This window comes from Actinomadura sp. K4S16 (genome assembly GCF_008327685.1).
In the GTDB taxonomy this organism is placed as follows: Bacteria; Actinomycetota; Actinomycetes; order Streptosporangiales; family Streptosporangiaceae; genus Spirillospora.
Genome location: NZ_BDDE01000011.1, coordinates 463,093 through 519,014, shown reverse-complemented (window position 1 = coordinate 519,014; position 55,922 = coordinate 463,093). Strand labels below are relative to the sequence as shown.

Here is a 55,922-nt window from a genome sequence, read left to right as displayed (position 1 = left end):
CCAGCACCGGGTCCTCACCCGTCGCCGCCGACCGGATCGCCGCCACCTGCCAGCGCGTCCACTCGGCCAGATGCCCCAGCACCCCGCGCAGCGCCGCCGCGCCCGCGCCGCCGCCGCGGACCTCCGCGGCGGCGTCGCGCAGCCGCGTCCGCACCGACTCCAGCCGGTCCAGCGTCCACGCCCGGGCCCGCGCCGCGCCCGCCGGGCCCCGCGGCCCCGCCTCTGCCGCAGGGCGCGGCATCGGCACCCGCAGCGCCGCCAGCAGCTCGTCCAGATCCCGCACCTCCGCGCCCCGCCCCGACAGGAACGCCGCGCCGATCCGGTCGAGCCGGAACATCCGCGGCCCGTCGCGCATCCGGCACCACCCCACCAGGTACTCCCCGTAGGGGGCCACGACCAGGCCGTGCGCCTCGACGTCGCGGAAGCTGCGCGCCCCCGCCTGGTCGGTGTAGGCCAGCCGCACGACCCGGCGGGTGCGGACCGCCTCGGCGAGCGTGTCGTGCACCGGGCCCAGCAGCGAGCCCACCTCCGACAGCGGCTCGCGGGCGGCGGACTCGGGCAGCGCGTACCCGCGGCCCTTCTCCGCCCGCACCGGCAGCCCGCCGTGCGTCAGCAGCTCCAGGTCGCGGCGGACGGTCCGCTCGCTGACCCCGAGCCGCGCGGCCAGCACCGCCGGGTCCAGCGGGTCGGGGGAGGCCGCACGCAGCTCCGCGACGAGCGCCAGCAGCCGATCTACGCGATCCACGCACCCATCGTGACCCCGTCCGCCGCCCTCGCACCCTTCCGAAGGGGCTTAAAACCCTTACCGGCAAGGGTTTTCGGGCCTCGCGCCGCACCGGGCCCCGGTGGACGGGGCCGGTGCGGCGCGGGTCAGCGGCCCGACAGCTCCACCGCCAGGCCCTGGAAGTCGGCCGCCGTCAGCGACAGCGCGCTGCCGATCGCCTGCGTCGCCTCCGCGCTGCCCAGATGCCGCTGCGCGGCGCGGTCGAGGTAGGCCTCCACGAGCCGCGCGCCGGTCAGCCTGCCCCGCGGCCGCAGCGAGCCGACCTCGCGGTTCACCACGGCCCAGGCGTCCGACCCGAGCCGCAGGCTGCGCTCCTCGGCCAGCAGCCGCACCAGCGCCGCGCGCGCCTGCGCGCCCGACAGGTCCGGCAGCCGCACCGCCCGCAGGTCGGTCACCAGCTCCGGCGACGCCGCCGACAGCTCACCGACGCGGTCGGGCTCGCACGTGCCGAGCAGCGCGGTGTCGTTCACGCCCTCCAGCCGCGTCCGGTACAGCACCGACGCGTAGGCCGGGCCCTGCGCCTCGTCCAGGATCAGCCCGTCCAGGCCGTCCAGCAGCAGGACGTGGCCGGAGTGCTCCTCCAGCGCGGCCCGCAGCCCGTCGGGGCCGTGCTCGCGCAGGTCCTCGGCGTGGACGGCGTGGACCTCGCCGCTGGAGGCCTCGACCTCCGCCAGCGCGCGGGCCACCATCCGCGCCAGCCGCCGCTGCCCGCTGGACGGCGCGCCGATCAGCAGCAGCGCCGGCGCCGACGCGCTCGAGACCTCCTGGCCGCGCAGCCGCCGCGCCCACTTGCCGCGCCGCCGCACCTCGGTGACCACGCGCTCGATGTCGTCGGCGCCGCACAGGAACCGGACGCCGTAGGCCTCGGCGACCTGCGGGGCCTGCTCGGGCACGGGCGCGGGCGGCAGCGGGGGCGGCGGCTCGGGCACCGGCGCCGGAGGCGGCGGCAGGTCGGCGTGCGGCGCGGGCGCCGGAGCGGGGGACGGCGGGACGGGGGGCGGGGCGTCCGCGCCGGGCCACGCCGGGCCCGGATCGAGCTGGGTGCGGAACGCGTCGGTGTCCAGCTGCGTCCTCTGCGGCTCCGACGGCCACACCGGCTCCGGCGCCGGCTCGGGGGCCTGCCGGGTCGGCGGCGCCGGGGCGGGGGGCTCGGGCGCCGGGGGAGGCGCGATCCGCGGCGGCGGCACGTCCGACCCGAACGGGTCCGGCGCCGGCGCGGGCGCGGCGGGCCGCTGCTCGTACCGGGGCGGCTCGGGCCGCCCCTGCTCGTGGTGGGCGCTCGGCTCGGGCGGCGGCGAGGACGGGCCCGGGAACGGCGGCGGCGACACCGGAGGGGGCGGGGGCGCGTACTGGAAGGGCGGCTCCGACGGGCCCGGCGAGGCATGCGCCGGCGGGGCGGGCGGTTCGGGCGCGGCGGGCGGCGGCACCGGCGGGGCCGCCGGGGGAGGGGCGGGCGCGACCGCGGGCGGCGGGCCCGGGGCCTCCTGCGCGGGCTCGGGCACCGGCGCGACCGGCAGGTCGCCGCCGGAGGAGGCGCGCTCGGCGGCCATGTGGGCGCGGGCGGCCTTGATGATGTCCCACGCCGACAGCTCGTCGGTGGACGGCGGGGTGTGCATCGCCGGGGACGTCAGCTCCGCCGCGACCGCCTGCGGCACCGCGAACCCCGTCGCCGGCGGCGGCACCTGCGCCAGCCGGCACCACGTCAGCCCCAGGGTGTAGGTGGTGGCCAGCAGCGCGGCGAGGGCGTCGGAGTCGTCGCTGCGCAGCGCGTCGGGGAGGCGGCCGTCGCGCGGCCACAGCGACCGCAGCGGGTTGGCCGGGTCGGTCAGCACCGCCTGCAGGGTGCGGGCGCTGTCGGCGTCCAGCCAGCGCTGCAGCGCCGGCAGCGCGCCCGGCGCGGCCTGCAGGTCGGCGGCCAGCACCGCGATCCCGGCGCGGCGGACCTCGTCGTGGCTGCGTCCCGCCGCGGCCGGGCGCGGCCCGGTCAGCCCCGCGACGATCTCCTGGAGGTCGTACAGGGCCAGGCGCAGGTACTCGCCCGGCGCGGTGTCGCGCACCATCGGGGTGGCGAACTCGGCGGGGCAGCGGCGCCGCCACTCCTGCACGATCGCCTCGGGCCCGTACCGGACGGTGGCCATGTCCTGGTTGACCATCCGCAGCGACGCCGCGGTGACCGCGGCGAGCGCGTCGGCGCCGGGACGGAACCGGGGGTCGGCCTGCAGCCCGGCGGCGACCTCGTACATGACGCGGGCGATGTGGGCGGCGCCGCCGCCGTCGCCGGCGCCGAGCCGGTGGACGTAGTAGCCGGCCAGGGTGCCGAAGTCGGGCGGCATCATCCAGTGCAGCTGCTCGGCCGAGGTCGTCAGGAACGGGATGAACGACTCGATCAGGGGGTGCTCGGTCAGCACCACGGGGGATCCCGCGCACCACAGCAGCGCGCCCCACGCGGCGGCGACGGTGCTGGGCGTGCCCGGCTGGAACATCGGGTCGCGCTGGGCGAACTGCTGCGGGTTCACCGCCAGCGCGGTGGTGAGGGCCTGGGAGATGCGGGCGACGACGGCGGTGTCGGGGACGGGCCCGAGGAACCCCAGCGGCGCGACGCGCCCGGCCGCGAGGTCGGGGCCGGTGGGGAACAGCTGCGGCGGGACGGGCGGCGTCCCGGCGCCCTGGGGCGCGGGGACGGCGACGCGGCGGTCCTCGAACTGCGCGGGGGGCGGGCAGGGGTGCCAGGTGCCGTCCAGGCCGCACCGGTACCAGCGACCCCACGCCCCGTACAGCCACCACTCGCCGGCGCCCCACAGCATCCGCGCGGCGATCTGCGCCGCGCGGTCGGCCGGCTGGGCGGTCTGCCACCACGGTGAGGCCACCAGCTCGCGCACGTTGCCCTCGACCGAGGCGAACAGGTCGCCGCTCGGGCCCCCACCGGTTCCGCCGGGCCCCGCCCCGGCCGCCTGCCAGCTCATCCGGCGAATAGTAGTAGCAGCGGGCGTTCCGTCCGGCATCGCCCGCGTTACGGACCGGTAGCCCTCCATCGACGTGTAAGGAGCGTTATGGAAGGATGCTCATTAGCCCGCCGGGAGCGGGCTCGGCGGCACACCGCGCGACCCGGGGGTGAGGATGGACGGCGCCGCACGGACCCGCGCCTGGGGCCTCGGCCTGGCGCTGTTCTCCTCGGTGTGCTTCGGCGCGTCCGGACCGTTCGGCAAGGCCCTCATCGAGGCCGGGCTCGGCCCCCTGCAGGCGGTGTGGCTGCGCATCGCGGTCGCCGCGCTGGTCCTGGCGCCGCTGCCGTTCCTGTTGCGCGGGCGGGCCGCCGTCCGCGGCCTGCGCCCACACCTGCCCGCCCTGGCCCTGTACGGGCTGACCGGTGTCGCCGGCTGCCAGGCGTTCTACTTCGTGGCCGCCTCCCGCCTGCCGGTCGGCGTGGCGATCCTGCTGGAGTTCAGCGGCCCGGTCATCGTGCTGGCGTGGCTGCGGCTGGTGCGCCGCGCCCCGGTGCACCGCACCGCCGCCGCCGGCGTCGCGACCGCCATGGCCGGCCTCGCCCTGGTCGTGCAGGTGTGGACGGGCCTGTCGCTCGACCCGGTCGGCCTGGCCGCCGGGCTCGGCGCCGCCGCCTGCCAGGCCAGCTACTTCCTCATCGTCGACCGGCTGACCGGGCAGGTCGACCCGCTCGTCATCACCTCCGCCGGAAGCGTCGTCGCCGCGCTCGCCCTCACCGCCCTGGCCGCGCCGTGGACGCTGCCCTGGCAGGTGCTGCCCGCCCCCGTGCCGGTCGCCGGGCACGCCGCGCCCGGCTGGGCGCTGGTCGCCTGGATCGGCCTGGTCAGCACCGTCCTGGCCTACCTCACCGGCGTCGCCGGACTGCAGCGGCTGTCGGCGCAGGTCGGCGGCGCCATCTGCTACACCGAGGCCGTCGCCGCCGCCCTCATCGCCTGGGCCGCGCTCGGGGAGCGCCTCACCGCCGCGCAGATCACCGGCGGCGCGATCGTGCTCGCCGGCGCCTACATCGCCCAGCGCGCCGCCGTCGCCCACCCCGAGGTCCTGAACGCCGCCGCCACCGCCCCGGCCGACGTTCCGCGGGACGGCGGGCGGGAGGCCGCGCGGGACGGCGGGCCGGGCACGCGGCCCCGGACCGCCGCCCTGCCCCCGTGACCCGCCCTGGACCGCCTCCGGAGCCGGGTCAGGCGTTCTCGCGGCGGAAGCGGCGGGCGCCCAGCGCCACCGACGCCACCAGCAGCACCGCCGCGACCAGCGCGCCCTCCGCGACCGCCGCCGACGCGTAGTCGCCCAGGAACGCCGCCCGCGCGGCGTCCACCGTGTACCGGAACGGCGTGAACCGCGACACCGCGTCCAGCCAGCCCGGCGCCAGGCTCATCGGCAGCAGGAGCCCCGACAGCAGCATCAGCGGCAGCGTCACCGACGTCAGGATCGGCGCGAACGCGTCCTCGCTGCGCGTGCGCAGCGCCACCACGTACGACAGGGACGCCACGCTCACCGCCAGCGCCACCACCAGCAGCAGCCCGACGGCGATCCCGCCCGCCGGGGCCCGCAGCCCCAGCGCCAGCCCGACCGCCACGACCACCGCCGCCTGGAACCCGACCACCACCGTGTCGCGCAGGACCCGCCCCAGCAGCAGCGCGGACCGGCTGGCCGGGGTGACCCGCAGCCGGTCCACCACCCCCGACCGCAGGTCCGCGATCAGCCCGAACCCGGCGAACCCGGCGCTGAACATCGACAGCTGTATCAGCACGCCCGGCACGAAGACCTGCCAGGCGCTGCGCGCGCCGAACCCGCGCACGTCGACCAGGTCCGACAGCAGCGGTCCGAACAGCACCAGGTACAGCATCGGCTGGATCGCGCCGAACACCACCGCGACCTTGCTGCGCAGCGTCTGCCGCATGTACCGCAGGAAGACCAGCCGGGTGTCGGACGCGACCCGCCCGAGAGCGGCGGCCCGCCCGGGCGCCGCGGAAGGCGCGGACGGGATGACAGAAGCGGTCGGTTCGAGAGACATGGGGGAGACTCCTGAGTTCAGGCCGCTTCGCGCAGCGACCGGCCGGTGATGGTGAGGAACACGTCGTCCAGCGTGGGGCGGGCCAGGTTCAGCGACGCCAGCTCCACCCCCGCACCGTCCAGCGCGCGGATCAGGGACATCAGCGCCTTCTCGCCGTCCTCGACGGTCAGCCGCAGCGTCGCGCCGGTCACGGCTGCCTCGCGGACGGCCGGGTGCGCCGACAGCGCCCCGCGGGCGGACTCGACCCCGGCCGGCTCCGCCAGCTCCACCGTGACGACGTCCCCGGCGACGCGGCGGCGCAGCTCGGCGGGCGTGCCCTCGGCGACGATGCGCCCCCGGTCGATGATCAGCAGCCGGTCGCACAGCGCGTCGGCCTCGTCCAGGTAGTGCGTGGTCAGGAAGACCGTCGTGCCGTCCCGGTCGCGCATGGCGCGGACGTGGTCCCACAGGTTGCCGCGGCTCTGCGGGTCCAGGCCGGTCGTCGGCTCGTCCAGGAACAGCAGCGGCGGGCGGTGCACCAGCCCGAGCGCGATGTCCAGGCGGCGGCGCTGCCCGCCCGACAGCGACCCGGCCGGGCGCGGCCCGAGGCCCTCCAGGTCCAGGCGCGCGCACAGCGCCGCGATCCGCGCCGCCCGGTCGCGCACCCCGTACAGGCGCGCCTGCAGGTCCAGCTCCTCGGCGACCGGGACGCCCGGGTCGGTGCCGCCGCCCTGCGCGACGTAGCCGATGCGCCGCCGCACGCCCGCCGGGTCGGCGCGCAGGTCGCGGCCGGCGACGGCCGCGGTCCCCGCCGTCGGCGCCAGCAGCGTCGTCAGCATCCGCAGCGTCGTGGTCTTCCCGGCCCCGTTGGGGCCGAGGAACCCGACGATCTCGCCGGGCGCGACCGACAGGTCCACGCCGCGGACGGCCTCGACCGTCCCGTTCCGGCCGGTGAAGGTGCGGGCGAGCCCGCGGGCCTCGATCACGATGACCTCCTCTGAGAACGACACCGCTAGCGTAACCCCAAATTTGCAGTCACTCCAAGTTTTCAGTGACACCAGTGAAGGTATATTCCTGGGCATGGCTGAGGACCACGTCCCCGAGGTCGAACCGGAACTGGGGCTGCGGGAGCGCAAGAAGCGCGAGACGCGGCGCCGCATCGCCGACATCGCCACCGGCCTGTTCATGACCCGCGGCTTCGACAACGTCACCATCGCCGACGTCGCCCGCACCGCCGACGTGTCGGTCAACACCGTCTTCAACTACTTCCGGACCAAGGAAGACCTGTTCTTCGACCGGCAGGACGAGATCATCGAGGCCGCCGCGCGCGACTTCCGCGACCGCCGCCCCGGCGAGGGCGCCGTGGCGCTGTTCCGCCGCCGCTTCTTCGAGGGCCTGGACGCCCGCTCCTACCACACCGCCTTCCACGAGGGCTCGGAGGTCTGGACCCGCACCGTCCGCGACAGCCCCGCGCTCCTGGCCCGCCAGCGCGAGATCGGCCGCCGCGCCCAGGACCGCCTCGCCGACCTGATCGCCGAGGCCACCGGCGCCGACCCCGACGACATCGCCCCCCGCGCCGCCGCCGCCATGATCTTCGCCGTGCAGAACACGCTGGTCGAGCAGATCGCCGACCGCAAGGCCGCGGGGGAGACCCTGCAGGAGATGGCCGAGGACGTCTACGCCGCCGCGGCCCGCGCCTTCGACCTGCTCGAACACGGCCTCGGCCGCTACGCCGCCGCGCCCGGCCCCGCGACCGCCGACACCTCCGCAGCGGGCCCGCCCACCGGAAATTGAGTGTCGAGGCGCTCCCGATCATTCCTACACTCCATGGTTGCGGAGGCCGACAACCATGGACACCCCCACGCTCCTTGACCACCTGCACGACCACGACACCGCCCTGAGCCTGCCCCGGGGCGCCTCCCTGCGCTGGGACGACGCCGACCTGCACCGCGCCGCGCACACCGGCGACCCCGAGGGCTACGCCCTGCTCGGCGTCGCCCCCGGCGTGCGGCCCTGGCAGCGCGCCCGCGTGCTGCTGCAGATCCTGGCCGCCTCCCAGGCCGGGCTCGACGACCGCACCCGCGCCGTGCAGGCCCGCGTCGCCCGCGTCCTGACCCTCGGGCTGCCGCCCGCCCACGTCATCACCGTCCTGCTCGCCCTGCGGCGGCTGCGCGCCAACCACAAGCACACCACCCGCACCGCGCTGCGGTTCGTCCTGGAGCACCCCGCCGCCGACGCCCTCATCGCCGCGCGCCGCCCCGCCCTGCGCGACTGCTTCGAGCACGCCCTCGGCGCCGCCACCGCCCGCGGCTGCGCCCGCCGCATCGCCGGCGGCGACACCGCCTCCGACTACCTCCAGCGGCGCCTGCTGCGCTTCCTCACCGACCCCGCCGCGGCGCCCGCCCGCGTCCAGGCCCTCTACCACCCCGCAGACGCCGCCTCCGGCCCCGCCGCCGGCCCTGCGGCGCCGGGCGAACCGGTGCTGCCCGTCGACACCGTCCGCGAACGGCCCGCCACCATCACCGCGACCAACCGCGGCGACATCGCCGCCGCCCTCGTCCACCTGTACCGGGGCGGGCCCGCCGAAGACCTCCACGCCGCCCTCGCCCGCCACGTCGGCGCCGCCGCCGCGGCCTTCCCCCGCTTCGGCGGCACCGTCGCTCTGGTCGTGGACGCCTCGGCGTCCATGCGCGGCTACGGCGACCGCGAATGGGCCGCCCTGTCCCAGGCCGCCGCGCTGCGGATGGTGCTGTCGGAGGTCTGCGCCCGGCTGGAGGTCATCGAGACCGGCGGCGACGAGCGCTCCCCGCGCGGCGCCACCGACCTGGCCACCGCCGTCCTGGACGCCCTCGGCACCGGCCCCGACCTGGTCGCCGTCGTCTCCGACGGCTACGAGAACGTCTTCCCCGGCGACCTGGCAAGGGTCGCCGCGAGCCTGCCCCGCGCCGGCGTCACCACCCCCGTGGTGTTCTGCCACGCCATGTTCACCGGCAGCGACGACCTGACGCTGCGGCGCCCCGCCCCGTCCCTGCCCCAGCGCGGCTTCTGGCACCAGGACGACTTCGCCGAACTGCTGCCCTGGATGTTCGGGCACTGCGCCGCCGGCGCGCCCTGGCTGCGCGCCGCCCTGCACGACCGCCTCGACGCCCTCGACCGGCAGGCCGACACCCTCACCGCCCGCCTGGCCGCCTGAACAGGCCCGGCCGCCTGAACCCGCCCGTGCGCGGACGCGCCGCACCCCGCGCACGCCGCCGCAGCACCTCCCCGAAAGGGAGCACCGCATGACGCAGACGACGGCGCTCGACACCCTCGTCCCCGGCCCCGGCAGCCTCGCCGGGCACCGCCTGGGCACCCCGCAGCAGGCCGGCGCGCTCACCATGGTGCCGGTCTCCGGGCCCGCCCACCGCGGCTTCGTGCCGCCCCGCACCGGCCTCAAACTGTCCCGCGTCGTCGGCTACGGGCAGGTCGAACTCGCCAACCGCGCCGACTCCGGCGTCGCCATCGTCCCCCTGCACATCGGCTACGTCCAGGACCGCGCACAGAACCACGCCCTGTGCCGGTCGGCGCTGCTGTCCGCCGGGCAGACCCTGCGCTTCGACGACGCCTGCTGCGTCCAGCAGAGCCAGGGCGGCCACCTCGGCGAACGCGACCAGTGGTTCTTCGTCCTTCCGCTGGAACTGCGCGCCCGCGCCCTCGAACTGCGCGGCGCCGCCGACTACGGCAAGCTCTGGGGCGACATCGCCGCCCTCAACGCCCGCCACGGCCTCGCCCGCCGCGGCCACCTGGAGCAGATCCTGTCCCGCAGGCGGGCGGTGCTGACCCAGTTCCAGTCCCGCCTGGAACTCCAGCCCGGCCAGGTCGGCGCCCTGTTCCTGCTCTCCGGCCGCTTCGCCGGCCTGGAGATCGCGCCCGACCCCCGCTACTTCGCCGAGATGTGGACCGCGCTGGTCTGCTTCGCCTACGGCGTAGCCGCCCGGCACGCCGAACCCGCACCGCCCGACCCCGCGCCCTACGACCTCGCCCACCGCGAGGCCGGACGGTTCGAGGAGGGGCCGTTCGAGGGCGGGCCGCCCGCGGCGGGGCTCGCCGGGGTGCGCGCCGCGCTCGACCGCGACCGCTCCGCCCGCCTCGCCGAGATCGGCGACCGGCTCGCGGCCGCCCCCGCCGGCCCCGTCGAACTCCGCGAGGAGGAGCGCCACCTCGACCTGCGGCTGTCCACCGTCACCGGCCCCCAGCTGGCCGGGCAGATCGTCACCGACGGCGACCGGACCGTCTACGCGTCCCTGTTCGCCCGCTGAACCGGCGCCCGCGCCCCCGGGGCCGCCCCGAAGAAAAGGGGGTTGCCCCGGGGGCGCGTCACCCACTTGAATCGGAGCCGCGGGAACTGTGCCGGGCACGTCGGGCCGAACCCCGATTCCAGATCCGGGAAACGCGCGATGCTCGAACCATCGTCAAGGCGATTGTGAACCCGACGCGGCGCCGGCCGCCTGTCCCGCCCCGTCCAGGTAAGGCTCCAGAACCGACCTCACCTGCGGCGGCATCTCCTTCTTGGCCTTGGACGCCGGGTCGATGAACACATGCCGCACCTCCCCGTCGGCGATGAGCCGCCCACCCACCCGGAACACCGGGCGGACCACCATGCTCGTCGTCCCCAGATGCGCCACCGGCATCGACACCTCCAGCAGCTCGTCGAACCGCGCGCCCTCCCGGAACCGGATCCGCGCCTCGGCCACCACCAGGTCGTAGCCCTGCTCCACCATCTGCGCGTAGTCGCCGAACAGCTCCCGCCACATCTCGGTCAACGCCACGTCGTAGAAGAACAGGTAGTGGCCGTTGAACACCACCCCCTGCTGGTCGCACTCGCTGTACCGGACCCGCAGGCGATGCGCGAAGGTCTCCGTCATACCCGGCATTCTGCACCGCCGCCCGGCCCATAAGCATCGCTTCTGGATCGGAGAAGAACCCTCTCTTGGACTTCTGGAGCGCGGCGGACGAGCATGGGAGGCACCGACCCGAACGAACTGGGGGAACACCATGACGGAATACGAGAAGGCCATGCGGCCGGAGGACATCACCCGCCTGTTCGTCGAACGCTCCAACGCCGGCGACGCGGCCGGCGTCGCCGCCCTCTACGAGGAGGACGCGGTGCTGGCCTACCCGCCCGGCTCCCAGACCGCGGGGCGCGACGCGATCCGCGAGATGTGGGAGAAGATCCTCGCCGCACGCCCCCGCTTCGAACCCGAGGAACCGCTTCCCACCCTGGTCAGCGGCGACCTCGCCCTCACCTCCACACCGCCCAGGGACGGGGCGGGGGCGCGCGCGCAGGTCGTCCGCCGCCAGCCCGACGGCAGCTGGCTGCGCGTCCTCGACCAGCCGGAGTTCGTCCCGCCGCCCGGAGCCGGGGCCTAGAACCCCGGCCACAGGGTGGGAGCATGGCCCCCGTGACTGCGAGCGACAGGCGATCACGAGTCGTCGGGACGGCCCTCGGCTCGGCGGTGGGGGACGCGCTCGGGGCGCCGTTCGAGTTCGGCCCGGCGGGGGCGTTCTCCAAGAAGTACCCGCTCGGTCACGGCGACGAGATGCGGGCAGGCGGCGGCTGGGACCGGGGCGAGGCCACCGACGACACCCAGATGGCGGTGCTGGTGGCCCTGTCGCTTCTGGAACGCGGCGGGCTCGACCTGCCCGACATGTTCGCCAGGTTCCAGCGGTGGGCCGCAGCGGAGCCGAAGGACATCGGCCTCCAGACCGAGAACGTCCTGGCCGCCGGTCACCCCTGGGACCTGGCCGCGGCCCGTCACTTCCAGAGCACGGGTCGCGCCGCCGGAAACGGCTCGCTCATGCGGGCCTCGACCTCGGCGGTGTACTTCGCGCCGGCGGGCAGGGCGGCCACCATGGACGCGGCCCGGCGGATCGCCGCGCTGACCCATGGCGACCCGGCGGCGTGGGAAGGCACCGCGATCTTCCACGACCTGGTCCGCGTCGCGCTGGACGGCGCCGACCCGATCGCGGCGCTCCCGGAGGTGCTTCCGCACGTCCACCCCGACCACCGCGACAGGTACGCCCGGGTCCTGTCCACCGGCTGGCACCCGGACGACGCCACGGAGTTCAACGGAGCCGTCTGGCCCTGCCTCGCCTCCGCCGCCTGGGCCGTCAGAACGACCGGCTCCTTCGAGGAGGCGCTGCGTGCGGCCATCGACCTCGGCGGCGACACCGACACCGTCGCCGCCGTGACCGGCGCCCTGGCCGGCACGGTCTACGGGCAGGAAGCGATACCCGAACGCTGGACCAGGGCACTGCACGTCCCGCTTCCCGGCTTCGACCGGGTACTCAGGCCCGCGGACCTCGCCGGGCTCGCCCTGTCCCTCGCCGCGGCGGGAGCGGGAAGCGGCGAAGGATAGAAGGTCGACGCCGCGCCTTCGTGTTGACGACCACGGGCGACCAGCCCGTCGGCCGGGGCCTAGGGGCCCGGCCAGATCGGGTAGTCGACGTAGCCGCGGGCACCGCCGCCGTAGTGGGTGGCCTCGTCGCTGCGCGCCGTGCCCTGGCCCAGCGCGAACCGGGCGACCAGATCGGGGTTGGCGATGAACGGCCGCCCGAACGCCACCGCGTCGGCGATCCCCGCGTCGACCACCGCGTTCCCCGACTCCCGGCCGAACCCGTGGTTGGCGACCAGGGGGCCGCCGAACAGCTTGCGGTACCGGGCGAACTCGTCGAAGTCCGGCGTCGCGCCCGGCTCGGTCAGAGCCCGTCCGCGCAGATGCAGATAGGCCAGGCGACGCGTGCCCAACTCCGCCACGAGGGAGTCGTAGACGGCGAGGGCGCCCTCGCCGGCCGTGTAGGGGTAGTCGCCGCGGCGCGCCCCGGGCGAGGCGTCGTGGACGGTCCAGTACGGCGACAGCCGCACCCCGGCGCGCCGCCCGTCCCACGCCGCCGCCACCGCGTCCACGACCTCCAGCAGCAGACGGGAGCGGTCGATCCCGTAGGCGTCGGCGCGGCGGTTCAGGCGCGGGTTGAGGAACTGCGCGAGCAGGTAGGTGCCGTTCGCCGCCACCTCCACCCCGTCGAACCCCGCCCGGCGCGCCCGCGCGGACGCCGCGCCGTAGTCGGCGACCGTCCGCTCGATCTCCGCGCGCGTCATCTCCCGAGGCGTGACCGTCGCCCTGGGGCCCGCCGCGGTCCAGCACTCCTCGCCCGGATCGACCGCGGACGGCCCTCCGGGCCGCGCCCCGCCCAGGTGGTCGGGGTGGGAGTGGGCGCCCGCGTGCCACAACTGCAGCACGATGCGCCCGCCCAGCGCGTGCACGACATCGGTGACGCGCCGCCACCCCTCCGCCTGCCGCTCGGTGTAGACGCCGGGGACGCCCGGGGCCCCGATCGCCCGCTCGCCGACCCACGCCGCCTCGGCGATGATCAGGCCCGCGGTGGCGCGCTGCCCGTAGTAGGCGGCGTGCAGGTCCGTCGGCACCAGGCCGCGGCCGGACGCGCGGGCCCGCGTCAGCGGAGCCATCACCACGCGGTTGGGCAGCTCCAGGTCCCCGAGCGCCACCGGCCGCAGCAGCGGTTGCGCGCCCGGCTCGCTACCCTGGTCGTGTCGGATCATCTGTCTCCTGTCTCCCCGCCGTCGTCGCCTCTCGGATGCCACGGAGCAGACGGAACGCGGTACGGAAAGGTGACCGATGGACGACCGACTCGCCGAACGCTTCGAGGCGCACCGCGCGGTACTGCGCGCGGTCGCCTACCGGATGCTGGGCTCCCCGGGCGAGACCGACGACGCCGTCCAGGAGGCGTGGCTGCGGCTCCAGCGCACCGACCCCGCCGGCATCGACGACCTGGAGGCGTGGCTGCGCACCGTCGTGGCCCGCATCTGCCTGGACATGCTCCGCACCCGCGCCTCCCGGCGCGAGGAGCCCTACGGATGGCGCTCGCCCGTCCAGCCGCACGACGGCGACCCCGAGACCGAGGCCGTCCTCATCGAGTCGGTCGGCCGCGCGATGCTCGTCGTCCTGGACACCCTCGGCCCCGCCGAACGCGTCGCCTTCGTCCTGCACGACGTGTTCGCCGTCCCCTTCGACCAGATCGCCCCCATCGTCGAGCGCACCCCGGCCGCCGCCAAGAAGCTCGCCAGCCGGGCCCGTCAGCGCGTCCGCGGTACCACCGCCGCGCCGGCACGCGAACTCGCCGAGCAGCGCCGCGTCGTCGAGGCCTTCCTCGCCGCCGCCCGCAGCGGCGACCTGGACGCCCTCCTCGGCGTGCTCGCGCCCGACGTCGTCCGCCGCGCCGACCACGCCGCCCTCACCCCCGGCCGCCCCGCCGTCCTGCGCGGCGCCGGCTCCGTCGCCCGCGAGATGCAGCTGTTCGGCCGCCGCGCCCGGTACGCCGGGCCCGCCCTGGTCGACGGGACGGTCGGCGCCGTGGTCGCGCCGCACGGCCGCCTCCTGCTCGCCCTGGCCGTCACCGTCCGCGGCGGCCGCGTCGCCGCCTACGAGATGATCGCCGACCCCGCCCGCCTCAAGGCCCTCGACCTCGCCGTCCCCTGACCGGGGGGATCGGCACGGGCCCGGGGCGAGGCCGGGCGGGCCGTATGGCCCGCCCGACCCGCTCGGCTAGTCCCCGGGCATCACCGTGAAGGCGAACCCGGCACTGGTCGGACGCCGCAGCGAGATGCCGCACTTGACGCGGCGCAGCACCTCGTTCCTGCTGAGGCCGAGCCCTCGCGCGATGAGCCGGTCCGGGCGCACCGGCACCGGATCGTCAAAGGCGACCTCCACCCGGACCGGCCACGCCTCGTCGAGGCGCTCCGGCGGGGTGTGCAGCCGCCAGGCGCCCGTCCAGTCCAGGGTGAACCGGTTGCGCCGGGCGAGCAGCGGATCCAGCAGCCGGGAGGCCACCAGCCGCGGATCGTTGACGCGGTAGCCGTGGAGATCGGCCGGATCGAAGGAGCCGACCGGGGTCCGCTCGTGCACGGTGAGCTTGGCGGTCCGATCGCACGACACGCAGCGGACCAGCAGCCACACGTCCAGCAGCTTGCCGTTGGCGTTGACGCGGAACCTGCCCTCGCCGGTGGTGGCCGACTCCGAGCGGCACTCGGCGCACCGCAGCGACAGCAGGGGCAGCCTGGTCCGGCGGACGACCCAGGGCAGCACGATATGGGGTTGTGAAGACATGAGCTCTCAAGACCTGACACGAGGCCGATTGCGCGCGGCCTCGAACGCTGAACGACCGGGCGCGCAGAGGGCAGCCCGGCGGAACCGACGAGTCGTCGGCTACAGGTGAGCGGAAGAAGGTGTCAGGTCTGAAGAGCAGGCGGGGTCACGCGGGTCTGTCCTCTGTCCTCACTGCGATGGGCCGAGGGCAATTTACGGGAACGCGGAAGGAAGCCTCAAGCGGTTTTCCGGCCGCGCAGGCGCCGGCGACGGGCGGCAGGCTCCGCGTCAGCCCCGGCCGAGCACGCAGAACTCGTTGCCCTCCGGGTCGGCCATGACCGTCCACGGCACGTCGCCCTGGCCGAGGTCGACGTCGGTGGCGCCGAGCTTCCGCAGCCGGGCCGCCTCCGCCTCCTTCGCCTCGACGGGGTGGGGCAGCAGGTCAAGGTGCACGCGGTTCCACCAGGCCCGCGCGTCCGAAGCGCGCCAGAACTCCAGATACGGCCCGACGCCCTCCGCGGAACGCAGCAGCGCGCGGTCATCGGTCAACTCGTGCACGGTCCAGTCCATCGCCTCGCCCCAGAACCCGACCATGGCCCGCGGATCCGCGCAGTCGACCACCACCGCGGCGATCGGCCCGGTGTCCCGGTAGACCTCCCGAGGCTCCAGCACGCAGAACACGTTGCCCTCCGGGTCGGCCATGACCGTCCACGGCACGTCGCCCTGGCCTATGTCCACGGGCTTCGCTCCGAGCTCCTTAAGGCGCGCGACCAACTCCGCCTGATGCGCCACGGACGTGGTGGCCAGGTCCAGGTGCACGCCGTACTTCACCGTCTCGGGATCCGGCACCCGAACGACGTCGACGCAGACGGCGCTGGGGTCCGGCCAGTCGAAGCCCACGGGCTCGACGTTGGTCACACCGGGGCCCTCGCTGGACACGCCCCAGCCGAGCGCCTCCGCCCAGAACCGGCCGAGGGCCGAGTCGTCCCGGGCCTTGAAGTTCACCTGAACAAGTCGCAGCGTCATGCCGCCCAACCCTAGGGCCGGACGGATGCGTGCCGGGACCGTGCCGCATCCGGCGCACTTCAGGACAATCCAGAGCATGGCCGTTCGTCCCGCCCCGCCGACCGCGAGGTCGCCGCTGGCGTTCCTGGTGCTGCTGTTCGCCCTCTCGCTCCCGTTCTGGGCGGCCGGAGCGCTGATCGAGCGCCCGGACGCGCTGCCCATGGGCATGCCCGTGAGCGCGTTCCAGTTCGTCCTGCCCCTCGTGGTGGCCGTGGTGCTCACCGCGCGGGAGGAGGGGCGCCGCGGAGTCGGAGCGCTGCTGAAGAGGACCCTGTCCCTCCGGGGTTCCGGGGGCAGGCCGTCGTGGCCGGCGGCCTGGCTGCTGGTCCCCGCGATAGCGCTGCTGGTCTACGGGCTGATGCCGCTCACCGGGACGCCGCTCGACGGGTCGCACTCGCCGCCGGCGGCCGTCCCGGCGCTGTTCGCCGTCTACCTCGTCACCGCGTTCGGCGAGGAGGCGGGGTGGACCGGCTACCTTCTGGCCCCGCTGCGCGAGCGATGGGGGCCGCTCGGAGCCGGGGCGCTCATCGGAGTGGTCTGGGCGGTCTGGCACGTCGTCGGCTGGGCCCAGGGCGACCGCTCCGCGCTGTGGATCGCGGGCCAGTCCCTCAGCACGGTCGCGCTGCGGGTCCTCATCGTCTGGATCTTCGAGAGATCCGGCGGGGTCATGCCCACGGCGCTGGTCGTCCACGCCCTGGTGAACGTCACCGAGTCGGTGATCCCCGGGTACACCGAGTACGCCGCCCCCGCGCTCCTCAACGGCGGGATCCAGGCGGCCGCGGCCGTCATCGTCGCCCTGCGGTGGCACCCGGGCCGGCAGGAGACGGCAGGAGCCCTGCGGGACGCCCCGAGTTGATGCCGCCGTGTCCTCGGGTGGACGGCCGCGCAGGAACCCTGACGATCGGCGGCGCCGAGGAGGCCCCTCAGGCGCGTCCGCCCAGAGGTGCGCGGTGCGCGCGGATCTTCCGGTGGCTGATCCGCCAGCCGCCCGGGGTGCGGACGACGGTGTCCTCGTACGTCACGCTCCCCACGGTGCCGTCGGCGTTGACCCCGAGCCCCTTGGAAAGCGCGTGCACCCGGCCGCCCGGGGCCTCGGTGAGGACGGTGTTGGTGACGTGGTGCCCGACCGGGTTCAGCTCTCCCAGCGCACGCGCGGCGGCGGCGCACGCCGCGACGCCGAGCAGGGGCTCCTGCCCGAAGTCGGAGACGTCGTAGACGACGTCGGGGGTGAACAGCTCCTCCAGCCGGTCCAGCTCCCCGCGGTCGCACAGGTGGCCGTGCATGGAGAGCAGCTCGGTGATCTCGGTGCGGTCGTCGGCGGTGAACGCCATCGCTCCTCCTCGGGGCGGGAGACGATAAACGGGGAAGTCCCCGTTTAGTGCTCGGCTACTCTAGCCGAGCAGGTCCCCGTCGGACGACCAGGGAGCCGGAATGACCGCCGCCTCGGGACGGGGGCGCCGCGCCGACGCCGAACGCAACGCCCGGCTGCTCGTCGCGGCCGCCAGGGAGCTGTTCGAGGCGCGCGGGCCCGGCGCGCCCCTCGACGAGATCGCCCGGCGCGCGGGCGTCGGCAACGCGACCCTCTACCGGCACTTCCCGACCCGCGACGACCTGCTCGCCGCGGTCTACACCGACGAGGTCGCCGCCCTGTGCGACCGGGGCGCCGCCTTAGCGGCCGAAGCCGACGCGGGGGAGGCGTTCCACGCCTGGCTGGAGGCCTTCGCCGTCCACGTCGCGACCGGCCGGGCCCCCGCCTTCGCCGAAGCGGGAGGCGACGAGGCCCGGCGCGGCGAGCTGTTCGAGCGCTGGCACGCCGCGCTGACCTCCACCGCCGAGCATCTGCTCACCCGGGCGCAGCGGGCGGGCGCCGCCCGCGCGGACCTCACCGTGACCGAGGTCCTGACGCTGGCCCACGCGGTCGCCACCTCCAGCGCCGACCCCGACCGGGTCCGCCGCCTGCTCGCGATCGTCCGGCACGGCCTGGCCTGACACCGCGGGGCGGGGCCCGCCGAGCGCCCGGGCCTCGTACGGGTGCGGCCGGAATACGGCAGAAAGGGGCCGCGGGCGGCCGCCCTGGCGGCGCCGTGGCTGTGCCCTGAGGTGGACGTACGAGTTGCGGTTCGTATTCTCAGAAATGAACGGTTGTGCAAGGTCAACGCGCCGCGCGTCCGGCTGGGGCATTCCCCAGGTCGCCGTTCGCAGAACCTCTCTCGCAACCTCGGCGTTCTAAGAGACGGTTCTGAGACCGGCCGCGACCTGGGAAACGTTCTACTTTGCGGCTGGTGCCACGGACCCGAGCGGAGGCCTCTGCGGGCGCGGCAGCACGCTCCCACCGGCACTCCAGCGCGCTCCGCAACACCTTCAACCGCATCGCTTGATTTACGCGCCGCACCGTGGGCGTGTGCAGGTGGTCAAGTGCAGCGTGCTGTTGCTGCCGCTGAGGAGCCGGCCGTCTTTCCATAGCACCAGCGGGTGTCCGTCGCGGCCGACGGTGAGATCCACGAAGCCGGGCCCGTTCTCGAACTTGGCCAAAGCGACGCCGCGGCGGTGGTCGCAGCCGAAGTCTTGGCAGGCGACGAGCATGAGCCTGTCGCGGTCGTAGGTCGCTATCAGTGGACGTCCGTCGCGGTCGAGGGTGAGTGCGGGCCGGCTCTGCCACCGTCCGGGCCCGCTGAGGGCGGTGTTGGATGCCTGTGTGCAGTCGAAGGTGCGGCAGTGCAGCAGTCTCGCTGCTCCGGTTCGCGTGTCGCGGTAGGTGATCACGGGTCGGTCATCCGGTGGTACGGCGATGTCGACGCCGTTCATGTAGAGCTCGTAGTTGAGCGGGTCGATTCGGTGCCGTTCCAGGCTGGTTTGGGTGACCTTGGGATGTCGGCATTCGGCGCTATCGCAAGCGATCACATTGACAATGGCGTCGGCGTCTTCGTACGCCACGATCGGGCGGCCCTGCTGGTCGGCTGCCATGGCGATCGGACGGCTTGTGGGGCTCGGGTCGGCTGATAGGCGAACGTTGGCGAGGGTGTGGGGTGTCGTGCAGCGGATGTCGGCGCATCGGATGAGTTGCATCCGCAGCCCGAAAGGGCCTCCAGGCCGGTTCGGGTCCGGATATCTGGTCTCTGACATCGCAGCGATCACGATGCCCCCACGGGTCGCGGTCATCGCCGCCACACGCGAGGAGGCCAGGTGGTCATTGTCGCTGCGGGCCACGACCGGTGCGTTCTGGGTCGCCGGCCGGCCGCCGCATCCGCTGGTGTCGCACCGGAGCAGTCGCAGCACCTGTGGCAGCGCGTGGTCATCGCCCTTGCCGGGGTGCTGCGGACCCCATACGGCCACGGCCACTGTGCCGTCCGGCAGCGTCACGGCGCTGCCGCCTCTGTCACGCCGGTCGCCAACGTGGACACCGCTGTAGAGGCGGCTGTCGGTGCAGCCCGGGCCGGCGCACACGCGTGCGGACAGGTCAGAGAAGATCGCAATCGGCCGCTGCCCGGGCAGCAGTTGCAACGCCATCGGAAGGCCGCCGACCTTCTCCATCACCGCGTGGTCGGTGGTCAGGCCCAGTGGGTTGCGCGACACGTACCCGCCGTAGAGCAGACCGGGCAGCGGCAGCAGAACCAGGCACAGTGCCGCCCACCGGGTGCGAGGAGGTATCGAACCGGTGCCAGGGAGCAGTTCGGCGATGTGGGCGAGGTCGAGGGGCTCTGCGGGCTTTTCTTCCGGGGAGTCGGGGTACCACTGGTTCAGCGGCGCGGCGGGGTACTCCTGGTTCAGCGCCGCGACGGTGAGTACGCCCGCCTGGAACGGCACCACGATTACGACCGCGATGGCGATGACGGCATTGACGAGCACGATGTGCGCGGCTCCCCCAAGCGGGGACATTGCCCAGCGCACTCCAGCGACGAACAGGCCCGGCCCCACCAGCATGCCCAGCGTCAAAGCGATGGTCTGCCGCGTTCTGCGCTGCCGCGAAACCGACCATGCGCGGTTGACCGACTGCCACGCACCCCGCCCATCAAGCACGGCGACCGGGACCCCGAGCGTCAGAGACCACCCCGACACCAGCACGAACACCGCGACACCGGCCCCTGCCGCGACACCGGCCGCGGCCACCGCGACGCCGGCCGCGAGTGCCGGCGCACCGAGCGCGCCCACCATGACAACGAAAACCGCGAACGTGACCGGCCGCCTGCACACCGCCCGGACGGCTACCCCCGGAGGTACCGGGCGGCCCAGCAGCAGGCCCCCCGACATCATCACCGTCGCAGCCAGCGCCATGGCATAACCGGTGACCACGACCACCAGCGCAGCGATCACCGCCACGACCAGACCCGGTGACATCGAGACCGCATGCAGATCACCGTTGACGATGAGCCCGCGATGCCCGACCACCGCGATGATCAGGCCACCGCAGATCACACTGACCGGCACCAGCACAACGACGGCCGGAGCCAGGAAGGAAAGCAGATGCCGACCTGCCAACCCATAGCCCAGCCGTAGAACACCCACCACATTCGAGACCAGAACACGCCGCTGAAGCGGCACCTCATGAACCGCGTCCTGCGGCGGCGACTGGGCAACGTCGGCGTCTGCGCCCAACCCATCAGCGTCCACTGAAATCCTCACAAACATGCACGCCAGACGGCCCGGAAAGAATCGAAAGGACAGTCTTGCCGATATGTCACAAATCGTCTACAGGGTGAACCGGTGATGAACCGCCTGTTCAGTCGTCAGGAGGCGGGAGCTGAGCTTCCCCCGTTTTGCCGGAGACTGGACGGCGGGCCGGTCGCCTGCCAGCAGGTGTCGGCCGGCGGGTACTGGCGGGACTTCTGCGGGCGTTGCGAGCTGGCCGTGCACGGCGGCCGACTTCAGTTGCCGTGGGCCGCTGGTCGACTTCCGGCGCTGGTTTCCGGCTGAATTACTCTGGTGACTGCATCCGCGATCAGCAAGACGTCGGGTTATCAGTGGGTGATCTGCTCGCGCAGTTCCGGTTCGGACAGGTACCGCAGCAGCGTGATGGTGCGGATGGCGCGGATGGCGCGGCCGAGCTCGCGGAACGCCCGGTACAGGCGGTTCTTGCGCGAGTGATGGCCCAGACGGCGCAGCAGCGTGACCGAGGACAGCCGGTTCTCCCGGATCGAGATCGCGGTGCGCAGCAGGTCGTTCCAGTGCGTCTCGATCAGGTCCCAATCGACCGCGTCCTCTTCGGATCCGGCCCCGAGGCGGGCCCGAAGTGGTGGTGCCAGCCCAGCAGGTACGCGGTGCGGGTCAAGATGTCCAGCAGCGCGCGCTGCGGCAGCCGGTCATGGATCGCCGCCTCCAGCATCAGCGCCTCGGGCCGCCGTTCGGCGCCCTTGCGCCGGCGCAGTACCGGACGGCCGCCCTCGAGGACGAGATCGGTGTTGCCCGGGTAGCCGGCGTCTGCCAGGTAGGAGAACACGCACACCTCCAGGTGGCGGCGCACCAGCATCCCGGGCTTGGCCTTGTCCCGCAGGATCTTCCGCCAAGCCGCCGAGGCGAACGCCTCCACATCGATCGCCACCTCCACCGCGACCGGTTCCCCGTCCAGGCCGGGCCGGGTGAGAGTGAGCCGATCGGGCACGAGCGCGGCCTTGGCACCGCGCAGCGCGCGCAGGAACTCCACCGCGTCCAGCACGCTGCGCTCGGCGTTGGTCGCCTCCAGCTTGATCGCGTTCACCAAGGTGAACAGCGCCGAGCGGTTGAGAGCGGTAGTGCGCTTCCAGCAGCGGCAGGTAGTTGTTGCCGTGCTGGGCTAAGACCGCCTCGTGCGCGCTCGTCAGGACCGCCCGGCCGCCGGGCCGCGACCCTGGCGAAGAAGGCGTTGTTCACCTCTGTCCGGACCGAGCCGGCCATCGCGTCTTACGTGGCGGACCCGCGCCGGCTCGTACACCACCTGTAGGCGGTCCCGGACGAACTGACGATGCCGCTTGGCCGAACGCGCCGCCGCGCGCTCCAACTCCACATCCTCAGCGAGCTCGAGCACACCCCGCACGTGCCGGGCCACGACCTCCGGCACATCATCCAGCTTCGGGAAGTACCCCAGCCGCTGGTAGGACTTCAACCACACCACCAGCGCCAACAGATGCTGCGGATCCAGCGTACGGCCCCGAGCCCACTCCACCTCGGCCACCGACGGAGTGAACGCCTCCGCCAACTCTCGCGCCGAGACCACCCGACCAAACCGCGGATACGCGGTCCGATCGATCGAGGTCACGCACACCCTCCGGAAGCACTCCCAAACCGACGGTGGCCATCCTAACGATCATGAACCGGCCCGCGGCCCCTTTCTGCGTATTCCGGCTGCATCCCTCGTACGGGTCAGCCCGGGGCCTTGCGGCTGAGGTGCTCCCAGGCCCGGTACTCCTCGGTGCGCGCCCGGTCCATCTCCTGGACCATGTCGTAGGAGGCGGCGCCGACGATCAGCCGCAGCGGCGGGTCGTCCAGGCCGGCCAGCTCCATGACCACGGGGGCCGCGGTGCTCGGGTCGGGGCCGGCGTCCTCGCCCCACATCTCGGCCAGCCGGGCGCGCAGCGGCTCGTACTCCGGACTCGGCCGGGTCTGCGTGGTGCCCCGCGTGAACAGGTCCGTGCCGTACCCGCCCGGCTGCACGATCGTCACCTTGATCCCGAACGGCGCCACCTCCATCGCCAGCGCCTGGCTCAGCGAGTCCAGCGCGCTCTTGCTCGCGGCGTAGAACCCGGCGGACGCGACCCCGCCGCCCGTCCCCATCGTGGTGACCTGCAGGATGCGGCCGGAGCCCTGCGCCCGCAGATGCGGCACCACGGCCTGGGCCACCCAGACCGCGCCGAAGAAGTTGACGTCGAACTGGGCGCGGACCTGCTCCTCGGTCGCCTCCTCCACCATGCCGAGCAGCATCGTGCCGGCGTTGTTGACCACGACGTCGAGTCGCCCGAACGCGGCCGCCGCCCGGTCCACCGCCGCGTGCACGGCCGCGCGGTCGCGGACGTCCAGCGCCAGCCGGACGAGGCGGTCGGGGTGGGCGGCGGCCAGGTCGTCCAGCGGGTCGAGGTCGCGCGCGGCCGCCACGACCCGGTCTCCGGCGGCGAGCGCCGCCTCGGCGTAGGCCCTGCCCAGGCCCCTGGAAGCGCCGGTGATGAACCATACGCGGGCGGTCGCCATGCACTCTCCTCCACTCTTTCAAGACGAGACGGTTCGTCTCGGCAGGCTCGAGTATGGAAGGCGGCCGGTCTATCGTCAAGACGATACGTATCGTCTTGTTGGGTGGTAGGCTTCCCGGCCGTGTCCGGCAACAGAACCCCGAACCCGGCGCGGCGCAGCGAGCGGTCCCGGCGGGCCGTCCTCACCGCCGCGCGCGAGCTGGTCTCCGAGATCGGGTACCCCAAGACGACGATCGAGGCCATCGCCGCGCGGGCGGGCGTCGGCAAGCAGACCATCTACCGCTGGTGGCCGTCCAAGGGCGCGGTGGTCTTCGAGGCGTTCCTGGCGCTCAGCGAGGGGGAGGAGGGCGTCCGGCTGCCCGACACCGGCGACCTCGAGGCCGACCTCAGGACGGTCATGCGGGCGACCGTCGCCGAGTTCGCCGACCCGGCGTTCGAGGCGCCGCTCAGGGCGCTCAACACCGAGATCGTCGACGACCCCGACCTGGCCGCCCTGTACCGCGAGAAGCTGGCGGGCCCGCTCGACCGGGCGAAGAAGGAGCGGCTGCGCAGCGCCCAGCGGGCGGGGCAGCTGCGCGCGGACGCCGACCTCGACCTGGTGCTCGAGGTGCTGTACGCCCCGCTCTTCCAGCGCTGGCTGCACCGTTCGGGGCCGCTCACCCCCGAGTACGCCGACGCGCTCGTGGACGTCACCCTCCGCGCGTTCGCCCCCTGAGCGCTGTCAGAGCCGGGGCCTACGGTGAGGCGCCATGGACGAGGAGACCGACGAGGAGACCCTGGTCGTTCCGGCGGCGTGGCGGCGCCGGCTGCATCCGCGGCGGGGCGGCACGCCCGGGGTCGCGCTCAAGCTCGATCCGGCGGCGGGCGACGCGCTCGCCGAGAAGGTCCGTGCGCGGTCGGCCGGTGTCGAGGACGCGCTCGCCCACCCGCGCAGCGACCCCGGCCTGGTCGCGGCGGCCCGCCGCCACCTCGGCGGGGAGGACGACCCGATCGGCGCGGCGGTCGTCGGGCAGCTCGCCGTCCGCCAGGAGGACTGGCGGGACGACCCGCACAGCCGCCTCGTGGACGCGTGGTGCGCCGACCGCGGCCCCGCGTTCGCCGCCGCCGTGGTCGCGGGCATCAGCAAGGCCGAGCCCACGTGGCGGTGGACCGACCAGGGCGACCGGACCGAGTCGTGGGTCCGGCTGCGGGACCCGGACGCGAAGCACGGCCACTGGTGGGGGACGCGGTCCGCGCTTATCCGGATGCGGGCCGTCCTCGCCGCGGCCTACGACGCCGAGTACGAGCGGGCCGTCGCGCGGCTGGAGGAGTACCGCGGCACCGTCCTGCTCCGCCTCGTCGCCGCATACCTCGCGCCGACGCGCCAGGACTGGGTCGAGGAATCGCTGGACGAACTCGGCGGGCCGCAGGAGTACATGTACTCCTGGATGCTGTGGTGCTCCGTCACCGCCCCGGCGCAGCTGCCGCGCCTGGGCGTCCTGGGGTGGCAGGCGGCGAACGCCGATCTGGTGGCCACCGCCGTGGACGGGGTCGGCGCGCCGCTCGCGCCGCTGCTGGTCCACGCCTACGACACCGCCGACGGCGCCAAGGCCCGCAAGAACGCCGCCGAGGCGCTGGCGGTCCTGCCGACCGACGAGGCGTTCCGGGCCCTGGTGGACCGCGCCGACCGGGAGCGCGTCAGGCCCGCGCTGGCCGCGGCGATGAAGCGGTTCCCCGCGCGGGCCGCGCGGCTGCTCGCGGACGCGGCGGCCGGCGCCGGCAAGGCCGCAGGGGTCGCCGCCGAACTGCTGGAGGAGCATCTGCTCACCCGCCCCGAACCGGGCGGGGGGAAGGCGGGCCGGGCCCGCGTGCCCGACGCCCCGGCGCGGGAGGTGCCCGCGTCGCTGGCGAACCCGCCCTGGAGACGCCGCCGCCGGGAACGCCGAGCCGTGGTGATCGACGGCCTGGTGCCCCCGGACGCCGACGCCGTCCGCTGGGCGCCCGGCGAGCGCGAGGCCTGGTACCCCGACCCGTCCGCCCGGTGGTGGGACGGGGACGGCTGGCTAGGCAAGGTCCAGGACCACAAGGCCGGGCGGCTGTCCCCTTGGGAGACGCTGCAGCTGTTCACTCAGGGCCCCGAGGACATGGTCCGGCCGCTGTTCGTCGAGTGGGCAGCCGGAGACGTCCCCCTCACCTGGGCCCAGAAGGAACTGGCGGCCCGCTTCGAGCTCGACGCCGCCGCGCTGCTGGCCAGGGCCGCGTCGAAGTCGCCGGCCTCCGACGGCGAGGTGCTGCTGCCGTTCCTCACCCGGCGCGTCGCGGCGCTCATGGCCGACTGGTCGCTGCGGCTGAAGTCGGCGCGGTCCATCGCGCACGCGTGGTTCGCCCGCCACGGGATCGCCGCCGCCCGGCTGCTCCTCCCGGCGGCTCTCGGCCCGGCCGGGCGGGAGCGCCTCGCCGCGGAGGCCGCGCTGCTGCACATCGCCGGGCGCGAGGGCGCGGAGGCGGTCGTCGAGGCCGCCCGCGTCCACGGCGACGCCGCCGCGGCCGCGATCGCCGACCTGACGGCCCTCGACCCGCTCGACCTGGTCCCGGTCCGCGCGCCGGCGATCGGCGACTGGGCCGACCCGGCGCTGCTGCCGCAGATCCTCACGACCGGACGCGACCGGGCCCTGCCGCCCGCCGCGACGCGCGACCTGCTGCTGACGCTCGCGCTGGAGCGCCCCGGCGGCGCCCGACCCGACCTCTCCGACGTCAGGCGGGCCTGCGACCCCGGGGCGCTCGCCGCGTTCTCCTGGGCGGTGTTCGAACGGTGGGAGGCGGCCGGGCACCCGGCCAGGGACGGCTGGGCCCTCACCCAGCTCGGCCTGCTCGGCGGCGACGAGGCCGCCCGCCGCCTCACCCCGCTGATCCGGGCGTGGCCCGGCCAGAGCCGCCACAAGAACGCCGCCGCGGGCCTGGACGTCCTCGCCGAGATCGGCACCGACGTCGCGCTCATGCACCTGCACGGCATCTCCCAGAAGCTGCGGTTCAAGACCCTCAAGGACCTGGCCCGCCGCAAGATCGACCAGATCGCCGAAGGGCTCGGGCTCACCGAGGACGAACTCGCCGACCGCCTCGTGCCCGACCTCGGCCTCGACGCCGCCGGCACCCTCGTCCTGGACTACGGCCCCCGCCGCTTCACCGTCGGCTTCGACGAGCGGCTCGCCCCTTGCGTCCGGGACGAGTCCGGCAGGCCGCGCAAGGCGCTGCCAAAACCGGGCGCCAAGGACGACCCCGACCTGGCCCCCGCCGCCCACAAGCGGTTCGCGGCGTTGCGCAAGGACGCCCGCGCCGTGGCCGCCGGCCAGGTGCGCAGGCTGGAGACCGCTATGGTCCGGCGGCGCTCCTGGCCCCTGACCGACTTCCAGCGGGTCCTCGCCGGCCACCCCCTGCTGCGCCACATCGTGCGGCGGCTGGTGTGGGTCACCGGCGACGGCACGACCTTCCGGGTCGCCGAAGACGGCACCTTCGCCGACCTCGCCGACGACGCCCTCGTCCTGGACGGCGCGGTCCGGGTCCGGGTCGCGCACCGCCTCGACCTCACCGAGGAGGACCTGGCCGCCTGGGCCCGGGTGTTCGCCGACTACGAGATCGCCCAGCCGTTCCCGCAGCTGGACCGGCCCGTCCACGCCCTCACCGACGAGGAGCGCCGGACCGGCGTCCTCGCCCGCTTCGAGGGCGCGCAGGTCCCGCTCGGGCGGTTGCTGCGCCTGGAACGCGACGGCTGGGAGCACGATGCGCCCGCCGACGCCGGCATCGTCTCCGGCATGTCGCGCCGGCTCCCCGGCGGCGCCGCCGTCGGCCTCGGCTTCGGGTCGGGCGTCGCGATCGGCGACCGCGACCCCGCCGAGATCGTCACGATCGGCGGCGTCCACGTGACCGGCGGGCTCGACGCGGTCCACGCCAGCGAACTGCTCGCCGAACTGACCGCCGCGACCGAGGGCTGACCGGCCGGCGGCGGCCGCGGCGGCGGCCGCGGCGGGGGCTGAAATCCCGGCAAAGCTTGCCCCTGCGGCGGTGCGGGACGCCCGGAATGCCGGGCCGGACGCCGTTAACGTGCGGGAATGCCGCAGCCGCCCGGCCCGACCCCCGGCGACACGCCCGGCGACTCACCCGCCGACGAACCCGCCGAGGGTCCTGTCGACGAACCCGCCGAGGGTCCCGCCGACGTCCCGCCCGAGGCCCCCGCCGCCGAGCGGGCCCCCGAGCGTGCGCAGCGGATGCCCCCGTGGCTGCCCAGGGCGTTCGCGCTCGCGGGCGCGAGCGTGCTGGCGTTCCTGGCGGGCGTCTGGCTGCTGGAGCGGCTGCGCGACCTGCTGCTGCTCCTGCTGATCTCGCTGTTCCTGGCCTTCGCGATCGAGCCGGCGGTGAACTGGCTGGCCGCGCGCGGATGGCGGCGCGGCGCGGCGACAGCGGCGATGTTCGTGGTCGTGGGACTGCTCATGGCCGCGTTCCTCGGCGGCATCGGTTCGCTGCTGGCCGCCCAGGCCACCAACCTGATCGGCGGGTTCCCCGGCTACGTCCGCCAGTTCGTCGGATGGGTGAACTCCACGTTCGGGACGCACCTGTCCCAGCGGACGATCTTCCAGCGGCTCCCCACCATCACCGACACCCTGTCACGGCACCTGTCGAGCCTCGCCGCGAACGTGTGGGGCTTCGGCACCACCGCCTTCGGTGTGGTCTTCAACGCCCTCGGCGTCCTGCTGTTCACCTTCTACCTGTCCGCCGAGGGCCCCAGGTTCCGCCGTACGGTCTGCTCCCTGCTGCCGCCGCGACGCCAGCGCGAGGTCCTGCGCGCCTGGGAGATCGCCGTCGACAAGACCGGCGGCTACATCTACTCGCGAGGACTGCTCGCCCTCATCTCCGGCATCGCCCACTTCGCCGCCATGGCCTTGCTCGGCGTCCCGTACGCGGCCGCCCTGGCACTGTGGGTGGGGGTGGTGTCGCAGTTCATCCCGGCCGTCGGCACCTACCTCGCCGGAGCCGTGCCCGTGCTCATCGCGCTGACCAAGTCGCCGAGCACGGCGCTGTGGATCCTGCTGTTCATCGTCGCCTACCAGCAGTTCGAGAACTACCTGCTGCAACCGCGCATCACCGCGCGGACCCTGGACATGCACCCCGCGGTCGCGTTCGGGCTGATCCTGGCCGGCGCCGCCGTCGCCGGGCCCATCGGGGTGCTGCTGGCGATCCCGCTCGGCGCCAGCCTCCAGGCGTTCGCCGGCGCCTACGTGCGCCGCTACGAGGTGGAGGAGCACCCGCTGACCAAGCCCGACGTGCCCCCGGGCCGCTGGTGGCGGTGGCTGCGCCGCTGACGCCGCCGCGCCGGGGCTTTGCCGGATCGGGGACGGTTCCGGGCCGGATCGTCGACCATTGCCGTGGACGGGCGCCGTCCGCCGCGGTTAACGTGCCGGAAGAACCTTGATCATCAGGCAGCTCGGGGGAGGGAGGGGGCCGTCATGCACCGTCCTCGAACGCGCCGCCGCCGGTGGCTCGCCGGCCTCGCGGCGGGAGCGCTCGCGGTGACCGGCCTCAGCGGCGTGGACGCGTCCGCGCAGACCGCGCCGGACGCCGGCAAGGACCCCCGGCTGATGCGGATCCTGCGGTCGATGTCTCTGCAGGACAAGGCCGCGCAGCTGTTCGTCCTGCAGATCTACGGCAAGAGCGCGACCACCGCCGAGCCGGCCGACGTCGCCGCCAACCGCAGGCTGTACGGGGTCGACAACGCCGCGCAGGTCGTCGCCCGCTACCACCCCGGCGGCTTCATCTACTACGGCGACAACGTCGCCGACCCGAAGCAGCTCGCCGCGTTCTCCAACGGCATCCAGCGCGCCGCCGCGGCCCAGCCGCTGCGCGTCCCCGCCACGATCGCCATCGACCAGGAGGGCGGCATCGTCGCCCGCGTCCAGCCGCCCGCGACGCAGTCGCCGGGCAGCATGGCCCTGGCCGCCGGGCGCCGCACCGGCGACGCCCGCGCGCTCGCCCGCATCACCGGGACCGAGCTGCGCGCCATCGGCGTCAACCAGGACTACGCGCCCGACGCCGACGTCAACGTCAACCCGGCCAACCCCGTCATCGGCGTCCGCTCCTTCGGGTCCGACCCGCGGCTGGTGTCGGACATGGTGACCGCGCAGATCGGCGGGTACCGGGACGGGGGAGTGACCCCGACCGCCAAGCACTTCCCCGGGCACGGCGACACCACCACCGACAGCCACACCGGGGTCCCGCGCATCGACCACACCCGCGCCGAATGGGAGCGGCTCGACCTGCCCCCGTTCCGCGCCGCGATCAGGCACGGCGTCGACTCCATCATGACCGCGCACATCGTCGTGCCGTCGCTGGACCCGTCCGGCGACCCCGCCACCCTGTCGCGGCCCATCCTCACCGGCATCCTGCGCGACCGGCTCCACTACCGGGGCGTCGTCGTCACCGACGCCCTCGACATGCAGGGCGTCCGCGACAAGTACGGCGACGAGAACATCCCCGTCCTCGCCCTCAAGGCCGGCGTGGACGTCCTGCTGAAGCCGCCCGCGGACGCCCAGGGCAACGGCGTGTTCCCCCGCCAGCTCACGGCCGTCGTCAACGCCGTGAAGTCCGGCGAGCTGACCGAGAAGCGCATCGACGAGTCCGTCTACCGGATCCTGGAGCTCAAGCAGCGGCGCGGCCTGTTCCGCGACCCCTACGCCGACGAGTCGAAGATCGACCAGGTCGTCGGGACGCCCGCGCACCTGGCCGCCGCCCAGCGCGCCGCCGACCGCACCACCACCCTGGTCAAGAACGGCGCCGGGATCCTGCCGCTGCGCCCCGGCGCGCGCAAGGTCCTGGTCACCGGATGGGGCGTGTCCACCACCGCGACCCTGGGCACCGAGATCGCCCGGCGCGGCGCCGTCACCACGATCAGGCAGACCGGCATCAGCCCCGGCCAGGCCCAGATCGACGAGGCGGTGGCCGCCGCACGGGACCAGGACCTCGTCGTCGCCGTCACCAATCGCGCCTGGGACATCAAGGAGGAGCCCAACCACAACGGGCCCGGGCAGATGAACCTCGTCAAGGCGCTCGTCGCCACCGGCAAACCCGTCGTCGTCATCGCCGTCCGCGACCCCTACGACATCGCCTGGTTCCCCGAGGCGACCACCTACGTGGCCACCTACTCCTACACCGCCGAAGCGCTGCGGTCGGCCGCCAAGGTCCTGTTCGGAGAGCTGGACCCGCGGGGGCGGCTGCCCGTCGCGATCCCCGCCCGCGACCAGCCGGGCACCGTCCTGTACCCGTTCGGGCACGGCCTGGGCTACTGACCCGCCGGACCGGGCCGCACACGCGGCGGCCCGGTCCCGGCACGGCAGCCGCCGCCGCACCGGAACCGGGCCGGGTTCCGCTCAGGGACCGGTCCCGCGCGTCACGCCCTCCGCGCGCCGATCGACTTCATCAGCGTCGGCCACACCCCGCTCGCCTCGCGCACCCACGCCGGCCAGTTGTGCCGGCCGTCGCCGTAGATGTGCGCGGTGTAGGGGATCTTCAGCTCGTCCAGTCGCCGCTGGAAGTCCTTGTTGTTCGCGCCGACGGCGATCTCGCTGAGCAGGCCGATGTCCCACGGCGCCACGTCGGGGTCGCCGGGGCCGGGCCGCCCGGTGGTGCCGGCGGAGAAGAACAGGCCGGTGCCGCGCAGCTTGGGGGCCAGCGAGTACGGGTCGTGCGCGGCCCAGTTGGCGTCGTCGGACCACGGGACGCCCCAGATCGCGAACGGGTCCTGCCCGTTGCCCGCGTTGGTGAACATCAGCAGCGCCGGGATCCCGATCGAGCGCATCGACAGGATCCCGCTCAGCGACGCCGCGTACTTGAACATCCCCGGGTGCCGGGCGGCGTAGGACATCGCGCCCGCGCCGCCGGAGGAGTTGCCGATCGCCGCGCGCACCGCCCCCGCGTGGTAGTTGCGCTCCATCAGCTGGCGGACCTCGGCGGTGTGGAAGGTCTCCCACTTGGGAGTCCCGCCCTTGCCGTAGTTGTACCAGTCGGTGTAGGAGCCGTTGTCGCCCTCCGGCATGACGACGATGACGTTGTACTTGGCCGCCCACGCCTCGATGTCGGTGTTGCGCGTCCAGGAGGTGTAGTCGTCCTGGCCGCCGTGGTAGGCGTACAGCACCGGCCACGTCGCGGTCGCGTTCCGCGTCCAGTTCTTCGGCAGCAGGATGCGGGTCTTGACCGTCTTGCCCAGGGCCGGCGAGGCGATGGCGATGTCGACCTCGTGCGAGGCGATCTTCTTCTCCGCGGTGATGCGGGCCCCGTCGTCCGCCCTGGCCGGTCCCGCGAGCGCCTGCGCCGGGCCGGTGCCGACCGCGCCGAGGCCGGCCGCCAGGACGGCCGTGATCGCCCCGGACGCCAGCGAGCGCCGCCAGGTCACCCGGTGCGGTCGGCGGCGGACGGTCGGTGTCGTGTGCAAGGCTCACCTCGCCGATAGGCCCGACCCCCGTGGCCGCGCGACTTCCGCAGAGTGTCCTCGCCTCCGCCGAAATGATCTACATGGCCGGGTTACAAGATTTCTTCGAGTGGCTGTGGAGAAGTGAGTCCTTCAGGCGCCGCCGGAGGCGGTCCCGGCCAGCAGCGCGGCGAGATCGCGGGGCCTGGAGAACATCGGCCAGTGCCCGGTCGGCAGCTCGTGGTAGGTCCAGCCGGGCCCGGTCATCATCGAGAAGACCGGGTGCCCGCTCTCGCCCATCTCCCTCACCGCGGCCAGCGGGATCGTGGTCGCGATGAGCGTGCGGGGAACGGCCGGCAGCGGGTCGGGCCGGGTGAGCGCCTGCGTCGCGGTGCCGAACGGCTGCGGCGTGCCGCGCTCGCGCATGGCGGCCAGCGCCTCGCCGCTCAGGCCGGCGAGGTTGACCGGGTCGTCCTGCGGGTCGAACGCCGGCACCGGGATCCGCCAGCCGTCGCCGTGCTCGGCGACGGCCTTCTCCAGCTCCGCGCGCGAGGCGGGGTCGCGGAAGTCGATGCCGGCCAGCCCGGACGGCATCGGGCCGCTGTCGACGTAGACGACCCGGGCGATCCGCTCGGGCGCCCGGTCGGCGGCGCCGGTGACGGCCATGTTCGCGCCGCTGTGCGCGACGAGCACGACCCCCGTCAGGTCGCGGCCCTCGACGAGACGCAGCAGGTCGGCGATCTGGGCCTCGACGTCGGCGCCGGGCGGGGTCTCGGCGGCCCGCTCGGCCTGCCCGGCCGGCGTCACCGCGTGCACCTCGTGGCCCGCGGCCCGCAGGTCGGCCGCCACCTCGTCCCACGCCCACGCGCCGAGCCAGTACCCGGGGACCAGTACGAACGTCGCCTTGCCGGTCCCTGTCTTGCCGGTCGCCGTCTTGCCGTCTGCCATGGTGGGCCGTCCTCTCTCGGTGGGTGTGACCCCACGCTAGGGTCGATACAGGACAGAACCCGCCCGGATTAAGCGAGTGACCCGTGTCACAATCTGCGTCGTCCCATCCGACGACCCGCGTACTGGCCATGCTCGAACTGCTCCAGGCCAACCCCCGCATGGGCGGCCCGGAGCTGGCGCGGCGGCTCGGCGTGGACGAGCGGACCGTCCGCCGCTACGCCTCCCGGCTGGAGGACCTGGGCGTCCCCGTCGTCGCCGAGCGCGGCCGGTACGGCGGCTACCGGCTCATGCCCGGCTACAAGCTGCCGCCGCTCATGCTCACCGACGACGAGGCCGCCGCCGTGGTGCTGGGGCTGCTGGCCGGCCGGCGGGTGGGGCTGCCCGGGCAGGCGACCGAGAGCGCGCTGGCCAAGGTGCAGCGCGTCCTGCCCGCCGCCCTGCGCGACCGCGTCCAGGCGCTGCGCGAGACGCTCGGGTTCACCCTCGCCGCCCGGGACTCCGCCGCGCCCGACACCGGCGCCGTGCTGACCCTCGCGGCGGCGGCGAGGGAGCGGCGCCGCGTCCGTCTGCGCTACCGGTCCTGGCAGGGCGCCGAGACCGAGCGCGACCTGGACCCCTACGGCCTCGTCTTCCACTCGGGACGCTGGTACGTCACGGGCCACGACCACCGCAGCGGGGAGATCCGCACGTTCCGCGTCGACCGCGTCGCCGCCGCCGAGCCCGGCAGCGCCCGCTTCGAGCCCCCCGGCGACGTCGACCCGGTCCAGCACGTCACCCGGTCGCTGGCCCGGGTGCCCTACGCCCACGAGGTCGAGGTGCTGCTGGAGACGACCCTCGCCGAGGCGCGGCGCCGGATCCCCGCCACGACGGCGACGCTGGCCGAGGCCCCGGGGGGAGTGGTGATGACCACGCGCGCCGAGCGGCTGGACGGGATGGCGCAGATGCTGGCCGGCCTGGGCTTCCCCTTCGCCATCCGGCGGCCCGAGGAGCTGCGCGGCCACGTCCGCGACCTGGCGCGCAGCCTGGAGGAGCAGGCGGGGCGGTGACCGGGACCCCGGCCACCGCCCCGACCACGCTCGCGTCAGGACCCGGAGCGGGCGTCCCACTCCTGGCGGAGCATCGCGTAGATGACCTCGTCGCTCCACTCGCCCTTGACCATCTCGTTCTGCACCAGGTGCGCCTCGCGGCGCATCCCGAGGCGCTCCAGGACGCGGGCGGACGCGGCGTTGCGCCCGTCCAGCCGCCCGCAGACGCGGTGCAGGTCCAGCCCCTCGAAGCCCAGCCGCAGCACCACCTCGGCGGCCTCGGTGGCGAAGCCCTTGCCGTGGTAGGCGGGGTTGAAGATGTAGCCGATCTCGCCCTGCCGGTGCTCGCGGCTGCGCCACTGGAGGTTGACCTCGCCGATCAGCTCGCCGGTCTCGCGCCATTCCACCGCCAGGACCAGCCAGTCGCCCTCCTTCTCCACGACGGAGGCGCTCATCTTCTGCTTCAGGAAGGAGCGCGACTCCTCAAGGGACCGGGGTTCCCAGTACAGGAAGCGCGCCACCTCGGGCAGGGACTGGTAGGCGTACAGACCCTCCAGGTCGGTCTCGCGGAACGGCCGCAGGGTCAGCCGCTCGGTCTCGATGGGATAGGCGGGTTGGAGCATGCGAAAGATCCTATTCAGGGGGTCAGGTCTTGTGCGACCCGTAATTCCCCGGTGGCGGGGCCGCCCGGCGACCCCGCTACCTCCGCCGGGCCTGGGGGGTCGACGCTCCGCCGCCGCGGTCGTCCGCGACGCCCGTCTCGCGGCGCTCCTCCTCGTCGAAGGCGCGGGTGTCGCGGAACTCCACGTACGGCTCCTCCTCGGGCTGCTGACCGGCGGCGATCGCGCGGCTGCGTTCGAGCTCGGCGTCCAGCTCGGCGCCCAGCAGGATCGCCAGATTGGTGATCCAGAGCCACACCAGGAAGATGATGATCGCGGCGAGGCTGCCGTAGGTCTTGTTGTACGAGGCGAAGTTCGCCACGTACAGCGCGAACAGCCCGGACGCCGCCAGCCACAGCACGATCGCCAGCCCGCCCCCCGGCGTGACCCAGCGGAAGCCCCGCTTGGCGTTGGGGGACGCCCAGTACAGCAGCGAGATCAGGAAGCCGACCACCACCACCAGCACCGGCCACTTGACGATGCCCCAGATGGTCACCGCCTGGGAGCCGAAGCCGAGCATGTCCCCGACCTTGCGCGCCAGCGGCCCGGACACCACCACCGCGATCACCGACCCCGACAGCAGCACCAGCGTCACCAGCGTGACCGCGATCCGGAGCGGCACGGTCTTCCAGAACGGGCGCCCCTCGGGGATGTCGTAGACGACGTTGGAGGCGCGCATGAACGCCCCGACGTAGCCCGACGACGACCACACCGCGGCCGCGAGGCCCAGCACCGCCGCGATGCTCGCGCCTCCGGCGTTGCCCTCGAGCTGCCTGATCGAGCTGACGAGCAGGTCGCGGACGGCGCCCGGCGCCAGGCTCCCGACGTTCTGGACGAGGGACTCGGTGGCCGACTGCCCGGCCAGCCCCACCAGCGACACCACCACCAGGATCGCCGGGAAGATCGACAGGATGGAGTAGTAGGTGAGCGCGGCGGCCAGGTCGCCCAGGTTGTCGTTCTGGAACTCCTTGAGGGTGCGCTTGAGCGTCTCCCACCACGACCGCGCGGGCAGATCGGTGGGGGCGCCGGGTCGTCTGCGCATGACTCCCTTCTTCCCGGCCACTCAGCGCCGACCGTGCCGGCGCACCATGACGGCGTGCTTCTGCCCGGCGCGCATCCGCACCCGCACCGGGGCCTTCATCCGCACCGGGCTTTTCCTCCGCGTCGGGGCCTTCATCAGCATCGACGTTTTCCGGCCGCGTCCCAGCCGCGCCTGCGACGACCCGCGGCGGCGGCGCATCCACACCGCGCCGAGGGCGAGCGCCCCGGCCGACACCACGATCACGCCGCCCTGGCGCGCCCTGGCCTTGTTCTTCTCCGAGCCCGCGGCCTCCCACGCCGACGCCGCGGCGTCGCGGGCCCGGTCGCGCGCCTGCTCGACCTTCTCCCGCGCCATGGCCTTCACGTCGGCCTTGGCGGCGAGCTGCTCCACCGTCTCCCCGAGCTCGTGCCGAGCCCGGTCGACCTCCTGACGCAGTTCCTCGGTGCCTGCCGCGGCGCCGTGCTTGCCCTGCATCGTCATCGGTGCGTCGCCCTCTCCTTCAGTTCGGCCACGGCCTGCTTGGCCTCGTTCATGGCCTGCTCGGGCTTGGCCGGTGTGGCCCGCCTCGCCTGCGCCCGGCCCATCAGCGCCAGCACGCCCGCCACCACCAGCAGGAAACCGCCGATGATCAGCGCGGCCGCCCACACCGGCAGCGCCAGCGCGATCGCGGCCACCGCCGCCGCCAGCAGCACGGCCACGCCGTAGAGCGCGACAAGCGCGGCGCCGCCGAACAGCCCGGCGCCGGTGCCGGCGTGCCGGCCCTTGTCCTTCAGCTCGGCCACGGCCAGGCGCAGCTCGGCCCGCATCAGATCCGAGACCTGCTGTGCGGCCTGCCGGACCAGCTCGCCCGTTCCCGCCTCGTGGCGCTCGGCGCGGAACTCCGGGGCGCGTCCCATGTCCTGCCGGTGCGCGCCCATCGTCCCGGCCTGGCCGTCGCCGTCGTGTTGCTGCCGCACGATGCTCATGCCTCCAGGCCCCCTCCACGTGTTCGAACCCTGGAAATGGGCGTTCCCTGTGCGCATGGGCTAAACGTGGCCGCGTCCCGACACGCGGTGAGCGGGCGGGGTCCGGGCCTGACCGGCGTGCCCGGTCAGCGGCTCACGCCGTGGTGAGCCAGTCGACGCGGTGCGCCTCGGTCGGATCGGGGGTCTCCCACCGGCGCACGAGCCGGTCGATGACCGGGTCCGGGACGGGGGAGGTGCGGGCCCGGTTGCGGTCCCGCAGCACCCGCGGCGGCGCCTCCAGCGCGACGACCTCGACCCGCCCCCGGTAGCCGGCGATGAGGCCGGTGCACAGCTCGCGCTGCTGCCGGGACACGTTGGTGGCGTTCCACACGAACGACCGCCCGGCGCGCAGGTGCCCGCGGGCCAGCTCGTGCGCGGCGGCCGCCACGGCGCGCTGGTCGCCGGCCGGGTCGACGCCCATCTCGGCGCGGAGCCGGTCGAGGCTGACGACGGGCACGTCCGGGCGGTGGGCGGCGATCCAGTGGTCTTTTCCGGCGCCCGGCAGCCCGGACAGGACGGTCACGGTGCAGCGCGTGTCGTCGTAGGCGGCGTAGGCGGGATCGCGGTCGGGCTTGCGGAAGTACCAGAACCGCGCGTGGTCTGAGGGGAACGCGCGCGGTCCGTCCAGGCAGCCCTGCTCGGCGCAGTACTCCCCGTACAGGGCGACGTTGTCCAGCAGCTCCTCGGTGTCGGGGCAGATCCGGCCGAGGATGTCGGCGCAGGCCAGCAGCACCAGGTCGTCGTTGCGGGCCAGGAGGCTGACGCGGAACGCGATCTGCCGCAGGTCGGGGCGCTCCAGCGCCCAGAAGGGGACCTGGTGGTGGCGGATCAGCGCCGCGACGTGCTCGCGCCAGGCGACCGGCGCGCCCAGCTCCCACAGGATGCGCCGCACCATGAGGTCGCCGCGGCGGGAGTGGCCGCGCGCGGTGATGCGGCCGTCGTCGTCGAGGGCGGTGCAGTGCGGCTTGGCGATGTCGTGCATCAACACGGCGGTGAACAGCCGGACCCGCTCCTGCGGCGGGCGCGCGCGCCACTGCGGCAGCGAAGCCAGCGCCTCGCACGCCATCCGGGTGTGGGTCTCGACGTCGCCTTCGCCGTGGTAGACGGCGTCCTGCGGGACGTCCGCCATGTCGCGCACCCAGGAGAAGGCCTCCCGGATCCGGTCCCACGGGACGGTCCAGTGCGGCGGCGCCGGGCAGAGCTCCTCAAACACCTGCATACAGCACCTCCGGGTCGGCCAGGCCGTTGGCGACGATGGGGCGGTCCTGCCAGTGGGTGCCGGAGTCGAGGATCGCGTTCAGGAAGCTCGGCCGGACCCACTTGTAGCGGTCGACGGTCCTCCCGTCCTCCTCCACCTTGATGTACAGGCCCTCCATCTCCTCGGAGGCGTCGGTCTCCGCGGCGACGCGGTCGGGGTCGGCGCCGCCGGCCTCGGCCGCCGCGCGCAGCGCGTCCCGCCACCGCGGGGTGCGGCAGGTGGAGGGGCCGGTGAGGCTCGTCAGCGCGGCCAGATCCGGCAGCGGGCCCTCGTGCAGGACGGGCACCGACACCACCGGCGTCCCGGCGAGCAGCTCGCGGCGCGCCTCGGTCGACAGGAACGTCCCGTCCTCCTGGTCGAGGACGTCGAACTCGCAGAAGTAGTGGGGGAGCGCGTCGTAGAAGACGGTGTGCTTGGCGTACAGCCACTCGCCGTACAGGACGTAGCGGTCCCGCAGGCGCTCGCGCAGGACGTGCTGGACCGACGCCGCCCACGCCTTCAGCGGCCCGAACTGGCGCTCGCGCGGCCCGCCGGTCAGGTAGTGGCCGCGGCTCTGCAACCGCAGCTCGCCGGCGGAGGTGAAGCTGATGCCGGCGTTGGCGCCGTCGAGCTTCTCCTCCACCACCAGGTACCGCCCGGCGATCGACTCGAACGGCACGGCGGCCAGATCGTGGTCGCCCGGTTGGAGCCGGGATCCCGCGATGTGCCGGGTCCGGGGGTACTTGCGAAGCATGCCGACCGTTCTAGGGCCGGGCGGCCGGTCCTGCCAACCGGTTTTCGGTCCGTCAGCGGGCCGGGACGACGCGGGTGAGGGCCAGCGCGGCCAGCCACAGCGCCACGCTCGCCCAGGCCAGGACGTGCAGGCCGGAGGCGAACGCCGGATGGGTCGCGGGCCCCGCGACCGCCCCGTACACCGCGACGCCGAGCGCCGTCCCGACCTGCCGGGCGGTGTTGTTGAACCCGCCCGCCAGCCCGGCGTGCTCCGGGGGGACGGCGCGCATCGCGGCGGCGACCACGGCGGTGACGACCAGGCCGTCCCCGATCCCGATGCCGAGCAGCGCCGGGAGCAGCGCCGCGTAGCCGCCGCCGGGGCCGGCGCCGACAAGGGACAGGCACCCGGCCGCCGCGACGGCGGTGCCCGCGGCGAGCGGCACCCGCGTCCCGAACCGGGCGGTGAGGCGCCCGCTCACCGGCGCCAGGACCGCCAGCGGCGCGGCCATCGGCAGCAGCATCGCCCCGGCCAGCAGCGCGGAGCGGTGCCCGGCCTGCTGCAGCCGCAGCGTCGCCACGAACAGCACCCCGTTGGTGACCAGGTTCATGATGAGCGCGATCCCGCCGGCGCCCAGGAACGCCGGGGCCCGCAGCAGCCCGCCCGGCACCATCGGCGCCGCCGCGCGCCGCTCGGCCAGGACGAACGCCGCTCCCGCGGCCAGGGTGAGGACGGCGGCGACGGCGGCGCCGTCCCGGTGGCCGTGGCCCGCGGCGATGACCGTCCAGACCAGTCCGCCCAGGGTGAGCGGTGCGAGCGCCATCCCGGCGCGGTCCAGCGCGGCCGCCGCCCGCCGCCGCCCGGGCTCGCGGACCAGCGCCAGGACGCCGGTGATCGCGGCCGCGGTGATCGGCACGTTCAGCAGGAAGATCCACCGCCAGCCGATCGTGTCGACCAGCAGCCCGCCCAGCAGCGGCCCCGCCGGCAGCGCCGTGGACGAGATGCCCGCCCACACCCCGAGGGCGCGCGCCTGCTCGGCGCGTCCCGAGTAGAGCGCGGTGATCAGGGCGAGGCTGCCGGGCAGCAGCAGCGCGGCGCCCGCTCCCTGCGCGACGCGTGCGGCGATGAGCGGGCCGGCGGCGGGCGCGGCCCCGCAGGCCAGCGAGGCCAGCCCGAACAGCGCGAATCCGGTGAGCGTCAGCCGGCGGTGCCCGATCCGGTCGCCGAGGGCGCCGCCGCCCAGCAGCAGCCCGGCGATCGCGACCGCGTACCCGTCCACGACCCCCTGCAGCCCGGGCAGCCCGGTGCCGAGCGCCCGGCCGATGCCGGGGAGCGCGACGTTGACGATCGTCACGTCCAGCAGCACCAGGAACATCCCGGCGCACAGGATCGCGAGCATCGCGCCGCGCCGGGGCTCGGGGCCGGCCTCCGCGGCGCAGGGGACCCCGGTGGCTTGCGTGGTGGAATCCATACCGCCACGGTCGCCCCCGGACGTTTCGGCGCGGCTCGAACCGTGCCGTTCCCGAGGGGCGCGTCAGGCGACGGCGACGCGGGCGAGCGCGCCGGTCTCCAGCGCCACCCACAGGGCGCCGTCGGGGCCGACCGCGATGCCGTGCGGCTCGGATCCGGGCGTCGGCAGCGGGTGCTCGTCGACGCGGCCGTCGGAGCCGATGCGGCCGACGTGGGCGGTGCCCCACTCGGTGAACCACAGGGCGTCGTCCGGCCCGGCGACGATGGCGTGCGGGCGTGCGGCCCGGTCGGGCAGCGGGTACTCGGTCACCTTCCCGTCCGTGGTGATCTGCCCGATGTGCCCGGCGCCGATGCCGGTGAACCAGAGCGCGCCGTCCGGCCCGGCGGTGATGCCGACCGGTGCGGAGCCCTCGGTGGGCAGCGGGTGGACGGCGACCTCCCCGTCCAGTGTGATCCGTCCGATGGCGTTGCCCTGGTTGAGGGTGAACCACAGGGCCTCGTCCGGGCCCGCCGCGATCATCGAGGGCATCGTGCCCTCTCCCGGCACCGGAAAGGCACTGACCTGGCCGTCCACGGTGATCCGGCCGATGCCGCCGGCGTGCATGCGGGTGAACCACAGCGCGCCGTCCGGCCCGGCCGCGATGCCGCACGGCCCCCAACCCTCGGGCACGGCGAACCGCGTGACCTCGCCCGCGGTGGTGATCCGGCCGATCGGGTGGCCGTGGAACGCGGTGAACCACAGCGCGCCGTCCGGGCCCGCCGTGATGATCATCGGTCCGGCGGGGACGGGCCCGTGGACGGTGAGGTCCCCGTCCGGCGTCATCCGGGCGATCCGGCCCTCGTGGACGAGCGTGCACCACAGCGCGCCGTCCGGTCCCGCGGTGACGCCGTACGGTCCCGCGTCCGGGCCGGACACCGTGAACTGCTTCATCGTGGTGTGTGAACCCTCTGACATGAATGGTCCCCCCTCGTCCCTCCACTGCTGTTTCCGTCCGGAGACGAAGTTAACGCAACATGAGTTGCGTTACGATCGGGATCATGGAGACCAGCCGGGACCGCCGGACCGCGCGGTGACCGCGCCCGGACCCGGGACCGTCCGCCCCGGCGGACGCACCGCGCGGGTGCGCGACGCCGTCCGCGGGGCGACGCTCGCCGAGCTGTCCGAGCGCGGCTACCAGGGGCTCACCGTCGAAGGGGTGGCGGCCCGCTCCGGCGTGCACAAGACCACCGTCTACCGGCGCTGGGGGAGCGCCGACGGCCTCATCGCCGACGCCCTCGACCTCGCCGCCGCCGAGCCCTGGCCGATCCCCGACACCGGGTCCCTCGCGGGTGATCTGCGGGGCCTCGTCCGGCTCGTCGCGGAGAACTTCGCCGACCCCGTCGAGGGTCCGATCGCCCGCGCGTTCGTGCTGGCCGCCGCGCAGAGCGGCGACGCCGCCCGCTCCCTGCACGCGTTCTTCGCGCACCGCCACGAGCAGGCCGCCGTCATCGTCCGGCGGGCCGTCGAGCGCGGCGAGGTCCCCGCGGCCACGGACCCGGTCGAGGTCGTCCGGTCGGCCGTCGCGCCGCTGTACTACCGGCTGTTCATCACCGGCGAGCCGATCGGCGGGCAGGCCGCCGACCGTGCCGCCGCGGCCGCCTGCGCCGCCGCCCGAGCAGGCGCCCTGACGGCCGCACCGGCACCCTGACCCCGTCCCGCCCATCAGCGGACGTTGAGGGCCGCACGCAGGGCCGCGGCATAAGCGCGGGGGTGGGTGGTGTTGCCGTTGTGGCCGCCGGGGAACTCGTGCGGCTCCGTGCCGAGCAGGGCGGCCAGCGCGAAGGCGCACTCGTTGTCGAAGACGGTGCGCGGAGTCGTGCGCCCCACGGCCGGGACGATCCGGGTCGAGACGCCGGCCAGCGCGGCGACGTCGAGGGTGTCGTCGATGACCGCGGTGAAGTCGTGCTCGACGAAGAAGTCGAAGTTGCGCGCCCGCTGGGGCGTCATGGGCGCGCGGGTGACGCCGGGCTCGGCGTCGGGCGCGGCGGGGTCGATGCCCAGCACACCGGCGATCAGCTCGAACGTGGCGGCCAGCCCGTCGCGGCGGTGGACCTCCTGGATGTGCGCCAGTTCCCGCTCATGGCATGCCCGCTGGTCGGCGGGCAGCAGCCGCGGGGTGACGGGTTCGTGGGCGACGAGCGTGCCGATCTGGCCGGGGTGGTCCACGGCCACGTGGAACCCGATGGATGCGCCCAGGCTGCACCCCAGCATGAGCGCCGGTTCGTCCGTCAGTCCGGCCAGCAGGCGGTGGACGTCGTCGGCGTGGTCGGCCAGGCTCGCTCCCCGGGACGGGTCGTCCAGCACGCTGCGCGACAGGCCGCGGCGGTCGTAGGTCACCACGGTGTAGTCGGCGACGAGCCGGTCGACCAGGTCCGCGCTGCGCCCGGCGTCCCCCTCGCCGCTCTGGGAGATCAGCAGCATCGGGCCGGTGCCGCGCACCTCGTAGTGGATCCGGGCGCCGTCGGTCCGGAGCATGCCCGTCGCGGCGGGCGGTGTCGTGGCGGTGGCCATCGGGAGTCCTCTCGGTCGGGCGGGCGTCTCCGCCCGGGTGAGGCCAACCATAAAGCATCAAACTTGATACATCAAGATTGATGTATCAGGTTCGATGTAAGTTGGCCGCATGGACGGAGTCGAGCTTTTCCTGCTGGGGCGGACCCTGATGAAGATCGGCGAGGAGGCCCTGCCCACCGAGGGCATCGGCCGGCACTCCACCAGCGTCCGCACCGTCCTGATCGTCGCGAGCGACGTGCGCGCACACCCCGGCAGCGCCGTCGGAGAGATCGCCGCGCGTACCGGTCTTCCGCAGAGCGCGGTGTCGGCGGCGGTCGCCCGGCTTCGCGGCGTGGGCGCCGTCGACACCGAGCCCGATCCCGACGACCGGCGGCGGGTCCGCATCCACCCCGCGTCCCGGCCCTCCGCCAGGGTGGAGGAGGTCAGGGCCGGCTCCATCGCCGCGGCGCTCGCGGTGGCCCTGGACACCGACGACCCGCAGCGGGTCGCCGAGACCGTGAGCCTCCTCGAGGAGCTCGCGCGGCACCTGCCCCCGCAGGTGGTGACCCGCCTTCGGGGCTCGTCACCTGCCTGAAGCCCCGGGACGCCGATCACGCGCTGCGTCGAGGGCCTCTCCCGCGCCGCGCTCGGCAGGACCCGCACCGCGCCCGTCAGCCGGGTGTGTCCGTCAGGCGGGCGGCGCGGGCGTTGAGGTAGCGGCGCTCGGTGAGGCTGCGGGTGGCCTCGGCCGCCGCGAGGTAGCACGCACGCGCGGCGGCGGTGTCGCCCGACATCTCCAGCAGATGGGCGCGGACGGCGTGCAGGCGGTGATGCCCGGCGATCCGCTTGTCGGCCCGCAGGTCCTCCAGCAGGGCGAGCCCGGCGGCCGGCCCGCGGGCCATCGCCACGGCCACGGCGTGGTTGAGCGCCGCCATCGGGTTGGGCTCCAGCTCCAGCAGCACCTCGTAGAGGGCGGCGATCTGCGGCCAGTCGGTCTCCCGCGCGGTCGGGGCCTCGTCGTGCAGTGCGGCGATCGCGGCCTGCACCTGGTAGGGGCCGGCGGGCCCGCGCGGCAGCGTCTCCGCGAGCAGCGCGGTGCCCTCGGCGATGTACCCGGCGTTCCACAGGTTCCGGTCCTGCTCGGCGAGCGGGACGAGGTCGCCGGCCGGGTCCGTGCGGGCGGGCCGGCGCGCGTCGGTGAGCAGCATGAGCGCGAGCAGCCCCGCCGCCTCGGCGTCGCCGGGCAGCAGCCGGTGCGCGATCCTGGCCAGCCGGATCGCCTCGGTCGCCAGTTCGCCCCGGTACAGGTGCCGCCCGGCCGTGCTCGCATAGCCCTCGGTGAAGATCAGGTAGAGGACGCGCAGGACTGCGGCGACCCGTCCGGGACGCTCGTCCGCGGCGGGCATCCGGAACGGGACGCCGCTGTCGCGCACGCGCCGCTTCGCGCGGCTGACGCGCTGCCCCATGGTCGACTCGGGGACGAAGAACGCGCGGGCGATCTCGGCCGTGGTCAGGCCGCCGACCGAGCGGAGGGTGAGCGCGATCCGCAGGTCCGGCGACAGGACCGGGTGGCAGCACATGAACAGCAGGATCAGGGTGTCGTCGCCGCCCGGCGGCGGGCGGTCGGCGGCGGGGGCGAGCCAGGCGTCCGGCGGCGTCCAGGCGGCCAGGGCGTCCTCACGGCGGCGGCGCGCCTGCTCGGCGCGCAGCAGGTCGGTCAGGCGGCGGGCCGCCACCGTGATCAGCCAGGCGCGCGGATCGGCCGGGACCCCCTGCTCCGGCCACTGCGACGCCGCGGCCATCAACGCCTCCTGAACGGCGTCCTCAGCGGTGTCGAAGTGCCCGTACCGGCGGACCAGCGCGCCGAGGACCTGCGGCGCCAGCGGGCGCAGCAGGTCCCAGGCCCCCTCCGGCGGCGCGGTCACGGCTCCAGGTCGGCGCGCCCGTCGACGATCGGCCGCAGGTCCGCGTACGACCGGGCCCGCGCCGCCTCCGGGACCGGGCAGCGCGCGAGCCGGGCGGCGATCTCCGAGGCGCGGTCGAAGCCGTCGCACTCGATGACGGTGTACCCGGCGAGCACCTCCGCGGTCTCGGGGAAGGGCCCGTCGGTCACGGTCGGCGCTCCCCCTTCCTCCCCGCTGTGGAACCGGCGGGCGTGGACGGGCGCGTCCAGGCCCTGGGCGTCCACGAACTCCCCGGACTCGACCAGGTCCTGGTTGAACTTCTCCATGAACGCGTGCATCGCGGCGAGGTCCTCGGCGGACCAGACGGCCTCCTCCTGGGGCACCTTGCCCGCCATCTCGTCGTAGTCCCGCTGCGACGCGTACAGCATGAGCATGTACTTCACGATGGTCTCCCCTTCGGTCCGGCGCCTCCGCGGCGCCTCGTGCAGGAGACGTCGGAGCCGCTCGGCCGCTTTCGACACACGTTCCCATTCTTTCTCGGGGGCCGATGTAGAGAACCTCGCGCCCGCTCCGACCCATCCGTGACATCGGGTCTCACTGGAGGGGTGGAAGGATATGGAGCACGAGGGGCAGGACGCCGTGGCAGAGCCCGCAGGGAAGCGCGGGTGGCTCGCGCTGGCCGTGCTGGTGCTGCCGTCGCTGCTGCTGGCCATGGACATCACGGCGCTGCTGCTGGCGCTGCCGCGGCTGAGCGCCGACCTGGGCGCGAGCGGCACCGAGCAGCTGTGGATCAGCGACGCCTACGGGTTCATGGTCGCCGGATTCGTGATCGCCATGGGGACGCTGGGGGACCGGATCGGCCGGCGCCGCCTGCTGTTCGCCGGGGCCGGCGCGTTCGCCGTCCTGTCGGTCGTCGCCGCCTACGCCCCCGACCCGGGCACGCTGATCGCCGCCCGGGCGCTGCTGGGCGTGGCGGGCGCGACGCTGGTGCCCTCGACGCTGGCGCTGATCACCAACATCTTCCGCGACGAGCGCGAGCGCGGGAAGGCCATCGCGATCTGGGCCACCTGCCAGTTCGCGGGCGGCGCGTTCGGCCCGGTGCTGGCCGGGCTGCTGCTCCAGCGCTTCTGGTGGGGGTCGGTGTTCCTGGCCGCGGTGCCGGTCATGGCGCTGGTGCTGGTGGCCGGCCCGTTCCTGCTGCCGGAGTTCCGGGACCGGACGGCCGGACGTGTCGACAAGCTCAGCGTCGGGCTCTCCCTGGGCGCCGTGCTGCCGATGGTGTACGGGATGAAGCAGCTGGCGCTGGCCGACGGCGGCGGGGTCGTCCCGGTCGCGGCGATCGCCGCCGGGGCGGCCGTCGGGGCCGTGTTCGTCCGGCGCCAGCTCAGGCTCGACCACCCGCTGCTGGACCTGCGGCTGCTGCGCGGCCGCGCCTTCAGCGCCGTCCTGGTGTCCCTGGTTCTCGCGGGCGTCGCCATGGCGGGGACGGGCCTGATGGCGACCCAGTACCTCCAGGGCGTGCTGGGGTACTCGCCGCTGGCCTCGGCCGTGCTGTTCGCGCCGATGGGCCTGGGCGTCGCGGCCGGGACGATGGCGGCGCCCGCGCTGGCCAAGAGGCTCCGGCCCGCCACCGCGATCGCCTCCGGGCTGGCGTTGTCGGCCGCGGGCTGCGTCCCGCTGGCGGTGTCGGACGGGCTCGCGGCCGTCATCACCGGCGTCACCGTCCTGGCCCTCGGCGCCGGTCCGCTGTTCGCGCTGGGGACCGGCCTGGTGGTCGGGTCCGTCCCGCCCGAGCGCGCGGGCTCGGCGGCGTCGATGTCGGAGACGAGCAACTACCTCGGCGGATCGCTGGGCCTGGCGGTCATCGGCGTGGTCGGCGCAAGCGTCTACCAGGCCCGGATGGACGGCGTCGCGGGGCCCGCGGCCAAGACCCTGGCCGGCGCGGTCGCCGCCGCCGGCGACCTGCCGTCCGGTCCGGCGGAGGAGCTGCTGCGCTCCGCCCACGCCGCGTTCACCGCGGGCCTGCACGTCACCGGTGCCATCGCCGCCGCGATCTTCGCCGGGCTCGCCGTCCTGGTGGCGGCCTCGGCGCGCGGCACGGCCCGGACGGCCGCGCCCGCGGCTGCCGGGGAAGCGGAGCCCCGGCACGCCGCGGTGTGAGGGGTCAGGAGGGAGCCGTCCACTCCTGCTCCTTCCAGGCCGGGTCGAGCGGCGTGTGGGCGAGGTGGTTGGTGTAGTTGGACAGGGTCTTCATGCCGACGCCGAGGACGATGTCCAGGACGTGGCGGCGGGTGTGGCCGGCGGCCAGGAACGCCTCCACCTCCGCCTCGTCCACCCAGCCGCGCCGCACGACCACGGCGCTGGTGAGGCGGCGGACGGCTTCCAGCGCGGGGTCGTCCAACGCCTGCCCGGCGCGGAGCGCGTCCACGACCTCGGCGGGGACGCGGGTCCGCAGCGCCATCGTGGAATGGGCGGCCACGCAGTACTCGCAGCCGTTCAGCACGCTGGCGGTGATCAGCACGACGTGCTTGGCGTTCCGCGGCAGCGAGGACCTGGTGAACTGCTCCGACAGGGCGTTGTAGCCGGCGAGCAGCTCCGGCGACTCGGCCATCACGCCGTTCAGCGTGGTGACGAACCCCATGCGCTTCTTGGCGGCCTCCAACTGCGGGCGGGCCTCGGCGGGGGCGTCGGTCTCGTCGTAGACGGTGAACTCGGCCATGGTCATCTCCTCAGAGGGGCGGGGGAGCGGGCGAGAGGGGGCGGAGGGCGGCGTCGACCGTGGCCGACAGCTCGCCGGGGTCGGCACCGGCGCGCGAGCGCACGTTCACCCCGTAGGCGAGCAGCGCCAGCATCCGCGCGGTGGAGGGCACGTCCAGGTCGCCGCGCAGCTGCCCGTGGTCGCGTGCGGCGAGGAGGGCGGCGCGCATGGCGTCGCACAGGGCCTCGTGGTGGGCGTCGAGCACCTCGCGTTCGTCGGCGTCGCCCGCGTCCTGCGCGGCGTGGGCGTTGGACACCATGCAGCCCCAGCGCGCGTACTCGCCGGAGCACCGCGCGGTGATGAGCCCGTCGAAGAACGCGGCGAGGCCCGGCAGGCCCCGCCCGTCGGCGGCGAGCCGGTCGAACACCGGACGCGAGTGCCGGTCGACGTAGCGGCGCAGCGCCGCCAGGTACAGGTCCCGCTTGCCGCCGAACGTCCCGTACAGGCTGGAACGGCTGACCCCGGTCTCGGACACCACCTCGGCGATGCCCGTCGCGGCCGCGCCGCGCCGCCAGAACAGCCGCACCGCCTGGTCCAGGACGGCGTCGGGATCGAAATGCCTGACGTCCGGCATCGCCCGCACCCCCAATCTTGGAATGGTCGTTCCAAGATTGGCACGGAGACGCGGCGGCGCGCAAGAGCAGGGCCGCGCGGGAGGGGTCAGGCGAGGCCCGCGTCGTGGGCCAGCAGCGCGATCTGGGTGCGGTTGTCCAGGTCGAGCTTGGTCAGCACGCTGGAGACGTGCGCCTTGACCGTGGCCACGCTCATGAACAGCTCCGCCGCGATGTCGGCGTTGGAGCGCCCGCGGGCGACGGCGAGGACCACCTCGTTCTCGCGGGGGCTCAGCCGGGCGAGCGCCTCGCGGGCGCGCTGGTAGGCGCCGGCCTCCACCGCCGCGCGGTCCATGAGGCGGCGGGTGATGCGCGGCGACAGGATCGGGTCGCCGCCGGCGACCTGCCGGACGGCGTGGACGATCCGGTCCGGCGGAGTGTCCTTCAGCAGGAACCCGCTGGCGCCCGCGCGCAGGGCGTGCAGGATGTTCTCGTCGGAGTCGAAGGTCGTCAGCACGATGACCTCCGGCGGGTTCGGCCGGGCCCGCAGCCTGCGGGTCGCGGTGATGCCGTCCACGCGCGGCATCCGCAGGTCCATCAGGACGACGTCGGGGGCGTGCGCGTCGGCGGCCGCGGGCACCTCGTCGCCGTCGGCCGCCTCGCCGACGACGGTGATCCCGCCCGCCCCGTCCAGCATCATCGACAGTCCGGCGCGGACGAGTGCGTCGTCGTCCACGATCAGGACGCGCAGGGGGCGGCTCACGCGGGCCATGGTAGCCAGGCGCGCAGCCGGAACTCGCCCTCCGCGGCCTGGTGGTCGAGCCGCCCGCCGGCCAGCCGCACGCGCTCGGTCAGGCCGACCAGTCCCGTGCCGCTGCCGGGCGCGAGCGGCTCCGCGCCGTCCTCGGGCAGCGGGTTGCGGATGTCGACCACGAGCCGGGAGCCCGGCCGCCCCTCCAGCACCACCCGGACGGGACGTCCCCCCGCGTGCTTGCGGGCGTTGGTCAGCCCCTCCTGCACGACCCGGTACGCGGTGCGCCCGGCCGCCGCCGGCAGCGCGGACGCCTCGACCGTCTCGTCCCGCAGCTCCACCTGCCCGCCCGCGTCGCGTGACTCCTCCACCAGCCGGACGACGTCCCCCAGGACGGGCTGGGGCCGGTCCTCCGCGACCGCGTCGTCCTCGGCGCGCAGCAGCAGGATCACGTCGCGCAGCTCGTCGAGCGCCTGGTGCACCCCGGCGCGGATCACTCCCGCCGCCTGCGACAGCTTCTCCGGCGGGGCGTCCGGCCGGTACTCCAGCGCGCCCGCGTAGGTCGCCAGCAGCGACAGCCGGTGGGCGAGCACGTCGTGCATCTCCCGGGCGATCCGGGTCCGCTCCGCCATGCGGGCCTCGGCCACCCGGCGGCCCTGCTCGGCCTCGGCGCGGCGGGCCCGCTCGCGCAGCGACTCCAGCAACTCCCGGCGCGCCCGCGCCAGCGCGCCCCACCCGATCACCGCGCCGTAGCCGACGGCGACGAGCAGCAGCCACCAGCTGAAGGAGATCCCCCGGTTCGGCTGCCAGAGCCCCTGCACGACGTGCGCCGCGACGCCCGCCGCGCCGACCAGCGCCGCGGTCCGGAACGGACGCCGGTGCGCGACCTGCAACGCGCCCATGCTGGCCGCCGGGGTGGCGGTGGGAGACAGTGCCGCCAGCGCCGTCAGCGCCACAGCGGCGCCGACCGGGCGCCACATGAGCAGCGGCGTCAGCAGCCAGCTCGCCAGGGCGACCGCGATGTCGAGGGCCAGGGCGGCGCCCGCCGCCTGCGCGCTGACACGGCCCCAGACCGTCAGCGCGGTCAGGGCGCCCGCCACCACGGCGAGGACCGCCGCACCGCGCAACATGCGCCGTGCGTCGAGCCCCGCCCGGTCGAACGTCTCGTTCACCGGACCGAGGCTAACCGCGTGCTCACGGCGCCGACACCTACCAAAGTCGGTGCCCGCCCGTACCGCGGGCGGACCGGCCCTCGCCGCGCGGCCGATGCGCCGGCCCCGCCGCCGCGGCGACGCTGCCGGACATGCACCGGCCGCTACGAAGGGAGAAGCACATGTCCGGAGGGAACACCGCACGGCGAGCGCTGACCGTCGCGGGAGGGGCCGCCGCCGCGCTGGCGCTGTGGGCGGCGGCCGACCCGGTGGCCGGGCTCGACCTGGCCGCCGAGACGGGCGGGGAGGTACGGCCGGTCGGCGCCGGCCCCGTCGTCGCGGCCGGCCTGATCGTGGGCCTGGCGGCCTGGGGGCTGTTCGCGGTGCTGGAACGGGCGACCGCCCGCCCGGGACGCGCATGGACCACGGTCGCCGCGACCGTCCTCGTCCTGTCGATGATCGGACCGCTCGGCGGCGCCGCCGACGGCGCCTCCATGGCGGTCCTGGCGGGGATGCACCTGGTCGTCGCCGCGGTCCTGATCCCCGGCCTCGGCCGCTCCGCCCGCCCCGCCCCCCGCCGCGAGACCTCGATCCCCGCTTGAACGCCCCCCGATTCCGTTCGCCCCGGCTAGGGCGCGGGGGCGACCAGGCCGGTCTCGTAGGCGATGATCACCAGTTGGGCGCGGTCGCGGGCCTGGAGTTTGGCGAGCAGGCGGCCGATGTAGGTCTTCACGGTGGCCAGGCTCAGGTGCAGGTGGTCGGCGATCTCGGTGTTGGACAAGCCGCGGGCGACCAGGGTGAGGACCTCGCGCTCCCGGTCGGTGACGCCGTCGAGGGCGCGGGGGAGCGGGTGCGCGGGCAGGGCCTGGCGGGTGAACTCGGCGATGAGGCGGCGGGTCACCGCGGGGGCCAGGAGGGCCTCGCCGCCGGCGACGACGCGGACGGCGTTGAGCAGGTCGGCCGGCGGGGTGTCCTTGAGCAGGAAGCCGGCGGCGCCCGCGCGCAGGGCCGCGAAGACGTGGGCGTCCAGGTCGAACATCGTCAGCATGAGGACCCGGACGTCCTCGGTGCCGGCGGCCCGGTGGATCCGGCGGGTGGCCTCGATGCCGTCCAGGTGGGGCATGCGCACGTCCATCAGGACGACGTCGGGCCGCAGGGCGCGGGCGAGTTCGACGGCCTCGGCCCCGGTGGCGGCCTCGCCGACCGCGGTCAGGTCGGGGGTGGTCTCGATGAGGGCGCGGAAGCTGCCGCGCAGCAGGGCCTGGTCGTCGGCCACCAGGACGCGGATCTGTTCGGTCACCCGCCGCCGCCCTGGGAGCGCGGAAGCGTGGCCGCGACCGCGAAGCCGCCCTCGGGACGGGGCTGGGCGCTGAAGGAGCCGCCGTACATCGCGGCGCGTTCCCGCATCCCGACCAGTCCGTGTCCACCGGGGCCCGGCTCGGGACCCGGGCGGACCGGGCCGTCGTCAACGACCAGGATCCGCACCTGGTGGGGCGAGACGTCCACGGTGGCCCGGCAACGGGTCGGCGCCGCATGCTTGACCACGTTGGTGAGGGCCTCCTGCACGATCCGGTAGACGGTGAGCCGCAGTGCTTCGGGGAGATCGTATTCACCGGACACCACCAGCTCGACCTCCACCCCGGCGGCCCGGACCCGCTCGGCCAGATCCTCCAGGCCGTCGACGTCCGGCCGGGTGAGATCGGTGCCCGGCGCGTCGTCACGGCGCAGCATCTGGAGCAGGCGCCGCATCTCCGCCAGGGACTCGCGGCTGGTCGCCTCGATCACCTGCAGCGCCTGGCGGGCCTGCTCGGGACGCGCCTCGGCGATGTGGTTGGCGACCCCCGCCTTGACGGCGATCAGGCCCATGCCGTGCGTGACCACGTCGTGCAGTTCGCGGGCGATCCGCAGCCGCTCGTCGGTCTGGATCCGGCGCGCCCGCCGCTCCTGCGCGCACACGGCGTTCCACCTGCGACGCCGCAGCAGATGGCCGACCAGCCAGGCGCCGGCGGACAGCAGCCAGGCGGCCGCCGTCCAGCCGGCGGCGGCCGCCAGGCCGTACCGGGGGTGGACGACCTGCGCGATCGTCGCGGCGGCGGTCGCGGCGGCCGCGCACCAGCCCAGCGCGCGGGCCGACCGCCGCGGGGGCGCGACGGAGGCGACGGCGCCGAGCGCGAGCGCGGTCGCCGCGAACGGATCCCACAGCACGCCGGCCGCGGCGGCGGCCGACGACATGGCCACCGCGGTCGCCAACGCGCGCCACGGCCACAGCCGCCGGACGGCCACGACCGAGCCCAGTGCGACCGCCACCAGGCAGGAGACCTGGAAGAGCGGGGCGAAGTCCGGCCGGTCCTTGAGCATGTTCCCCGCGACCACCACGTCCATCGCGACCAGGACGACCGCCAGGAGCACGTCGAGGGCGAGCAGGTGGCCCCGGCGCAGCAGGCGTGCCTGACGGGACTCGAAGTCGGCTTCGTCCACGGAACGCACGTTATCGGCGCAGTTCACCCGCCGCATCGGACCAGGATGGATCATCCCTGAGGAGGACTTCGCCGGCATTCCGGCGAGCGCAGTCCCCAGAGGGCTGAACGAGGAATGTCGGTTGCGGGCCGATCCGCTGGAAAGGGCCGCGCGGGCAGCCTGTGGGGCATGTCTTCACCCCAGCCTTCGGCACATGTCGGCTTCGCGTTCCCGGGACGGTGGCTCGCCGGGACATCCCTGCTCCTCGGGCCGGTCCTCCTGCTGTCCGGGGTACTCCTCAGAGCGAGGTTCCACTTCTTCTTCCCCGACCAACTGGCCGCCTACGACCAGCACCCGGTCCTGCTGACGACGTCCTACAGCTGTTTCGCGGCAGGGACCGTGGCCCTATGGCCGGCGGTCAGCGCCTTGGCGCTGCGCATCGGCGCCCTCCGGCCGACGCCGGCGGCGTTGGGCGGCGGTCTCGTCATGGTGGGGCTGTTCGCCCGCACGTTCCATGCAGGCGTGGACCATCTGGCCTTCGGGCTCGTCGATGCCCAGGGGCGGCGGTCGGCCGTCGCCGCCGTCGCCGCCTCCTATCAGGCGTTCCACATCTTCCAGTACGCCTCGTTCGCGGTCATGGCCGGCTGGCTGGTCCTGGCGGCCGGAGCCTGGCGCTCCCGCGTGCTCGGCCCGGTCCGCTGTCTCGCCCTGGCGCTCATGGCGCTTCTGCCCCTGGGAGTGTTGAAGGGGACGACGCCGCTGTCGATCGTCGGCGCGGCGGGCCTGTGCGTCGCGCTCGTGCCGCTCGGACTCGCGACCCTCCTCGACGGTCCCCGTCCCGCCCGCCGGTCGGTGGCCTGGTTCGGCGTCGGCGCTCTCGGGGCGGTGGTTCTCGGCTATGCCTCCTCTCTGGGTTGACCGGGGCGGCATCTTCCTTCCGAAATGGATGGATGTCTCTTCTGGGGCCTTTTCGGTGCCCAGGTTGACGGGAGAGACGCGGGCATGTCATCCTGGTTGCGGGATCGAAGGTTGACAATTCTTATAGGCGTGGACAGCTGTCTGCATTTTGCTCTATGCTGCCTTCTCGCGCTCGTCCTTCGGCATCCCCTCCTTCCGTATCGGCCGTGATGTCGTCCGGCGTGCGCGCCGTCAGTCCGCCGCGAGCCCTCGGAAGGACACCTGTTGGCAGCCTCGCGCACCGCTTCCGCCGTACCCGCCGGTCCCCGCCGCGTCTCTTTCGCACGCATCCGCGAGCCTCTCGAGGTTCCCGACCTGCTCGCCCTGCAGACCAACTCGTTCGACTGGCTGGTCGGCAACGAGCGCTGGAAGGCCCGGGTCGAGGCGGCTCGCCAGGCCGGACGCCGGGACGTCCCGATGCAGTCGGGGCTGGAGGAGATCTTCGAAGAGATCAGTCCGATCGAGGACTTCTCCGGGACCATGTCCCTGTCGTTCCGGGACCACCGGTTCGAGCCGCCCAAGTACTCCGTGGAGGAGTGCAAGGACAAGGACATGACCTACTCCGCCCCGATGTTCGTCACGGCGGAGTTCATCAACAACACCACCGGTGAGATCAAGAGCCAGACGGTCTTCATGGGCGACTTCCCGCTCATGACCCCGAAGGGCACGTTCATCGTCAACGGCACCGAGCGGGTGGTGACGTCGCAGTTGACGCGTTCGCCCGGGGTGTACTTCGACCGTGCGCTGGACAAGGCGTCGGACAAGGACATCTACGGCTGCCGGGTGATCCCGAGCCGGGGTGCCTGGCTGGAGTTCGAGGTCGACAAGCGCGACAACGTGGGTGTGCGCATCGACCGCAAGCGCAAGCAGCCGGTGACGGTTCTGCTGAAGGCGCTGGGGTGGGACGAGGCGCGGATCCGGGAGCGGTTCGGCTCGTATGAGTCGATCAATGTGACGCTGGAGAAGGACCACACCTCCGGTCAGGATGACGCGCTGCTGGACATCTACCGCAAGCTGCGGCCGGGTGAGCCGCCGACGCGGGAGTCGGCGCAGACGCTGCTGGAGAACCTGTACTTCAATCCCAAGCGGTACGACGTCGCGAAGGTCGGCCGTTACAAGATCAACAAGAAGCTCGGTCTGGACCTGGACATGAACCAGGGGACGCTGACCGAGGACGACATCGTCGCCACGATCGAGTACCTGGTGCGGCTGCACGCCGGCGAGGAGGAGGCGACCCTCGGGAGCGTGGCGGTGCCGATCGAGGTCGATGACATCGACCACTTCGGCAACCGGCGGCTGCGCACGGTGGGTGAGCTGATCCAGAACCAGGTGCGCGTGGGTCTGGCCCGCATGGAGCGGGTGGTGCGTGAGCGGATGACCACGCAGGACGTGGAGGCGATCACGCCGCAGACGCTGATCAACATCCGGCCGGTGGTGGCCTCCATCAAGGAGTTCTTCGGCACCAGCCAGCTGTCGCAGTTCATGGACCAGACCAACCCGCTGGCCGGCCTGACCCACAAGCGCCGCCTGAACGCGCTGGGGCCGGGCGGCCTGTCGCGTGAGCGGGCGAGTATGGAGGTCCGTGACGTCCACCCGTCGCACTACGGCCGCATGTGCCCGATCGAGACGCCCGAAGGCCCGAACATCGGCCTCATGGGGTCCCTGTCGTCCTTCGCCCGCGTCAACCCCTTCGGCTTCATCGAGACGCCCTACCGCAAGGTCGTCGAGGGCCGCGTGACCGACGAGATCGAGTACCTCACGGCCGACGTCGAGGACCGCTACGTCATCGCGCAGGCCAACACGCCGATCGACGCCGACGGCGCCTTCGCCGAGAACCGCGTCCTCGTCCGCCGCAAGGGCGGCGAGGTCGAGGCGATCCGGCCGGACGAGGTCGACTTCATGGACGTCTCCCCGCGCCAGATGGTGTCCGTCGCGACCGCGATGATTCCGTTCCTGGAGCACGACGACGCCAACCGTGCGCTGATGGGTTCGAACATGCAGCGTCAGTCGGTGCCGCTGCTGCGCAGTGAGGCGCCGCTGGTCGGAACCGGTATGGAGTACCGTGCCGCGACCGACGCCGGTGATGTGATCACGGCGGAGAAGGCGGGTGTGGTCGAGGAGGTCTCGGCCGACTACGTGACCGTGATGAACGACGACGGCACGCGCACCACCTACCGGGTGTCGAAGTTCAAGCGGTCCAACCAGGGCACCTGCTTCAACCAGAAGCCGATCGTGGACGAGGGCCAGCGGGTGGAGCTGGGCCAGGTGATCGCCGACGGGCCGTGCACCGACGACGGTGAGATGGCGCTGGGCAAGAACCTGCTCGTGGCGTTCATGCCCTGGGAGGGGCACAACTACGAGGACGCCATCATCCTGTCGCAGCGGCTGGTGCAGGACGACGTCCTGTCCTCGATCCACATCGAGGAGCACGAGGTCGACGCCCGCGACACCAAGCTGGGCCCCGAGGAGATCACCCGCGACATCCCCAACGTCTCCGAGGAGGTCCTGGCCGACCTCGACGAGCGCGGGATCATCCGCATCGGCGCCGACGTCGTCCCCGGCGACATCCTGGTCGGCAAGGTCACCCCGAAGGGGGAGACCGAGCTGACGCCCGAGGAGCGGCTGCTGCGGGCGATCTTCGGTGAGAAGGCGCGCGAGGTGCGCGACACCTCGCTGAAGGTGCCGCACGGCGAGCAGGGCAAGGTCATCGGGGTGCGGGTGTTCTCCCGCGACGACGGCGACGAGCTGCCCCCGGGCGTCAACGAGCTGGTCCGGGTGTACGTGGCGCAGAAGCGCAAGATCACCGACGGGGACAAGCTCGCGGGCCGGCACGGCAACAAGGGCGTCATCTCCAAGGTGCTGCCGGTGGAGGACATGCCGTTCCTGGAGGACGGCACCCCCGTCGACATCGTCCTGAACCCCCTGGGCGTCCCCGGCCGCATGAACGTCGGACAGGTCCTGGAGACCCACCTCGGCTGGATCGCCTCCCGCGGCTGGGACATCGCCGGGGTGGAGGACGAGTGGGCCGGACGGCTGCGGGACAAGGGCCTCGACCGCGTCGAGCCGCGCACCAACGTCGCCACCCCCGTCTTCGACGGTGCCGGCGAGCAGGAGATCATCGGCCTGCTGGGCAGCACGCTGGTCAACCGCGACGGGGACCGCATGGTCCGGTCGA

Annotated in this window: 52 protein-coding genes and 1 pseudogene (1 of these 53 running past the window's edge); 20 read left to right on the top strand and 33 right to left on the bottom strand. The window is 74.2% G+C overall.

Features of this window, described 5'->3' with window-relative positions; all coding sequences use genetic code 11:
• Window positions 1-745, bottom strand: the 5' portion of a protein-coding gene (locus K4S16_RS09615; RefSeq protein WP_149258494.1) for a YafY family protein. 371 nt of this gene lie to the left of the window's left edge; only the first 745 of its 1,116 coding nucleotides appear in the window; its start codon is at window positions 743-745; its stop codon lies beyond the left edge, outside the window.
• A gap of 125 nt (window positions 746-870) precedes the next feature.
• A complete protein-coding gene (locus K4S16_RS09610) occupies window positions 871-3,747 on the bottom strand; it encodes a hypothetical protein (protein WP_149258493.1) in 2,877 nt (958 codons plus the stop codon).
• A gap of 154 nt (window positions 3,748-3,901) precedes the next feature.
• Between K4S16_RS09610 and K4S16_RS09605 the strand changes: the two genes are divergently transcribed.
• Window positions 3,902-4,939 carry a DMT family transporter gene (locus tag K4S16_RS09605; protein ID WP_149258492.1) on the top strand — a complete coding sequence of 346 codons (1,038 nt, stop codon included), beginning with the start codon at window positions 3,902-3,904 and terminating at the stop codon, window positions 4,937-4,939.
• Window positions 4,940-4,967: 28 nt separating this feature from the next.
• On the opposite strand, the gene K4S16_RS09600 is transcribed toward K4S16_RS09605, so the two are convergent.
• Window positions 4,968-5,801, bottom strand: coding sequence for an ABC transporter permease (locus tag K4S16_RS09600; RefSeq protein ID WP_149258491.1), 834 nt, complete (start codon window positions 5,799-5,801; stop codon window positions 4,968-4,970).
• A gap of 17 nt (window positions 5,802-5,818) precedes the next feature.
• A complete protein-coding gene (locus K4S16_RS09595) occupies window positions 5,819-6,766 on the bottom strand; it encodes an ATP-binding cassette domain-containing protein (RefSeq protein WP_149258490.1) in 948 nt (315 codons plus the stop codon).
• Window positions 6,767-6,860: 94 nt separating this feature from the next.
• Between K4S16_RS09595 and K4S16_RS09590 the strand changes: the two genes are divergently transcribed.
• The 3 genes from K4S16_RS09590 to K4S16_RS09580 all read left to right on the top strand — a co-directional run bounded on the left by K4S16_RS09590 (window position 6,861) and on the right by K4S16_RS09580 (window position 10,078).
• The gene (locus K4S16_RS09590; RefSeq protein WP_149258489.1) at window positions 6,861-7,574 is read left to right on the top strand and encodes a TetR/AcrR family transcriptional regulator; all 714 of its coding nucleotides are present in this window, start codon (window positions 6,861-6,863) and stop codon (window positions 7,572-7,574) included.
• A gap of 55 nt (window positions 7,575-7,629) precedes the next feature.
• Window positions 7,630-8,973 (top strand): VWA domain-containing protein, encoded by a 1,344-nt coding sequence (locus K4S16_RS09585; RefSeq protein WP_149258488.1) that lies wholly within the window; start codon window positions 7,630-7,632, stop codon window positions 8,971-8,973.
• An 88-nt stretch (window positions 8,974-9,061) separates the two neighbouring features.
• Window positions 9,062-10,078 carry an ARPP-1 family domain-containing protein gene (locus K4S16_RS09580; protein ID WP_149258487.1) on the top strand — a complete coding sequence of 339 codons (1,017 nt, stop codon included), beginning with the start codon at window positions 9,062-9,064 and terminating at the stop codon, window positions 10,076-10,078.
• A gap of 153 nt (window positions 10,079-10,231) precedes the next feature.
• On the opposite strand, the gene K4S16_RS09575 is transcribed toward K4S16_RS09580, so the two are convergent.
• Window positions 10,232-10,684: a thioesterase family protein gene (locus K4S16_RS09575; RefSeq protein WP_160160872.1), complete on the bottom strand. Its 453-nt coding sequence runs from the start codon at window positions 10,682-10,684 to the stop codon at window positions 10,232-10,234.
• A gap of 130 nt (window positions 10,685-10,814) precedes the next feature.
• Here K4S16_RS09575 and K4S16_RS09570 point away from each other — a divergent pair, with 130 nt between their 5' ends.
• Window positions 10,815-11,189, top strand: a complete 375-nt coding sequence (locus K4S16_RS09570) for an SgcJ/EcaC family oxidoreductase (RefSeq protein WP_149258485.1) — start codon at window positions 10,815-10,817, stop codon at window positions 11,187-11,189.
• 23 nt (window positions 11,190-11,212) lie between these two features.
• Window positions 11,213-12,178 (top strand): ADP-ribosylglycohydrolase family protein, encoded by a 966-nt coding sequence (locus tag K4S16_RS09565; RefSeq protein ID WP_149258484.1) that lies wholly within the window; start codon window positions 11,213-11,215, stop codon window positions 12,176-12,178.
• 59 nt (window positions 12,179-12,237) lie between these two features.
• Here K4S16_RS09565 and K4S16_RS09560 read toward each other — a convergent pair whose 3' ends face one another.
• Window positions 12,238-13,380, bottom strand: a complete 1,143-nt coding sequence (locus K4S16_RS09560) for an alkene reductase (RefSeq protein WP_149258483.1) — start codon at window positions 13,378-13,380, stop codon at window positions 12,238-12,240.
• Window positions 13,381-13,456: 76 nt separating this feature from the next.
• On the opposite strand from K4S16_RS09560, the gene K4S16_RS09555 reads away from it, so the two are divergent.
• Complete coding sequence (locus K4S16_RS09555) at window positions 13,457-14,317, top strand: sigma-70 family RNA polymerase sigma factor (protein ID WP_149258482.1); 861 nt, start codon at window positions 13,457-13,459, stop codon at window positions 14,315-14,317.
• A 66-nt stretch (window positions 14,318-14,383) separates the two neighbouring features.
• Here the strand turns inward: K4S16_RS09555 and K4S16_RS09550 are convergent, their stop codons facing one another.
• Entirely contained in the window at window positions 14,384-14,944 is a 561-nt protein-coding gene (locus tag K4S16_RS09550) for a DUF1062 domain-containing protein (protein WP_149258481.1), read from the bottom strand.
• Between the two features lie 267 nt (window positions 14,945-15,211).
• Window positions 15,212-15,949, bottom strand: coding sequence for a VOC family protein (locus K4S16_RS09545; protein WP_149258480.1), 738 nt, complete (start codon window positions 15,947-15,949; stop codon window positions 15,212-15,214).
• 76 nt (window positions 15,950-16,025) lie between these two features.
• Between K4S16_RS09545 and K4S16_RS09540 the strand changes: the two genes are divergently transcribed.
• The gene (locus K4S16_RS09540; protein ID WP_160160871.1) at window positions 16,026-16,844 is read left to right on the top strand and encodes a CPBP family intramembrane glutamic endopeptidase; all 819 of its coding nucleotides are present in this window, start codon (window positions 16,026-16,028) and stop codon (window positions 16,842-16,844) included.
• 67 nt (window positions 16,845-16,911) lie between these two features.
• On the opposite strand, the gene K4S16_RS09535 is transcribed toward K4S16_RS09540, so the two are convergent.
• A complete protein-coding gene (locus K4S16_RS09535; protein WP_149258478.1) occupies window positions 16,912-17,319 on the bottom strand; it encodes a nuclear transport factor 2 family protein in 408 nt (135 codons plus the stop codon).
• Between the two features lie 100 nt (window positions 17,320-17,419).
• On the opposite strand from K4S16_RS09535, the gene K4S16_RS09530 reads away from it, so the two are divergent.
• On the top strand, window positions 17,420-17,977 hold the full coding sequence (locus K4S16_RS09530) for a TetR/AcrR family transcriptional regulator (RefSeq protein ID WP_149258477.1): 558 nt from the start codon (window positions 17,420-17,422) through the stop codon (window positions 17,975-17,977).
• Window positions 17,978-18,367: 390 nt separating this feature from the next.
• Here the strand turns inward: K4S16_RS09530 and K4S16_RS09525 are convergent, their stop codons facing one another.
• From K4S16_RS09525 to K4S16_RS09515, 5 genes and pseudogenes are all read right to left on the bottom strand, one after another.
• Entirely contained in the window at window positions 18,368-20,596 is a 2,229-nt protein-coding gene (locus K4S16_RS09525) for a hypothetical protein (protein ID WP_149258476.1), read from the bottom strand.
• Between the two features lie 353 nt (window positions 20,597-20,949).
• Window positions 20,950-21,183: pseudogene (locus tag K4S16_RS45020) on the bottom strand (Tn3 family transposase); the annotation flags it as partial.
• Window positions 21,162-21,680 (bottom strand): hypothetical protein, encoded by a 519-nt coding sequence (locus K4S16_RS45015; protein WP_200841771.1) that lies wholly within the window; start codon window positions 21,678-21,680, stop codon window positions 21,162-21,164. The pseudogene K4S16_RS45020 and the gene K4S16_RS45015, both read right to left, overlap by 22 nt.
• A gap of 99 nt (window positions 21,681-21,779) precedes the next feature.
• On the bottom strand, window positions 21,780-22,217 hold the full coding sequence (locus K4S16_RS45010; RefSeq protein ID WP_200841770.1) for a DUF4158 domain-containing protein: 438 nt from the start codon (window positions 22,215-22,217) through the stop codon (window positions 21,780-21,782).
• A 104-nt stretch (window positions 22,218-22,321) separates the two neighbouring features.
• A complete protein-coding gene (locus K4S16_RS09515; protein ID WP_149258475.1) occupies window positions 22,322-23,143 on the bottom strand; it encodes an SDR family NAD(P)-dependent oxidoreductase in 822 nt (273 codons plus the stop codon).
• A 120-nt stretch (window positions 23,144-23,263) separates the two neighbouring features.
• Here K4S16_RS09515 and K4S16_RS09510 point away from each other — a divergent pair, with 120 nt between their 5' ends.
• The 4 genes from K4S16_RS09510 (at window position 23,264) to K4S16_RS09495 (ending at window position 30,455) form a co-directional block, all read left to right on the top strand.
• Window positions 23,264-23,857 (top strand): TetR/AcrR family transcriptional regulator, encoded by a 594-nt coding sequence (locus K4S16_RS09510; protein WP_149258474.1) that lies wholly within the window; start codon window positions 23,264-23,266, stop codon window positions 23,855-23,857.
• A 34-nt stretch (window positions 23,858-23,891) separates the two neighbouring features.
• Window positions 23,892-27,110: a DUF4132 domain-containing protein gene (locus K4S16_RS09505; RefSeq protein ID WP_149258473.1), complete on the top strand. Its 3,219-nt coding sequence runs from the start codon at window positions 23,892-23,894 to the stop codon at window positions 27,108-27,110.
• Between the two features lie 117 nt (window positions 27,111-27,227).
• Complete coding sequence (locus tag K4S16_RS09500; RefSeq protein ID WP_235036678.1) at window positions 27,228-28,475, top strand: AI-2E family transporter; 1,248 nt, start codon at window positions 27,228-27,230, stop codon at window positions 28,473-28,475.
• A gap of 144 nt (window positions 28,476-28,619) precedes the next feature.
• Window positions 28,620-30,455, top strand: coding sequence for a glycoside hydrolase family 3 protein (locus K4S16_RS09495; RefSeq protein WP_149258472.1), 1,836 nt, complete (start codon window positions 28,620-28,622; stop codon window positions 30,453-30,455).
• A gap of 101 nt (window positions 30,456-30,556) precedes the next feature.
• Here K4S16_RS09495 and K4S16_RS09490 read toward each other — a convergent pair whose 3' ends face one another.
• The gene (locus tag K4S16_RS09490; RefSeq protein WP_200841769.1) at window positions 30,557-31,597 is read right to left on the bottom strand and encodes an alpha/beta hydrolase family protein; all 1,041 of its coding nucleotides are present in this window, start codon (window positions 31,595-31,597) and stop codon (window positions 30,557-30,559) included.
• A 129-nt stretch (window positions 31,598-31,726) separates the two neighbouring features.
• Window positions 31,727-32,521 carry an alpha/beta fold hydrolase gene (locus K4S16_RS09485; RefSeq protein WP_149258471.1) on the bottom strand — a complete coding sequence of 265 codons (795 nt, stop codon included), beginning with the start codon at window positions 32,519-32,521 and terminating at the stop codon, window positions 31,727-31,729.
• A gap of 83 nt (window positions 32,522-32,604) precedes the next feature.
• Between K4S16_RS09485 and K4S16_RS09480 the strand changes: the two genes are divergently transcribed.
• Complete coding sequence (locus K4S16_RS09480) at window positions 32,605-33,567, top strand: YafY family protein (protein WP_235036677.1); 963 nt, start codon at window positions 32,605-32,607, stop codon at window positions 33,565-33,567.
• A 35-nt stretch (window positions 33,568-33,602) separates the two neighbouring features.
• Here K4S16_RS09480 and K4S16_RS09475 read toward each other — a convergent pair whose 3' ends face one another.
• The 8 genes from K4S16_RS09475 to K4S16_RS09440 all read right to left on the bottom strand — a co-directional run bounded on the left by K4S16_RS09475 (window position 33,603) and on the right by K4S16_RS09440 (window position 40,643).
• A complete protein-coding gene (locus K4S16_RS09475; protein WP_149258470.1) occupies window positions 33,603-34,169 on the bottom strand; it encodes a GNAT family N-acetyltransferase in 567 nt (188 codons plus the stop codon).
• Window positions 34,170-34,245: 76 nt separating this feature from the next.
• Complete coding sequence (locus K4S16_RS09470) at window positions 34,246-35,247, bottom strand: YihY/virulence factor BrkB family protein (protein ID WP_149258469.1); 1,002 nt, start codon at window positions 35,245-35,247, stop codon at window positions 34,246-34,248.
• A gap of 21 nt (window positions 35,248-35,268) precedes the next feature.
• Window positions 35,269-35,727: a DUF3618 domain-containing protein gene (locus K4S16_RS09465; RefSeq protein ID WP_149258468.1), complete on the bottom strand. Its 459-nt coding sequence runs from the start codon at window positions 35,725-35,727 to the stop codon at window positions 35,269-35,271.
• Complete coding sequence (locus K4S16_RS09460; RefSeq protein ID WP_235036676.1) at window positions 35,724-36,212, bottom strand: phage holin family protein; 489 nt, start codon at window positions 36,210-36,212, stop codon at window positions 35,724-35,726. Before K4S16_RS09460 ends, K4S16_RS09465 begins: the two co-directional genes overlap by 4 nt.
• A gap of 133 nt (window positions 36,213-36,345) precedes the next feature.
• Window positions 36,346-37,470 carry an AAA family ATPase gene (locus tag K4S16_RS09455; protein ID WP_149258467.1) on the bottom strand — a complete coding sequence of 375 codons (1,125 nt, stop codon included), beginning with the start codon at window positions 37,468-37,470 and terminating at the stop codon, window positions 36,346-36,348.
• A complete protein-coding gene (locus tag K4S16_RS09450) occupies window positions 37,457-38,242 on the bottom strand; it encodes an RNA ligase family protein (RefSeq protein ID WP_149258466.1) in 786 nt (261 codons plus the stop codon). The genes K4S16_RS09455 and K4S16_RS09450 overlap by 14 nt, the downstream gene beginning before the upstream one ends.
• A gap of 52 nt (window positions 38,243-38,294) precedes the next feature.
• Entirely contained in the window at window positions 38,295-39,689 is a 1,395-nt protein-coding gene (locus K4S16_RS09445) for an MFS transporter (RefSeq protein ID WP_235036675.1), read from the bottom strand.
• 63 nt (window positions 39,690-39,752) lie between these two features.
• On the bottom strand, window positions 39,753-40,643 hold the full coding sequence (locus K4S16_RS09440; protein WP_149258465.1) for a virginiamycin B lyase: 891 nt from the start codon (window positions 40,641-40,643) through the stop codon (window positions 39,753-39,755).
• A gap of 115 nt (window positions 40,644-40,758) precedes the next feature.
• Here K4S16_RS09440 and K4S16_RS09435 point away from each other — a divergent pair, with 115 nt between their 5' ends.
• Window positions 40,759-41,376 (top strand): TetR/AcrR family transcriptional regulator, encoded by a 618-nt coding sequence (locus K4S16_RS09435; RefSeq protein WP_235036674.1) that lies wholly within the window; start codon window positions 40,759-40,761, stop codon window positions 41,374-41,376.
• Between the two features lie 14 nt (window positions 41,377-41,390).
• Here the strand turns inward: K4S16_RS09435 and K4S16_RS09430 are convergent, their stop codons facing one another.
• A complete protein-coding gene (locus K4S16_RS09430; protein ID WP_149258463.1) occupies window positions 41,391-42,239 on the bottom strand; it encodes an alpha/beta fold hydrolase in 849 nt (282 codons plus the stop codon).
• Window positions 42,240-42,348: 109 nt separating this feature from the next.
• On the opposite strand from K4S16_RS09430, the gene K4S16_RS09425 reads away from it, so the two are divergent.
• Complete coding sequence (locus tag K4S16_RS09425; protein ID WP_200841768.1) at window positions 42,349-42,813, top strand: MarR family winged helix-turn-helix transcriptional regulator; 465 nt, start codon at window positions 42,349-42,351, stop codon at window positions 42,811-42,813.
• Window positions 42,814-42,889: 76 nt separating this feature from the next.
• Here K4S16_RS09425 and K4S16_RS09420 read toward each other — a convergent pair whose 3' ends face one another.
• On the bottom strand, window positions 42,890-44,143 hold the full coding sequence (locus tag K4S16_RS09420; protein WP_149258462.1) for an RNA polymerase sigma factor: 1,254 nt from the start codon (window positions 44,141-44,143) through the stop codon (window positions 42,890-42,892).
• Window positions 44,140-44,556, bottom strand: a complete 417-nt coding sequence (locus K4S16_RS09415; protein ID WP_235036725.1) for a YciI family protein — start codon at window positions 44,554-44,556, stop codon at window positions 44,140-44,142. The genes K4S16_RS09420 and K4S16_RS09415 overlap by 4 nt, the downstream gene beginning before the upstream one ends.
• Before the next feature lie 181 nt (window positions 44,557-44,737).
• Here K4S16_RS09415 and K4S16_RS09410 point away from each other — a divergent pair, with 181 nt between their 5' ends.
• Window positions 44,738-46,282: an MFS transporter gene (locus tag K4S16_RS09410; RefSeq protein ID WP_200841767.1), complete on the top strand. Its 1,545-nt coding sequence runs from the start codon at window positions 44,738-44,740 to the stop codon at window positions 46,280-46,282.
• A 4-nt stretch (window positions 46,283-46,286) separates the two neighbouring features.
• On the opposite strand, the gene K4S16_RS09405 is transcribed toward K4S16_RS09410, so the two are convergent.
• The 4 genes from K4S16_RS09405 to K4S16_RS09390 all read right to left on the bottom strand — a co-directional run bounded on the left by K4S16_RS09405 (window position 46,287) and on the right by K4S16_RS09390 (window position 49,354).
• Window positions 46,287-46,841 carry a carboxymuconolactone decarboxylase family protein gene (locus K4S16_RS09405; protein WP_149258460.1) on the bottom strand — a complete coding sequence of 185 codons (555 nt, stop codon included), beginning with the start codon at window positions 46,839-46,841 and terminating at the stop codon, window positions 46,287-46,289.
• A 10-nt stretch (window positions 46,842-46,851) separates the two neighbouring features.
• Window positions 46,852-47,454, bottom strand: coding sequence for a TetR/AcrR family transcriptional regulator (locus K4S16_RS09400; RefSeq protein ID WP_149258459.1), 603 nt, complete (start codon window positions 47,452-47,454; stop codon window positions 46,852-46,854).
• An 86-nt stretch (window positions 47,455-47,540) separates the two neighbouring features.
• A complete protein-coding gene (locus tag K4S16_RS09395) occupies window positions 47,541-48,203 on the bottom strand; it encodes a response regulator transcription factor (RefSeq protein ID WP_149258458.1) in 663 nt (220 codons plus the stop codon).
• Window positions 48,191-49,354, bottom strand: a complete 1,164-nt coding sequence (locus tag K4S16_RS09390; protein ID WP_235036673.1) for a sensor histidine kinase — start codon at window positions 49,352-49,354, stop codon at window positions 48,191-48,193. Before K4S16_RS09390 ends, K4S16_RS09395 begins: the two co-directional genes overlap by 13 nt.
• A gap of 161 nt (window positions 49,355-49,515) precedes the next feature.
• Between K4S16_RS09390 and K4S16_RS09385 the strand changes: the two genes are divergently transcribed.
• Window positions 49,516-49,935, top strand: coding sequence for a DUF6069 family protein (locus K4S16_RS09385; protein ID WP_200841766.1), 420 nt, complete (start codon window positions 49,516-49,518; stop codon window positions 49,933-49,935).
• A gap of 26 nt (window positions 49,936-49,961) precedes the next feature.
• Here K4S16_RS09385 and K4S16_RS09380 read toward each other — a convergent pair whose 3' ends face one another.
• Window positions 49,962-50,633: a response regulator transcription factor gene (locus K4S16_RS09380; protein WP_149258456.1), complete on the bottom strand. Its 672-nt coding sequence runs from the start codon at window positions 50,631-50,633 to the stop codon at window positions 49,962-49,964.
• On the bottom strand, window positions 50,630-51,811 hold the full coding sequence (locus tag K4S16_RS09375) for a sensor histidine kinase (RefSeq protein ID WP_200841765.1): 1,182 nt from the start codon (window positions 51,809-51,811) through the stop codon (window positions 50,630-50,632). Before K4S16_RS09375 ends, K4S16_RS09380 begins: the two co-directional genes overlap by 4 nt.
• A 168-nt stretch (window positions 51,812-51,979) precedes the next feature.
• Here K4S16_RS09375 and K4S16_RS09370 point away from each other — a divergent pair, with 168 nt between their 5' ends.
• Together K4S16_RS09370 and rpoB are read left to right on the top strand one after the other, a co-directional pair.
• Window positions 51,980-52,708, top strand: coding sequence for a hypothetical protein (locus K4S16_RS09370; RefSeq protein ID WP_149258455.1), 729 nt, complete (start codon window positions 51,980-51,982; stop codon window positions 52,706-52,708).
• A 264-nt stretch (window positions 52,709-52,972) separates the two neighbouring features.
• The coding region (gene rpoB, locus K4S16_RS09365) for a DNA-directed RNA polymerase subunit beta (protein ID WP_149258845.1) at window positions 52,973-55,922 on the top strand (2,950 nt) is incomplete at its 3' end.

Bases quoted from the DNA above. Each gene is read 5' to 3' on its own strand.
- K4S16_RS09560 (WP_149258483.1), bottom strand. From the start codon at position 13,380: ATGATCCGACACGACCAGGGTAGCGAGCCGGGCGCGCAACCGCTGCTG.
- K4S16_RS09515 (WP_149258475.1), bottom strand. From the start codon at position 23,143: ATGGCGACCGCCCGCGTATGGTTCATCACCGGCGCTTCCAGGGGCCTG.
- K4S16_RS09600 (WP_149258491.1), bottom strand. From the start codon at position 5,801: ATGTCTCTCGAACCGACCGCTTCTGTCATCCCGTCCGCGCCTTCCGCG.
- K4S16_RS09555 (WP_149258482.1), top strand. From the start codon at position 13,457: ATGGACGACCGACTCGCCGAACGCTTCGAGGCGCACCGCGCGGTACTG.
- K4S16_RS09500 (WP_235036678.1), top strand. From the start codon at position 27,228: ATGCCGCAGCCGCCCGGCCCGACCCCCGGCGACACGCCCGGCGACTCA.
- K4S16_RS09565 (WP_149258484.1), top strand. From the start codon at position 11,213: ATGGCCCCCGTGACTGCGAGCGACAGGCGATCACGAGTCGTCGGGACG.
- K4S16_RS09550 (WP_149258481.1), bottom strand. From the start codon at position 14,944: ATGTCTTCACAACCCCATATCGTGCTGCCCTGGGTCGTCCGCCGGACC.
- K4S16_RS09545 (WP_149258480.1), bottom strand. From the start codon at position 15,949: ATGACGCTGCGACTTGTTCAGGTGAACTTCAAGGCCCGGGACGACTCG.
- K4S16_RS09530 (WP_149258477.1), top strand. From the start codon at position 17,420: ATGACCGCCGCCTCGGGACGGGGGCGCCGCGCCGACGCCGAACGCAAC.
- K4S16_RS09575 (WP_160160872.1), bottom strand. From the start codon at position 10,684: ATGACGGAGACCTTCGCGCATCGCCTGCGGGTCCGGTACAGCGAGTGC.
- K4S16_RS09370 (WP_149258455.1), top strand. From the start codon at position 51,980: ATGTCTTCACCCCAGCCTTCGGCACATGTCGGCTTCGCGTTCCCGGGA.
- K4S16_RS09485 (WP_149258471.1), bottom strand. From the start codon at position 32,521: ATGGCAGACGGCAAGACGGCGACCGGCAAGACAGGGACCGGCAAGGCG.
- K4S16_RS09425 (WP_200841768.1), top strand. From the start codon at position 42,349: ATGGACGGAGTCGAGCTTTTCCTGCTGGGGCGGACCCTGATGAAGATC.
- K4S16_RS09405 (WP_149258460.1), bottom strand. From the start codon at position 46,841: ATGGCCGAGTTCACCGTCTACGACGAGACCGACGCCCCCGCCGAGGCC.
- K4S16_RS09580 (WP_149258487.1), top strand. From the start codon at position 9,062: ATGACGCAGACGACGGCGCTCGACACCCTCGTCCCCGGCCCCGGCAGC.
- K4S16_RS09445 (WP_235036675.1), bottom strand. From the start codon at position 39,689: ATGGATTCCACCACGCAAGCCACCGGGGTCCCCTGCGCCGCGGAGGCC.
- K4S16_RS09570 (WP_149258485.1), top strand. From the start codon at position 10,815: ATGACGGAATACGAGAAGGCCATGCGGCCGGAGGACATCACCCGCCTG.
- K4S16_RS09410 (WP_200841767.1), top strand. From the start codon at position 44,738: ATGGAGCACGAGGGGCAGGACGCCGTGGCAGAGCCCGCAGGGAAGCGC.
- K4S16_RS09450 (WP_149258466.1), bottom strand. From the start codon at position 38,242: ATGCTTCGCAAGTACCCCCGGACCCGGCACATCGCGGGATCCCGGCTC.
- K4S16_RS09465 (WP_149258468.1), bottom strand. From the start codon at position 35,727: ATGACGATGCAGGGCAAGCACGGCGCCGCGGCAGGCACCGAGGAACTG.
- K4S16_RS09415 (WP_235036725.1), bottom strand. From the start codon at position 44,556: ATGCTCATGCTGTACGCGTCGCAGCGGGACTACGACGAGATGGCGGGC.
- K4S16_RS09495 (WP_149258472.1), top strand. From the start codon at position 28,620: ATGCACCGTCCTCGAACGCGCCGCCGCCGGTGGCTCGCCGGCCTCGCG.
- K4S16_RS09505 (WP_149258473.1), top strand. From the start codon at position 23,892: ATGGACGAGGAGACCGACGAGGAGACCCTGGTCGTTCCGGCGGCGTGG.
- K4S16_RS09430 (WP_149258463.1), bottom strand. From the start codon at position 42,239: ATGGCCACCGCCACGACACCGCCCGCCGCGACGGGCATGCTCCGGACC.
- K4S16_RS09470 (WP_149258469.1), bottom strand. From the start codon at position 35,247: ATGCGCAGACGACCCGGCGCCCCCACCGATCTGCCCGCGCGGTCGTGG.
- K4S16_RS09585 (WP_149258488.1), top strand. From the start codon at position 7,630: ATGGACACCCCCACGCTCCTTGACCACCTGCACGACCACGACACCGCC.
- K4S16_RS09455 (WP_149258467.1), bottom strand. From the start codon at position 37,470: ATGCAGGTGTTTGAGGAGCTCTGCCCGGCGCCGCCGCACTGGACCGTC.
- K4S16_RS09535 (WP_149258478.1), bottom strand. From the start codon at position 17,319: ATGGCGTTCACCGCCGACGACCGCACCGAGATCACCGAGCTGCTCTCC.
- K4S16_RS09385 (WP_200841766.1), top strand. From the start codon at position 49,516: ATGTCCGGAGGGAACACCGCACGGCGAGCGCTGACCGTCGCGGGAGGG.
- K4S16_RS09440 (WP_149258465.1), bottom strand. From the start codon at position 40,643: ATGTCAGAGGGTTCACACACCACGATGAAGCAGTTCACGGTGTCCGGC.
- K4S16_RS09395 (WP_149258458.1), bottom strand. From the start codon at position 48,203: ATGGCCCGCGTGAGCCGCCCCCTGCGCGTCCTGATCGTGGACGACGAC.
- K4S16_RS09460 (WP_235036676.1), bottom strand. From the start codon at position 36,212: ATGAGCATCGTGCGGCAGCAACACGACGGCGACGGCCAGGCCGGGACG.
- K4S16_RS09540 (WP_160160871.1), top strand. From the start codon at position 16,026: ATGGCCGTTCGTCCCGCCCCGCCGACCGCGAGGTCGCCGCTGGCGTTC.
- K4S16_RS09610 (WP_149258493.1), bottom strand. From the start codon at position 3,747: ATGAGCTGGCAGGCGGCCGGGGCGGGGCCCGGCGGAACCGGTGGGGGC.
- K4S16_RS09590 (WP_149258489.1), top strand. From the start codon at position 6,861: ATGGCTGAGGACCACGTCCCCGAGGTCGAACCGGAACTGGGGCTGCGG.
- K4S16_RS09475 (WP_149258470.1), bottom strand. From the start codon at position 34,169: ATGCTCCAACCCGCCTATCCCATCGAGACCGAGCGGCTGACCCTGCGG.
- K4S16_RS09605 (WP_149258492.1), top strand. From the start codon at position 3,902: ATGGACGGCGCCGCACGGACCCGCGCCTGGGGCCTCGGCCTGGCGCTG.
- K4S16_RS09400 (WP_149258459.1), bottom strand. From the start codon at position 47,454: ATGCCGGACGTCAGGCATTTCGATCCCGACGCCGTCCTGGACCAGGCG.